The sequence below is a fragment of the Armatimonadota bacterium genome, from assembly GCA_037138755.1.
Classification (GTDB): Bacteria; Armatimonadota; Fimbriimonadia; order Fimbriimonadales; family Fimbriimonadaceae; genus Fimbriimonas.
In genome coordinates, this window is the sequence record JBAXHT010000002.1 from 56,480 (window position 1) to 112,992 (window position 56,513).

The 56,513-nt window shown below is 54.5% G+C and carries 56 protein-coding genes and 1 tRNA gene (2 of these 57 running past the window's edge); 20 read left to right on the forward strand and 37 right to left on the reverse strand.

The genetic code is table 11. The features are described 5' to 3' along the window. The 3 genes from WCK51_09935 to WCK51_09945 all read right to left on the reverse strand — a co-directional run. Positions 1-137, reverse strand: the start of a protein-coding gene (locus WCK51_09935; GenBank protein MEI7577203.1) for a DUF935 family protein. Its footprint begins 916 nt before the window's first position; the window shows 137 of its 1,053 coding nt (coding positions 1-137); its start codon is at positions 135-137; its stop codon lies beyond the left edge, outside the window. 64 nt (positions 138-201) lie between these two features. Continuing rightward, positions 202-1,467, reverse strand: coding sequence for a terminase family protein (locus tag WCK51_09940; protein ID MEI7577204.1), 1,266 nt, complete (start codon positions 1,465-1,467; stop codon positions 202-204). A 123-nt stretch (positions 1,468-1,590) separates the two neighbouring features. Beyond that, complete coding sequence (locus tag WCK51_09945) at positions 1,591-3,495, reverse strand: glutamate mutase L (protein ID MEI7577205.1); 1,905 nt, start codon at positions 3,493-3,495, stop codon at positions 1,591-1,593. A 48-nt stretch (positions 3,496-3,543) separates the two neighbouring features. On the opposite strand from WCK51_09945, the gene fsa reads away from it, so the two are divergent. The 3 genes from fsa to WCK51_09960 all read left to right on the forward strand — a co-directional run bounded on the left by fsa (position 3,544) and on the right by WCK51_09960 (position 5,706). Next, a complete protein-coding gene (gene fsa, locus WCK51_09950) occupies positions 3,544-4,200 on the forward strand; it encodes a fructose-6-phosphate aldolase (protein ID MEI7577206.1) in 657 nt (218 codons plus the stop codon). A gap of 160 nt (positions 4,201-4,360) precedes the next feature. After that, positions 4,361-4,639, forward strand: a complete 279-nt coding sequence (locus tag WCK51_09955; GenBank protein MEI7577207.1) for a hypothetical protein — start codon at positions 4,361-4,363, stop codon at positions 4,637-4,639. A 140-nt stretch (positions 4,640-4,779) separates the two neighbouring features. Further along, a complete protein-coding gene (locus WCK51_09960; protein ID MEI7577208.1) occupies positions 4,780-5,706 on the forward strand; it encodes a hypothetical protein in 927 nt (308 codons plus the stop codon). Between the two features lie 4 nt (positions 5,707-5,710). On the opposite strand, the gene WCK51_09965 is transcribed toward WCK51_09960, so the two are convergent. After that, the gene (locus WCK51_09965; GenBank protein MEI7577209.1) at positions 5,711-6,748 is read right to left on the reverse strand and encodes a zinc-dependent alcohol dehydrogenase family protein; all 1,038 of its coding nucleotides are present in this window, start codon (positions 6,746-6,748) and stop codon (positions 5,711-5,713) included. Between the two features lie 304 nt (positions 6,749-7,052). Between WCK51_09965 and WCK51_09970 the strand changes: the two genes are divergently transcribed. Next, positions 7,053-7,709 carry a PEP-CTERM sorting domain-containing protein gene (locus WCK51_09970; GenBank protein MEI7577210.1) on the forward strand — a complete coding sequence of 219 codons (657 nt, stop codon included), beginning with the start codon at positions 7,053-7,055 and terminating at the stop codon, positions 7,707-7,709. Between the two features lie 91 nt (positions 7,710-7,800). Next, entirely contained in the window at positions 7,801-8,538 is a 738-nt protein-coding gene (locus tag WCK51_09975; GenBank protein ID MEI7577211.1) for a DUF6544 family protein, read from the forward strand. Positions 8,539-8,541: 3 nt separating this feature from the next. Here WCK51_09975 and WCK51_09980 read toward each other — a convergent pair whose 3' ends face one another. Genes WCK51_09980 through WCK51_09990 form a run of 3 tightly spaced genes read right to left on the reverse strand, consistent with a single transcriptional unit; the run spans position 8,542 to position 9,704 of the window. Beyond that, positions 8,542-9,000, reverse strand: a complete 459-nt coding sequence (locus WCK51_09980) for a hypothetical protein (protein ID MEI7577212.1) — start codon at positions 8,998-9,000, stop codon at positions 8,542-8,544. After that, on the reverse strand, positions 8,987-9,391 hold the full coding sequence (locus WCK51_09985) for an HI0074 family nucleotidyltransferase substrate-binding subunit (protein MEI7577213.1): 405 nt from the start codon (positions 9,389-9,391) through the stop codon (positions 8,987-8,989). The genes WCK51_09980 and WCK51_09985 overlap by 14 nt, the downstream gene beginning before the upstream one ends. Beyond that, positions 9,375-9,704 (reverse strand): nucleotidyltransferase domain-containing protein, encoded by a 330-nt coding sequence (locus tag WCK51_09990; GenBank protein MEI7577214.1) that lies wholly within the window; start codon positions 9,702-9,704, stop codon positions 9,375-9,377. The genes WCK51_09985 and WCK51_09990 overlap by 17 nt, the downstream gene beginning before the upstream one ends. Positions 9,705-9,815: 111 nt before the next feature. Here WCK51_09990 and WCK51_09995 point away from each other — a divergent pair, with 111 nt between their 5' ends. Next, entirely contained in the window at positions 9,816-10,355 is a 540-nt protein-coding gene (locus WCK51_09995; protein MEI7577215.1) for an NADH-quinone oxidoreductase subunit B family protein, read from the forward strand. Then, positions 10,355-10,816: an NADH-quinone oxidoreductase subunit NuoI gene (gene nuoI, locus WCK51_10000; GenBank protein ID MEI7577216.1), complete on the forward strand. Its 462-nt coding sequence runs from the start codon at positions 10,355-10,357 to the stop codon at positions 10,814-10,816. Before WCK51_09995 ends, nuoI begins: the two co-directional genes overlap by 1 nt. Positions 10,817-10,883: 67 nt before the next feature. Here nuoI and WCK51_10005 read toward each other — a convergent pair whose 3' ends face one another. Then, the gene (locus WCK51_10005) at positions 10,884-11,483 is read right to left on the reverse strand and encodes a hypothetical protein (GenBank protein MEI7577217.1); all 600 of its coding nucleotides are present in this window, start codon (positions 11,481-11,483) and stop codon (positions 10,884-10,886) included. A gap of 82 nt (positions 11,484-11,565) precedes the next feature. Continuing rightward, positions 11,566-11,994 carry a hypothetical protein gene (locus WCK51_10010; GenBank protein ID MEI7577218.1) on the reverse strand — a complete coding sequence of 143 codons (429 nt, stop codon included), beginning with the start codon at positions 11,992-11,994 and terminating at the stop codon, positions 11,566-11,568. A 120-nt stretch (positions 11,995-12,114) separates the two neighbouring features. Here WCK51_10010 and WCK51_10015 point away from each other — a divergent pair, with 120 nt between their 5' ends. Continuing rightward, the gene (locus tag WCK51_10015) at positions 12,115-12,606 is read left to right on the forward strand and encodes a hypothetical protein (protein MEI7577219.1); all 492 of its coding nucleotides are present in this window, start codon (positions 12,115-12,117) and stop codon (positions 12,604-12,606) included. A 139-nt stretch (positions 12,607-12,745) separates the two neighbouring features. Here WCK51_10015 and WCK51_10020 read toward each other — a convergent pair whose 3' ends face one another. From WCK51_10020 to WCK51_10040, 5 genes are all read right to left on the reverse strand, one after another. Continuing rightward, positions 12,746-13,159 carry a hypothetical protein gene (locus WCK51_10020; GenBank protein MEI7577220.1) on the reverse strand — a complete coding sequence of 138 codons (414 nt, stop codon included), beginning with the start codon at positions 13,157-13,159 and terminating at the stop codon, positions 12,746-12,748. Next, the gene (locus WCK51_10025; GenBank protein ID MEI7577221.1) at positions 13,156-14,016 is read right to left on the reverse strand and encodes a polysaccharide deacetylase family protein; all 861 of its coding nucleotides are present in this window, start codon (positions 14,014-14,016) and stop codon (positions 13,156-13,158) included. Before WCK51_10025 ends, WCK51_10020 begins: the two co-directional genes overlap by 4 nt. Positions 14,017-14,152: 136 nt before the next feature. After that, a complete protein-coding gene (locus WCK51_10030; GenBank protein MEI7577222.1) occupies positions 14,153-14,737 on the reverse strand; it encodes a hypothetical protein in 585 nt (194 codons plus the stop codon). Continuing rightward, the gene (locus tag WCK51_10035; protein MEI7577223.1) at positions 14,734-15,489 is read right to left on the reverse strand and encodes a prepilin-type N-terminal cleavage/methylation domain-containing protein; all 756 of its coding nucleotides are present in this window, start codon (positions 15,487-15,489) and stop codon (positions 14,734-14,736) included. Before WCK51_10035 ends, WCK51_10030 begins: the two co-directional genes overlap by 4 nt. A gap of 426 nt (positions 15,490-15,915) precedes the next feature. Next, complete coding sequence (locus WCK51_10040) at positions 15,916-16,404, reverse strand: prepilin-type N-terminal cleavage/methylation domain-containing protein (protein ID MEI7577224.1); 489 nt, start codon at positions 16,402-16,404, stop codon at positions 15,916-15,918. A gap of 143 nt (positions 16,405-16,547) precedes the next feature. On the opposite strand from WCK51_10040, the gene WCK51_10045 reads away from it, so the two are divergent. Both WCK51_10045 and WCK51_10050 read left to right on the forward strand, forming a co-directional pair. Beyond that, positions 16,548-17,606: an NADH:flavin oxidoreductase gene (locus WCK51_10045; protein MEI7577225.1), complete on the forward strand. Its 1,059-nt coding sequence runs from the start codon at positions 16,548-16,550 to the stop codon at positions 17,604-17,606. Positions 17,607-17,645: 39 nt separating this feature from the next. Beyond that, on the forward strand, positions 17,646-18,329 hold the full coding sequence (locus WCK51_10050) for a methyltransferase domain-containing protein (protein ID MEI7577226.1): 684 nt from the start codon (positions 17,646-17,648) through the stop codon (positions 18,327-18,329). An 82-nt stretch (positions 18,330-18,411) separates the two neighbouring features. On the opposite strand, the gene WCK51_10055 is transcribed toward WCK51_10050, so the two are convergent. From WCK51_10055 to WCK51_10070, 4 genes are all read right to left on the reverse strand, one after another. Next, a complete protein-coding gene (locus WCK51_10055) occupies positions 18,412-19,305 on the reverse strand; it encodes an AraC family transcriptional regulator (protein MEI7577227.1) in 894 nt (297 codons plus the stop codon). Positions 19,306-19,457: 152 nt separating this feature from the next. Beyond that, the gene (gene argG, locus WCK51_10060; protein MEI7577228.1) at positions 19,458-20,777 is read right to left on the reverse strand and encodes an argininosuccinate synthase; all 1,320 of its coding nucleotides are present in this window, start codon (positions 20,775-20,777) and stop codon (positions 19,458-19,460) included. Positions 20,778-20,801: 24 nt separating this feature from the next. Then, a complete protein-coding gene (locus tag WCK51_10065; protein MEI7577229.1) occupies positions 20,802-21,227 on the reverse strand; it encodes a group III truncated hemoglobin in 426 nt (141 codons plus the stop codon). An 84-nt stretch (positions 21,228-21,311) separates the two neighbouring features. After that, positions 21,312-21,443 carry a hypothetical protein gene (locus tag WCK51_10070; GenBank protein MEI7577230.1) on the reverse strand — a complete coding sequence of 44 codons (132 nt, stop codon included), beginning with the start codon at positions 21,441-21,443 and terminating at the stop codon, positions 21,312-21,314. A 270-nt stretch (positions 21,444-21,713) separates the two neighbouring features. On the opposite strand from WCK51_10070, the gene WCK51_10075 reads away from it, so the two are divergent. Continuing rightward, positions 21,714-22,460 carry a hypothetical protein gene (locus tag WCK51_10075; protein MEI7577231.1) on the forward strand — a complete coding sequence of 249 codons (747 nt, stop codon included), beginning with the start codon at positions 21,714-21,716 and terminating at the stop codon, positions 22,458-22,460. A 67-nt stretch (positions 22,461-22,527) separates the two neighbouring features. Continuing rightward, the gene (locus WCK51_10080; protein MEI7577232.1) at positions 22,528-23,115 is read left to right on the forward strand and encodes a hypothetical protein; all 588 of its coding nucleotides are present in this window, start codon (positions 22,528-22,530) and stop codon (positions 23,113-23,115) included. A gap of 189 nt (positions 23,116-23,304) precedes the next feature. On the opposite strand, the gene WCK51_10085 is transcribed toward WCK51_10080, so the two are convergent. Then, positions 23,305-24,309: a hypothetical protein gene (locus tag WCK51_10085; protein ID MEI7577233.1), complete on the reverse strand. Its 1,005-nt coding sequence runs from the start codon at positions 24,307-24,309 to the stop codon at positions 23,305-23,307. 6 nt (positions 24,310-24,315) lie between these two features. Beyond that, positions 24,316-27,108 (reverse strand): beta-galactosidase GalA, encoded by a 2,793-nt coding sequence (galA, locus tag WCK51_10090; GenBank protein ID MEI7577234.1) that lies wholly within the window; start codon positions 27,106-27,108, stop codon positions 24,316-24,318. 20 nt (positions 27,109-27,128) lie between these two features. Between galA and WCK51_10095 the strand changes: the two genes are divergently transcribed. The 3 genes from WCK51_10095 (at position 27,129) to WCK51_10105 (ending at position 32,492) form a co-directional block, all read left to right on the forward strand. Continuing rightward, positions 27,129-28,259 carry a hypothetical protein gene (locus WCK51_10095; GenBank protein MEI7577235.1) on the forward strand — a complete coding sequence of 377 codons (1,131 nt, stop codon included), beginning with the start codon at positions 27,129-27,131 and terminating at the stop codon, positions 28,257-28,259. Further along, positions 28,228-31,794: a DNA polymerase III subunit alpha gene (dnaE, locus tag WCK51_10100; protein MEI7577236.1), complete on the forward strand. Its 3,567-nt coding sequence runs from the start codon at positions 28,228-28,230 to the stop codon at positions 31,792-31,794. The genes WCK51_10095 and dnaE overlap by 32 nt, the downstream gene beginning before the upstream one ends. A gap of 71 nt (positions 31,795-31,865) precedes the next feature. After that, entirely contained in the window at positions 31,866-32,492 is a 627-nt protein-coding gene (locus WCK51_10105) for a hypothetical protein (protein MEI7577237.1), read from the forward strand. A 50-nt stretch (positions 32,493-32,542) separates the two neighbouring features. Here WCK51_10105 and WCK51_10110 read toward each other — a convergent pair whose 3' ends face one another. The 7 genes from WCK51_10110 to WCK51_10140 form a co-directional block, all read right to left on the reverse strand. After that, positions 32,543-33,379, reverse strand: coding sequence for a hypothetical protein (locus tag WCK51_10110; protein MEI7577238.1), 837 nt, complete (start codon positions 33,377-33,379; stop codon positions 32,543-32,545). Between the two features lie 77 nt (positions 33,380-33,456). Then, on the reverse strand, positions 33,457-36,030 hold the full coding sequence (locus WCK51_10115; protein MEI7577239.1) for a hypothetical protein: 2,574 nt from the start codon (positions 36,028-36,030) through the stop codon (positions 33,457-33,459). Between the two features lie 469 nt (positions 36,031-36,499). Beyond that, positions 36,500-37,816 (reverse strand): DUF1552 domain-containing protein, encoded by a 1,317-nt coding sequence (locus WCK51_10120; protein MEI7577240.1) that lies wholly within the window; start codon positions 37,814-37,816, stop codon positions 36,500-36,502. Then, a complete protein-coding gene (locus tag WCK51_10125; GenBank protein ID MEI7577241.1) occupies positions 37,813-40,095 on the reverse strand; it encodes a DUF1592 domain-containing protein in 2,283 nt (760 codons plus the stop codon). Before WCK51_10125 ends, WCK51_10120 begins: the two co-directional genes overlap by 4 nt. A 98-nt stretch (positions 40,096-40,193) precedes the next feature. Beyond that, positions 40,194-40,913, reverse strand: coding sequence for a hypothetical protein (locus WCK51_10130; protein MEI7577242.1), 720 nt, complete (start codon positions 40,911-40,913; stop codon positions 40,194-40,196). Between the two features lie 208 nt (positions 40,914-41,121). After that, on the reverse strand, positions 41,122-41,466 hold the full coding sequence (locus WCK51_10135; GenBank protein MEI7577243.1) for an NADPH-dependent FMN reductase: 345 nt from the start codon (positions 41,464-41,466) through the stop codon (positions 41,122-41,124). Then, positions 41,457-42,227, reverse strand: coding sequence for a DUF4253 domain-containing protein (locus WCK51_10140; GenBank protein MEI7577244.1), 771 nt, complete (start codon positions 42,225-42,227; stop codon positions 41,457-41,459). The genes WCK51_10135 and WCK51_10140 overlap by 10 nt, the downstream gene beginning before the upstream one ends. Positions 42,228-42,331: 104 nt before the next feature. Between WCK51_10140 and WCK51_10145 the strand changes: the two genes are divergently transcribed. Then, complete coding sequence (locus WCK51_10145) at positions 42,332-42,733, forward strand: hypothetical protein (GenBank protein MEI7577245.1); 402 nt, start codon at positions 42,332-42,334, stop codon at positions 42,731-42,733. 40 nt (positions 42,734-42,773) lie between these two features. On the opposite strand, the gene WCK51_10150 is transcribed toward WCK51_10145, so the two are convergent. Both WCK51_10150 and WCK51_10155 read right to left on the reverse strand, forming a co-directional pair. Beyond that, positions 42,774-42,848: transfer RNA gene (locus tag WCK51_10150), tRNA-Thr, on the reverse strand. A 164-nt stretch (positions 42,849-43,012) separates the two neighbouring features. Beyond that, on the reverse strand, positions 43,013-43,597 hold the full coding sequence (locus WCK51_10155) for a peroxiredoxin-like family protein (GenBank protein MEI7577246.1): 585 nt from the start codon (positions 43,595-43,597) through the stop codon (positions 43,013-43,015). A gap of 119 nt (positions 43,598-43,716) precedes the next feature. On the opposite strand from WCK51_10155, the gene WCK51_10160 reads away from it, so the two are divergent. Beyond that, positions 43,717-44,982, forward strand: coding sequence for an adenylate/guanylate cyclase domain-containing protein (locus tag WCK51_10160; protein ID MEI7577247.1), 1,266 nt, complete (start codon positions 43,717-43,719; stop codon positions 44,980-44,982). On the opposite strand, the gene WCK51_10165 is transcribed toward WCK51_10160, so the two are convergent. Then, positions 44,979-45,800, reverse strand: a complete 822-nt coding sequence (locus WCK51_10165) for a pirin family protein (GenBank protein ID MEI7577248.1) — start codon at positions 45,798-45,800, stop codon at positions 44,979-44,981. The genes WCK51_10160 and WCK51_10165 overlap by 4 nt on opposite strands. 74 nt (positions 45,801-45,874) lie before the next feature. Here WCK51_10165 and hppD point away from each other — a divergent pair, with 74 nt between their 5' ends. Further along, positions 45,875-46,960 (forward strand): 4-hydroxyphenylpyruvate dioxygenase, encoded by a 1,086-nt coding sequence (gene hppD, locus WCK51_10170; GenBank protein ID MEI7577249.1) that lies wholly within the window; start codon positions 45,875-45,877, stop codon positions 46,958-46,960. 62 nt (positions 46,961-47,022) lie between these two features. Next, the gene (locus WCK51_10175; protein ID MEI7577250.1) at positions 47,023-48,858 is read left to right on the forward strand and encodes a cytochrome c biogenesis protein CcdA; all 1,836 of its coding nucleotides are present in this window, start codon (positions 47,023-47,025) and stop codon (positions 48,856-48,858) included. Here the strand turns inward: WCK51_10175 and WCK51_10180 are convergent. The 7 genes from WCK51_10180 to WCK51_10210 all read right to left on the reverse strand — a co-directional run bounded on the left by WCK51_10180 (position 48,850) and on the right by WCK51_10210 (position 54,805). Next, on the reverse strand, positions 48,850-49,536 hold the full coding sequence (locus tag WCK51_10180; GenBank protein ID MEI7577251.1) for an RsmE family RNA methyltransferase: 687 nt from the start codon (positions 49,534-49,536) through the stop codon (positions 48,850-48,852). The genes WCK51_10175 and WCK51_10180 overlap by 9 nt on opposite strands. 138 nt (positions 49,537-49,674) lie before the next feature. Further along, on the reverse strand, positions 49,675-50,148 hold the full coding sequence (locus tag WCK51_10185; GenBank protein MEI7577252.1) for a DUF2752 domain-containing protein: 474 nt from the start codon (positions 50,146-50,148) through the stop codon (positions 49,675-49,677). After that, a complete protein-coding gene (gene truB / locus WCK51_10190; protein MEI7577253.1) occupies positions 50,135-50,971 on the reverse strand; it encodes a tRNA pseudouridine(55) synthase TruB in 837 nt (278 codons plus the stop codon). The genes WCK51_10185 and truB overlap by 14 nt, the downstream gene beginning before the upstream one ends. Positions 50,972-50,988: 17 nt before the next feature. Next, positions 50,989-51,966 (reverse strand): bifunctional oligoribonuclease/PAP phosphatase NrnA, encoded by a 978-nt coding sequence (locus WCK51_10195; protein ID MEI7577254.1) that lies wholly within the window; start codon positions 51,964-51,966, stop codon positions 50,989-50,991. A gap of 14 nt (positions 51,967-51,980) precedes the next feature. Then, a complete protein-coding gene (locus WCK51_10200) occupies positions 51,981-53,123 on the reverse strand; it encodes a glycosyltransferase (protein MEI7577255.1) in 1,143 nt (380 codons plus the stop codon). A gap of 211 nt (positions 53,124-53,334) precedes the next feature. Beyond that, entirely contained in the window at positions 53,335-53,562 is a 228-nt protein-coding gene (locus tag WCK51_10205) for a hypothetical protein (GenBank protein ID MEI7577256.1), read from the reverse strand. A 49-nt stretch (positions 53,563-53,611) separates the two neighbouring features. Further along, positions 53,612-54,805: a CAP domain-containing protein gene (locus WCK51_10210; GenBank protein ID MEI7577257.1), complete on the reverse strand. Its 1,194-nt coding sequence runs from the start codon at positions 54,803-54,805 to the stop codon at positions 53,612-53,614. A 108-nt stretch (positions 54,806-54,913) separates the two neighbouring features. Between WCK51_10210 and WCK51_10215 the strand changes: the two genes are divergently transcribed. Beyond that, positions 54,914-56,513: the 5' portion of a protein kinase gene (locus WCK51_10215; GenBank protein ID MEI7577258.1), read on the forward strand. Its footprint extends 125 nt past the window's final position; the window shows 1,600 of its 1,725 coding nt (coding positions 1-1,600); it begins with the start codon at positions 54,914-54,916; the stop codon falls past the right edge of the window.

Sequence of the window (56,513 nt, forward strand, 5' to 3'; positions counted from 1 at the left end):
TCCTTCGCCATTTCGGCAAGGAGCTCGGGCCGGTTAGGGTTCGGGAATCCTCCATAGGCTGCCTGAAGCTGCCACGCAGGGATCGTTGGGGTTTGAGTTGATGTTGAAGGTTTTGGTTTCTTGTTGAAGAGTTTCATGTTGTTTGGAGCGGGCAGGCGTCAGCATTCAGCCCTCCGCAATTGCGCAGAAGGCTCAAGAGAGCTAATTTCTTGGATTCGTCGTCAAGATCATTCGGTGAGCATGTGGAAGGTCTCTCACGGCCATCGCCAGAGCCATTACGAGGTCGTCGTGACCGCTCTTAGCCGCCAAGCGGGTGTGGCCACTGCCCGTCCGAGTTGCGTGGACGTTTTCGAGTTCCTTCTTCAGGTCCTCGTGCGGAGGAATCTGGAGCGCGCGCTGCTCGAAGGCACTCACCAGGCCGTCAATCAAGGCGGGCTTCGACTCCGCGGTGAAGACAAACGACCGGATCGAAACGCTAGGTAGCTCCTTTCGGAGCCAGGCCGTAATGCTATCCCCACCGCCGGTGGTGTCACAAATCAGCCGGGCGTTGGGATGACGTTCAAGAACGCCTTTGACCCAAGCAATCTGATCCTGCCACTCGGTGCCCTGCCTTCGATCAATCTCGAGCACGCTTGCCTTCGCCCGGAATCCCTTGATCACCACCAATGCGGAATGGTCTCGGTAGTGCGCCCAGTCGACGGCGATGATCGTAGGACCCGGAATGTCAATCTCCGTTTCGGCAACCGTGCACGCCTCTACCGCTTTGCGATCGAAGACGAGGCCTTCGCGTTGCACAAACTGAGCCTCGTACTCAGTAGCGTATGCACTGGCGCTCAGACGGCTCCTCTGTTGCTCCAAAAACTCCCGCCGAACTTTGGGATTATCGCTGCTTGGTGCCTGAAGCGACCAGAACTCGTCGGTGTTCGCTAAGCCCTCCTGGAACGCTTCATAGAAGTGATCCTGCCCATTCGGCGTGCTGATCATCGTGAGGGTTCCTTCCGAGGTCGCCATCATTGGAGTCAGGATTTCGTGAACGATTTCGCCTTTTACAAACGCGGCTTCATCAATGATGATGTCCGTCGCCTCATCGCCTCGCAGATTGTTCCCGGAATGAGCCGAACGGGCAACCACCGAGTGATCACCCATGATTAGGTCCATCTTCTTCTCCCGAAACGTGGGAACCGACCGAAAGCGAAGCTCCCAAATCCCCTTGTTCACAAGTTGCTCGATCAGCCGTCGAAGGCGCCGGAACAGAAAGCTGGCTTGCTCTAGAGTGGGCGCAACCAGAAGCGTCCGCTTCGGCTCATCGCTATGAAGCCCAGCAATGACTTGTACGGCACACGCATCCGTCTTGCCCCACCGCCGACCACAAGCAAGCACCTTTGTGCTGGCCCGAGCCAGCAAAAACCTCTCCTGCCCAGGATGCGGCCGCCATACGGGGGCGAGCCACTGAAGAAAACTTTGCATTCACCTACTAGGCAACAATCTAGGTGGTTTGTCAACCTTGAATCTTGATTCTTGTCAGAGAATGCTTCGATGTGACAAGAATCAATGGCTGCTCGCAGGATCTCGGCGAGGCGCAAGAACCGGTTACTTCGGCAGAGGCAACCCAAACGCCGTCAAGAACGACCGCAGAGCCTCGATCCGCCCCGGAGTCCCGAGCTCAACATTATAAGGCCGGCCCCGAGCATCGATGATCAGCCCCACCGTCCCCTCAATCAGGTTAGTCGTCTGATTTCGAGAACCCCGAGCCTTGTCAAACTTCGTCACCGTCACCGGCTTGCCCTTTCCGGCACCAACATCAAAGTTCCGCCCCGGCTCCACCGTAATCGAATCACCCATCGAATCCAAGAACGGAACAACCTTAATCTCCCCAAAAGGAACCGACTCGTCAATGCCCGATCCGTGCACCCGAACGCAGTGCTCGCCCGGCTTGCCAACTCCAGTAGGAGCAACACAGGTCCCAACCCGAACGATACAATCTCGCTCAAAGACCTCTTTCGCCGCATCATACAAGTGCTCAGAAAGCACCCCAAGGTGCGGCATCATGAAGATCGAGTCAACCGTCAGCATCGTAATGCCCTCAGGCTGGTAGGAGTCCATCATCATCAGCGCCGCCTGAGCCCGGTTCGGCGCGTGCGAAAGCACCCCACCCGAACCAATCACCATATCCAGCTTCATCATGTTAACCAGAGTCGAACCCGACGACTCCTGGTCAAAAATCTGTCCAACATCGCGCTGCTGCGACGACCCCGTCAGGTTCCGCGCCAGCGACTTGTGGTGCTCAAACGCCAACCGCAAAGCCTCGCGCGAAACCGCGTGCTCAATCAACAAATCCTCATAAGTCTGCGGAATCGTCGTCGGACGAATCATCTTATTCCGCAACCGGTTCCGAACCTCAGCCGGGTCGATCTCGAACGGCAGCCAGCGAGCAATGTTCTCAACCCCCGCTTCCTTCAAAACGTTACAAATCGAGTACGACATCCCCAGGTTCGCCGAAACCGTTCGGTTATAGATCCGCTCCCCACCCGGAGTTGCCTCAAACACCGAGAAAACGTCGGTAGTCGCTCCGCCAATATCCACGCCCAGAACGTTAATCCCCTCCTGCCGCGCATATTCGTTCAGCAACTTACCAACCGCGTTCGGAGTCGCCATGACCTCAAACGAAGCCCAATCCAGCAACTTCGAATACCCCGGAGCCTGCTGCATAACGTGCTCCAAAAACATCTCGTGAATCTCTTCTCGCGCCGGACCCAGGTTCTCCGCATCCAAAGCCGGACGCAAATTGTCAACGATCTTCGTCGCAATCCCGTCGCCCAAAACGCCCGCAACCTTCTCCCGAGCCTGCACGTTCCCGGCAAAAATAACCGGCAGCTGCATATCTCCAAACCGCGGCTTCGGATCCGCCCGGCGAATGACCTCCGCCATCTCGACCAACCGATCAACGTTCCCGCCGTCCGTTCCGCCCGACATCAGAATAATGTCCGGCCGCAACTGCCGAAGCCGCTCAACCTTCTGGAAGTCCTTTCGGCCATCATCAACCGCCAAGGTGTCCATCAAAATCGCCCCCGCGCCCAGCGCCGCGCGCTCCGCCGACTCCGCGCTCATCGCCTTAACAACGCCCGCGACCATCATCTGCAATCCGCCGCCCGCCGAAGAAGTCGAAACGTAATAGTCCGACCCATCCAAAGGCCCGCTCGAAGTCCCCGTAGCCACATCATCCTTAGAAAGCCGATGAACCGTCCCGTCCTTCAAAAGCGTCCGACGACCAGCTTCATAGCCAGAAGGAACCGTCTGCTCAGTAATCTCCTCAAGCTCGGTCAGCGCGTTCAAAACCCCAATCGTAACGTCCTCAAACGGCCGCTCAACCGTCGTCGGAGCCTCACCCCGAGCAACAAGGCGATACTCGCCCTTGTCATTCCGTTCAATCAGAATCGCCTTGGTAGTAGTCGATCCACAGTCGGTTGCAACGATGCGCCGGATATCTTTGGACATGATAGGTAACGCTTAGTATGTACCGTTCAAACGGTAAACTGCAAAGCGATGAAGCTCTTTGTTGATACCGGTGATTTGGACGAAGTAAAAAAGGCGGCTGAATGGGGCGTGATCGACGGAGTCACCACCAACCCAACCCTCATCGCCAAAACCGGAAAACCCTTCAAAGAAGTCGTCCTCAAGATCTGCGAACTGATGCCCGAAGGCGCAATCTCCGCCGAAGTCGTCGCCACCGACTACGACACCATGCTCAAAGAAGCCCTGGAAATCAGCAGCTGGTCCCCCCAAATCGTCGTCAAGGTCCCCCTCATCGAGAACGGCGTCAAGCTCGTCTCCACCCTCACCGACAAAGGAATCCGCACCAACGTCACCCTCGTCTTCTCCGTCAGCCAGGCCCTCATGGCCGCCAAAGCCGGCGCAACCTACATCTCCAACTTCGTCGGCCGAGTCGACGATAACGGAGCCGACGGAATGGACGCCGTCCGCGACACCGTCGAAATGGTCAACACCTACGGCTTCGACAGCGAAGTCCTCGTCGCCTCCGTCCGACACCCGCTCCACGTCCTAGAGTCAATCCGAGCCGGCGCCCACGTCGCCACCATGCCGCTCAAGACGCTAGAAATGATGTTCAAACACCCCATGACCGACTCCGGCCTCGACCGCTTCCTAGCTGACTGGAACAAAGCCGGCCTCAGCATTTTCTAGTCCTATCTTGCCATGCCCACTTTGGATGCGTCGGTTCTAACTGGTGTGATCGCAGCAACTACGTCGGTTGCGGTCGTGCATTACCTCACAGAAGAAGAGAGAAGATACGAAAGTCGCTCGGGATGAGAAGCTTGCTTTTTATCGCGAGTTGATAAGAGTGATGTCTGACTGCGTTGATGGTAATCGGGCAGTTGATGGAGCAAACCGATTTGCCGAGGCTTCCAATCTTGCTCCTTTGTATGTTTCGAATGGTGTGATGAGCGCCTTGTATTCCTTTAGACATGTAACTCGAGACTCAGCTACGCTCGACGAACAATCTCACCATGATCGATTGTTGACCCTGCTCGTACAGGAGATACGCAAAGTCATCGGAGTTGGCGGTGACCTTGTCCAAGACCGGATCACAGTCAGATTCTGGGCCGCAGGGAAAGGAAAGTAGCTGCCCCTGGAACCCGGAGGCCCACGTCCGGTTAAGTCCCCGAGGCACCACTCCGAAAGAGCCCTCGAAGAACCCCTAACCTTCGGCTAATCCAGAGCTTCTGCGGACGAGGGCGTCCGCGCTCCAGTAAAATCCACCCCATGAGCCTCCGCTCCCTCTTCGGCAGAAAGCCTAACCTCCCGTACTGGGCCCAAGGCGTAAAGCAGCAAGACTTCGACAACCTCCTCGACGCCGTCCGAACCTACTTCAAAGACCACGGAACGGAAGTAGAAGTCAACGAAGCCGAAGGCTTCGCAAGCCCCAAATCCGGCCCCCTGGCGGACCAGCAACTCGGCCTCCACAACCTCATTCGAATCATCCCCGGAATGAAATCAGAAGATGTCCAGCGCTTTATCAATGACCACTTCGGAAAATTCCTAGACATGGGGATCGAACAAGAGCGGATCGAAAACGGCACTTACGAGGAAGTCAAGAAGTACCTCCGCGTCAGAATCTTCTACACCGAACCCAGCAACCCTGAAGACCCCCTCTACACCTTCCCCGGAATTCAGCTTTGCGAAACTCTCAAGGCCTGCCCAATGTTCGATCTCGAACACTCCGCAGTGACTCTATCAAAAGACAAATTCGAGAGTTGGAACGTCCCAATTGAAGAAGTCCATCAACTCGCCCTCGACCAGACATTCGCCGACGTCGACCGCAACGGAACCTTCGAGAAAATCGACCTCTCAAACGGACGTCCCGCCTTCCTCGTCAGCGACGAGAACATCTACTTTGCCAGCATTGCACTTGATCTGAAAAGAGCAGTCACCGAAGAACCTCGCTGTGGCTATCTCGTCTTCATCCCTAGCCGCCAGTCACTGCTCATACAACCCCTAACCGATCGAGACTCCGTAAAGCAACTAACCAAACTCTGCGAAGCCGCCAACCAGATGTTCCTCGACCAAGTAGGAAAAGTCGGAGTCGACGCCTACTGGCTCAAAGACAACGTTTTCAAACGTCTAGAACTCGGCGATCCCGGTACGGATCATCCCAACTTCGCCGCTATGTCCAATTGTATTGCTAACTAGCCCCTCAAGCCTCGATAATCACCTTCAAAGCATGAGTCTTCGACGCCTGCCCAAAGGTCTCGTAAGCCGAAACAATATCCGCCAACTTAAAGTGGTGGGTGATCAGAAGAGAAGGATCAATCTTCCCACTCTTAACAATCGCGAGCAGCATCCGAGTGCTCTCAGTATCAACCAGGCCCGTGGTGATCGAGATATTCCGATCCCAAAGCCGATTCAGCTCAAGATCAACCTTCTCGCCGTGAACGCCAATATTGGCAATCACTCCACCAACGCCAATCACCGCCTGACAAGTCTCAAACGAAGCCGCCATCCCAACCGCCTCAATCGCCGTATCAACTCCCAGTCCATTGGTCAAAGCCATCACCTTCGCCACCGCCTGCCCGTCGCGATTATTAATCACATCCGTTGCCCCCAGCCGAGTCGCCGCCGCAAGCCGATTGTCATCCATGTCAATCACAATAATCTTCGCCGGCGAAAAGAACTGCGCCGTCAGAACAACTCCCAGCCCAATCGGCCCCGCGCCAATAATTGCAACCGTCCCGCCCGGCTTCACCTTCCCGTTCAAAACCCCCTTCTCAAACCCGGTCGGAATAATGTCACTCAACATGACCAGTGCCTCCTCATCAACCCCGACCGGAGCATGGTAAAGGCTATTGTCAGCATAAGGAATCCGCACAAACTCCGCCTGAGTCCCGTCAATCGTATTCCCCAAAATCCACCCGCCCGTCGTACAGTGCGAATACATCTGCCGACGACAGAAATCACACTTCCCGCACGACGTAATGCAGGAGATCAAAACGTGGTCGCCGACCTTAAACTGCGAAACGCCCGAGCCAATTGACTCAACAATCCCAACCCCCTCATGTCCCAAAATCCGCCCCGGAGCACAGGACGGAATATCGCCCTTCATGATGTGCAAGTCCGTTCCGCAAATGGTCGTCTTCACCATCTTCACCACCGCATCACTAGGCTCCATGACCCTCGCCCGTGGCCGATTCTCAAGTTTCATCTGTCCCGGCGCAAGGTACACCAGCGCTTTCATCAGCCCCGTGCTGGCCAGTTCGTTTCGGACGGATGATTCTCGTTCCATTTGCTTCATAACTCCTTAAGTCTGCGGCTCGGGAACGCCATATTCACAGTCGCAATAATTCAGTCCCCAAAACCCCTGTCAATCAAAACTAACCTCAGATATCGCATCCATGTCAAAATGCACCGCCAACTAGATCCGGGGATCGAAACTCCCAATTCACCAAACCCAACTGTCCAACCCAAGCCACACGCAACCAGATTAAGCTTCCGTTAAACCCCACTTGCCACCAAAACAGATCACTGATACAATGCCAACTATGAAACCTGCATTGTTTCTAGGATTGCTTGGGCTTGCAACTCTCGGCTATGGCCAGAACCTCCTCCTCAACCCCGGATTCGAAGCCGTGCCCGACAACAGCCAAGGCCAGGGCTACTTGCCAAACGATTGGATCACAATTTCGTCATCACCAGACACCTACACCAACGACGGCTCTTACGGCCTTGCCCCCACCGCCTTCGGAAACTTCACCGGGATCACTGCCCACAGCGGTAATGCCTGGGTCGCCGGCTGGTCCGCCGGACCCGAGGCCTTCGGCCAAACCCTCGCCGCTCCGCTTACCGGCAACCAAACCTACACCCTCTCCGGCTGGCTCCATCAAGCCGTCCGAGGAGACCTCGATAACCCTGGCGGCTACCAAATCAGCCTCCTCAACTCGTCCGACTCCAGTTTCGTGGTTCTCACCAACCTCGGCGACACCGTCTCCGTAGCCCAAGGTTGGCGCTTCTATAGCTCGACCTTCGTCGCCCCATCGAATACCGCAAACTTCGACACAGTCGTTTTCTCACCCACCACCGCGGGTGGCGGCTCCTACCCCGGCATCGACGACGTCTCGCTCACCCCCGTCCCCGAACCCGCAAGCATTGGGGCCATCACAATCGGCCTCGCCGTTCTCGCTCGTCGCCGGCGAAAATAGCTAACCCGGATGTCCGCAAATCTGTCGACACCGAAACACGTCAGCCAAAAAACTCCTCGCCCATTCGCAAGGCGAGGAGTATCAATAGGATGTGAACGTCCTCGAAAACCTCTGGAACATCGAATCGCCAACGCCCCAGGTCTTCGACCCGTTCATGACGGAGAACTTGCCCATTGCCGCCCGAAACTACATCACTCGAGCCATCGCCGCCGGAACCCCCATCGCCAGCGCCGTTCGCCTCGAAATGAAAGGCGAGATCAAGCTAAACAACCAATGGCTCCCCTTCGAAGCGACCCAAGTCGTTCGCAACAATCATGGCTTCGTCTGGCGAGCCCACGTGATTCGAGGAATGGCTGGAATCTCCGGTTACGATCGCCTCATCGACGGCGAAGGCGAAATGAAGTGGAAAGTGCTTGGTCTGATCCCCGTAATGACCGCCCACGGCCCCGACATCACCCGCTCCACCGCCGGACGAATGGCGACCGAATACACACTGCTCCCCTCTGCCCAGCTCGATCCCAAAATTCTTTGGAAGGAACTCTCTGAGACGTCCGTTTCCCTCCGTCGAGAAATCGCCGGCATCGAAACCGACCTCACCCTCGAAATCGAAAAGTCCGGTACCCTCAAATCCGCATCGCTCAACCGCTGGGGAAACCCCGACGGAAACGAGTTCCAAAACACTCCGTTCGGCGCCGAACTATCCGAAGAGGTCACCTACGGCGGCTACACCATCCCGACGAAAATTTGCGCCGGTTGGCAGTACGGAACAAGCCACTTCGACGAAGGCGAATTTTTTCGCGCGGAAATCACGTCCGGTGAGTTCAAGTGACCACTAAATCCGAACCGGCTTCCCATCGGGAGCCGGGATCTTCCGCATCTCCGCGACGAAGTCTCGGAAGACTCGCCAGAACTCTCCACCTTTATTCAAGCCTTCCCAGACGGGTTCGTTATCATCGATCTGGATAGCATAGAACCCGAACATGTAGTGCGCCACATCCGGCTTGATTAGGCCAGAATTCACCAGCAAAGCAACCTCCTCGAAGAAGGCAATAAAGTTCCGCCGATCCTGGATCGGCTCGGTCGCGATCGAAGGGTCGCCTTCAAAAATCATCGTCAACAGCCGCCGGAAAATCGCGTCTTCGAGGAACCGACGCCGCATCTGAATAAACTGGTTCGCCCGAGCCGCATGGTTCTGCCGCGCGTACTGAAAAAGTCCTTGCCATAAGGTGATGAATGCAATGACTCCGGCAACGATGATCGAGAGATCTTTGAAGAGGTCAATCCTGGTCATTGTTTTTCGCCAGATAGGTTTGAGCAAACGTCAGAAATTTTCTCGCGTCGGCAATAAACGGTCCAAGCGCGACGGCTAGAACTGCTCGGGCCATCTCCTCGTCGTAAACATGAGAAGCCTTGTTACGAGTATCAGCATAGTCGATCCATTCGCGTGGATTGTCGATATAGCCCGCCGCGGCAGCAGTTCTAAACGTGAGATTCACTCCGAATGTCGGATTTCCACCATCGGCCAGCATTGCCCGCATCAACTTGCCGCAGAGTTCAAACGTGAACTCAAATCGCTGAATCTGGGAGTCAAGGTGTACCTCGTCATCAGGAAAATGACTCGACTCTTCAAACTTGAGCATTGCCCGCTCCAAGGAGGACAACACATCACGCGACTTGCTCATTCACTTCTCCCAGGAAGAAACGTGTCCGTAGTGCAATCTCGCGAAATCGATCTCCCATATCTTCAACCTCCACTAGATCAACGATATAAGGAAAATTGGATTGTTCAAATGCTTCTTCCAAGTTCGTCCTCTCCAATGACGAGAGCGATCTCCCGTCGACACCGAGATCTACGTCGGAAAACCGAGCGGCATGGTTCTGAGCCCGACTCCCGAACACAAAAAACTCACGACCTTCTGTCGAAATCGTCGACGAAATCAGCCGCCAAAGCTCGGCTTTTTCTTCCTCCGTCAACCCATATCCGGCACCAGACACAGTGAAATGATACAACATGGCGACGAACCTGATTCAGCTTCGGTAGAATCTAATTAGCTCATGCCAAAGCGCGTTGAATCAGTAGTCCTCCACGACAGCTCAACTCCGGTCATCGGAGACGCTCAGCGTGCGGGGAGCGTGGTGGTCACCTCGCTCGAATCGCTCATTTCCCAGGCAAGGGCGCACTCGCTTTGGCCGGTCACCTTTGGCCTCGCCTGCTGCGCAATCGAAATGATGGGCGCCGCCGGACCCAAGTTCGACATCGCCCGCTTCGGCTCCGAAGCATTTCGAGCGACGCCGAGACAAGGTGACGTCATGATTATCGCCGGAAGGGTCAGCAAGAAAATGGCTCCTGTCCTTCGCCAAATCTACGACCAAATGCCTGAGCCCAAGTGGGTCATCAGCATGGGCGCGTGCGCTTCTTCAGGCGGAGTCTATAACAACTACGCCATCGTCCAAGGCGCTGACCAAATCGTCCCCGTCGATGTCTACGTACCCGGTTGTCCGCCATCGCCCGATGCCTTGATCTACGGAATCATGAAGCTTCAAGAAAAAATCAAACGCGGTCGAGCCACCACAATGTCCGACCTAAGGCTCATCGAAGTCAACTCAAGAGACATCCAAGAAATCGAAGACAAGGTGACTGCGTAATGGCCATCCTCGACAAAATCGTCAAACCCATGATCGCCGGACTCGGCATCACCTCCAAGCGACTCGGACACAGCCGCCCAACGGTCATGTACCCCGAAGACAAGCGCGAGCAGTTCCCAAGAACCCGCTGGCGACACGTTCTCACTCGCCACGACGACGGCCTCGAAAAGTGTATTGGCTGCTCCCTCTGCGCCGGAGCCTGCCCCGCTCGCTGCATCTACGTTGATGCTGGCGAGAACACCGAAGAAAACCGCCTCTCCCCTGGCGAGCGCCACGCCGTCCGCTACGAAATCAACATGCTCCGCTGCATATTCTGCGGCTACTGCCAAGACGCCTGCCCAACGGGGGCGATTGTATTGCGGAAGGATTTTGAGTTGGCGAACTATGATCGCGAAGATTTCATCTTCACGAAGGAAATGCTGCTAGAGCCAGCTCTCTCCGAGCGTTCAAAGCTCATCTAAGTAAGGGAGTAGTTGTGCTTTCTCTCTCGCCGTTACTGGGCGTAGCCGACGGAGAATAGACGTCAGCTTACTTTGCATAGTACTGACAGCAGTCCCGAGTCGACGGTATCAGGAAGTCACTGATGGTAATCAGAAACGACGGATTCTGAACAACATAGGATTTGATTGAGTTCCAGGTTCGCTTGGTCTCACCTTTGTAGGTCCAAGGTGAAGCCTGCTCATGAGTTCCATGCGCGTAGAACCACAGGTTCTGGAAGACAAGGCTAGCGCTGCTCGATTTGCGAGTATCCGCAATAACGAAGGAATAGTATAATTCCAGCGCAATGTACGATAAGACATCGGTCTGTATCTGAGATATTTGTGGATTCCCTTTTGCACAGTAGGCCCGCACAACATCATTAAAACTGGGTTTCTTGTGTGATTTCAGAACGGAGTAAATGCTATCGAATCGCGTGGACTGTAGTTTATTGAGCCTTATCTGCCAAACAACTCCGCTTCCTCTAGAAGGCGTTTTGTCTAAGCTCTCATCCAGAACTGTCCTGCTTTGATAAATGAGCTCGGTAACCAAGGCAGTGCTCAGAGTCTGCTCTGCCTGAAGATCAAGCAACGACGATTTTGGCGAAGAATGATCAACCATACAGTGACCGATGAAGGCGGCGGCGAACATGTTTACTGACCCAGCATAGCATTGAAGAGCATAATGGTTAGCAAATAACGGCCCTGTTCTAGCCCAAGTTGGTACATAGCCATCACTTCACCCGATCAATCGCGATCCCTTGAGCCTTGGCGATCAGACTCAAGAACACCCGCCCTTCATGGCAAGCCTCGAACCCAATCCGTCTGCCGTTACCGTAACTCAGGAATAGAGTTTTTCCCCCTTCACCGTCAGGCGAGTCCCCAAGACCATCAATGTCGCTCAGCGAGACGACCTTCTCGATCCCGTTCCTGCGGAGCAAGAGCCGACCCTCCGCAAACTCCATCTCGTTCCAGTATTCAAGCTTAGCGAGGGCATACCAAGCAATCGCAAAGCAGGCCGCTGCCATACCCATTCCGCCGATACAGACCAGAAACTGTCTTTCCAACCCAGCCCCGATGGAAATCGCCAAGACAAGCACCCCGACTACGACGAACGACCAACCCGCTCCGCGCTCATATCCCTGCTCAGGCCGAAAGACCATTCGACTCAATTGTACAGTAGCCAGCTTGTGAGTAAACAGCTAACCTTAAAGCCGAACCTTCGCTAAAAACTATGAACCTGAGGCAGCCTTGTGGACTCGAAGGTAACCTCAAAGGGCTCGATGACGCCCGGCAGTAACTCCGCGAATCGTACGATTCTCATTGTAATCTTCTCCTGCCTCGCCTTTTGTTGTGTAGGTGGCGGGCTCTTAGCCCTCTTCGGCTATCGATCGGGCACGGCAGCCGCGAAAGAAGATGGCAAGTTCATCGAAACCGCGTTCCGTGCACTCAGCGATGATGGTTATGTCTTCAAAGATTCGCAGAGGTTTTTTGCGCCTGTCGGAAGCGAGATCAAGCAAAAGCAGAACCAAATCGCCCTCGACGCAATCCGCGAGAAGCTCGGCAAGTTCGTCTCTATCGGGGACGTGAAGGGGTTCTACATGAAGACCGGAACCGGTGGGTCCAGCCACCGTGTGACCTACGAGATCAAGTTCGAGAAAGGTGACGGAACCCTCCAAGCCGTCATCACGAATCCGGGGACTCCCGAGCAAAAAATCTACTCCTGGTACATCGGTAGCTCGGTGTTTGAGAACAAGGCAACGCCGACCAAGTAGGCAGGTAGTTGATGGCATAGGCTTGGTAAGTCTCGGTGACACTTTCAAGCGACCATCCATCCTGTCTCAACGAAAGCGATTGATCCTGAAAATTTTTGGTGAGTACTGTCTGACAAGATCAGACGAAAACCCGTTGCGATCAGCCTAGAAAAGTCGCGACTAACTGGAGCAGACAGGCCAACGAGAAAAGGGCACCTCCGGTGGTTAGTAGCCCTCTCCTGAACGTTTCATCATCGCTCAAGTGCTTCACAAGGGCCGGAATCCAAACCGATTTCAATTGCTTGTAAAAGAGAACTTTCGGAATCAAGACAACCGAACTAAACAGCAATGCTAATCCGAGTCGATGGAACCAGTGGATCCCTTCTCGAAACGCCATAGACCAAGCGATGCCGATCACACCTAAGGTGACCAACGTAAAGATAGAGGTTGAGAAGAAGGCGGTTAGCCGATGTCCCAGCACCCTCATGCGATTCGCTCCTAGGATTTCAGGAGCGAGAAGCCAAAACGAAATGAACTGGAGAAATATCCCCGCTCGATCCAACCAAAGGTTCACCGAGAGACACCGCGATCTAGTTCAGAAACAGAAACAAACCGATACCCCTGCTTCTTTGCGTACTGGATGATCTGAGGCAACATCTGTAACGTCTGATCCACACCATCGTGAAGCAAAATAACTCCGCCATTGCTGAGTTTCGAAAGGGTTCGTTGCTCGATAACATTCCCCCCTGGACTCGCGTAATCTCCCGGATCATCTGTCCACAACACGGTTTTGAGCTTCTCGGCGGAAGCCGCAGCTATGACGTCGGCATCGTAGTCGCCCCCCGGGGGCCGACAGTACTTCATCCGCTTGTTAGTGATCTTCTCGACCAGTTCATTATTCGCCCGATACTCCGTCACAATCTCTTCATAAGGAATCTTCGTCAGGGTGACGTGACTAAAAGTGTGGTTAGCAACCTCCATTCCCGCGTCGTCAAGCGCCTTGACGAGTTCGGGATGCTTTTCTACCATCTTCCCGATAACAAAGAACGTCGCTACAACGTTCTCCGCTTTCAAAATCTCAAGGAGTTTCAGGGTGAATTCCGGATGCGGACCATCATCAAATGTTAACGCGAGCACTTTCTCGCGAGGGTTCCCTCTCGAGAGCTTTGCCAGTGTTAGTCCACGTCTCTTCTCCCGCACATCCTGCGCCTCAAGTTCTTCCGGAGAGCGATAAACCTCCTGCTGTGCCCGAATCCAATAAGGGTCTTGCCGCTCGGGAACGGCGGTGTTGACCGAAGGAGTCCTCTGGAGAGACTGATTACGCGAGTCGGTCCCTGTCGCCTTTCCTGCTCCGTCATTTCCGCTAAATCCACACCCAAGGCTCAGGAGAAAGATGAAAAGCAAACCGGAAAGCTTGGTCAGAATTCGCACGACTAAGTCTACACAGAGAACGACGGCTAGCTACGTGCGTTGGCAGGGTAAGCAAGAGGAAACCCGGGTGTGACAGACAAGCGACCATCTCCACCGCACTCCCATCCTTTAAATTCGCCCTCTCAGCGAACCGCCACTAACCTTTTCCGAACGTGATCTTCAAGCAAGGCATCAACCGAACCGTCTCCCCGAACGGCTTATCTCCTGCCTTCGGTCGTGAGCCGAGGAATCCGATTCCATCTACTGTCACCACATCACTGTGCTCAGACGTTTCGGTTTTTGGGTGGTAGCGTCGCTCTAGAGTGGTGCGAGCATCTCGCATCTTTTTCAGGAAAGGGCTTCCTTTGCACTCTGCAATCTCCGCGATTTCAATAACGGCTTGGGCACCGGTTTTTCCCGCCACCACAAAGCTAATGTCCCCCTCGTTATCAAGTCGAATGCTCTTGAGCGTTCCCGTGATGCGATAAACCGACGTCTCGAACGGAGCAAATCGGATGTCGTGATACTTCACAAAGTCCATAGCGGCGCACGACTTATCCCTGAGGGCAATCAGATCTTCAACCGTGATCTCGACTGGTGTAAGGTTCACCTTCTTAATGCTCGCATCAGTGCCGTACTCAACCAACTTGCGGGCAGGAGTTGTGGCTTGCTGCGGGTAGTGAACCGCCGAGCCCATAGAAATGATCGCGAGCCCAAGCATCCATGACCCAACTCGCCTCATGGCCACACGAAGCTGGCGCACACATTGGGCTGACCGGGGGCAGTGCTTGGAGACGTCACCGTCGGCGGATTCAAGCCGATGAACGGAAAACTGAAAATGAGTTGGCAACCGGTCAAGTCTTTGCTTGCTCGAACCGCAGAACCTGTTTTTGACTTAGCATGGCCATCAAAGAACACCGCATTCATCTGCAGCGAGTGGCGATCCGCCGCCTTAAATGTACGCTTGGAGTCGTGTGAGTCGACCGAAAAGTCTCCGTTGTATGGCTCAATCCAAGAGTCGCTGACCAAACCGTTAAAGTCTCGCCCCCACTTCTCGGTGACCACTGGCGTATCGACAACGTTCTCGATACTTGTTGCTACAAGGCTCTCAGCCGGAAAAATCGCGATGAACGAGCGAAGGATGCTGTTCGCGCCATTGACGTCTCGACTTGGGCTCGGGTCGCTGTCGGAGGGACAGCGAAAGATGTCCGTGTTTTTCAGATAGGGGACAAGCAGGTTCCACCAACGATTGGCATTCACTGTCGCTATCAATCCCGAACGCGAATTTGCCGAGCCTGATCGATAGAACATTCGATCGTCGTTGTCGCCCAAATACAGCTGAACTCCGAGACCAATTTGCTTCATATTCGAAAGGCAAGAGGTCTTTTTGGCCGCTTCCTTAGCCTGGGCAAACACAGGGAACAAAATCGCCGCCAAAATTGCAATAACTGCAATCACAACCAGGAGCTCGATAAGAGTAAATGCACGCTTCATAACGATGGCTACACGCTATCAGACCGATGTTAAGATGCGACTAAGGTGCAAATTTCATCCTTTCAACCTAGTAACTCAGGTCCACCTGGTTGATAAATCCCTCTTTTCTCGACCTAACAGTTGATGACTACAGGGAACCACAACCGCCAAGGAAGCCGTGCACCAACTTTCTCCCAACTCGGTACAAACAGGTTCATCACTGTTCACCAACTTCACCGAACTTTGGGCCGCGTCAACACCCTGTTGGACCATTATTCACCGACTTCCCCGACTGCCCCATACAGCCCATCAAAAAGCGATAAGAGCCTAGTCCTTGAATCTAAGTTGCCCAATAATCTCTACACACGCGCACTAAACCATCTGCGCCGCAAACTTCCCTCTCAGAGTCACCATCGGCAAACCCGCACCCGGCTGAACCGAGCCGCCTCACCACTCGCGATAAGGGCGACCGTCCGACCCAACCTTCGTCGAAGGATAACTGTAGTAGCTTGAATTGTAAGACTGCCTCGACTCGTGTGTCCAGGCCACCGCAGAATTGTTGGTCTGCCCGACGGTATAGGTGTTGTTTCGAGAAAAGTCGTTAAAAGGAACTGCCTGCAAGTAGGGTCCTCTCCAAGTTGATGCGTCCAAATTGACCGTTGGCCAAGTTGTATTCATAGCTTGGCGCCGCCATCCAGTAGCCGGGGCGGTCGATTGTGCCAAAGCCGAAACTGGAAAGGTCAAGCCCGTATCCGCCTCAGCCCGGTCACCAGCTTCGCGAATCAGCTTCAAATTTGCTCGTAATGCCGCCTCCCGCGATCGCAGCGCGGAGTCGCTGAACCTGGGGATTGCAATCGCGGCCAACACGGCGATCAGAACGATCACCACCAGGAGTTCGACCAGCGTGAACGCTTTCAGTGCCAATCGTACCCCCATCTTTGAGTTATCGGTTAGACGTATTCGAACCCTTACGGAACTCGTTCTTTGTTAATAATTGTTTCTGAATGAATCCATAAATTCGCCCCTCTCGGGAGTTCTCAGCTAACGACAATCGAGCACCAAGCGGCGTAAACATAAGGGTGCCAAACCCGTTCGACTCGCTTACTCCTTCGCACGGCCCTGCCTGGAAGAACCGCATCACCCTTGCTCCGATGACAAATCACCAGAGCAACCCCGATGGGACCCTGACGGATGACGAGCAGAACTGGCTCGTGATGCGCGCAAAAGGAGGATTCGCATTGACGATGACTTGCGCGTCGCACGTTCAGGCCCAAGGACAGGGGTTTCCTGGGCAGTTGGGGTGTTGGTCAGATGAGCATATTCCGGGGCTCACTCGGCTAGCGTCAGCTATTCGCGAGGCGGGATCGGTTTCGAGCATTCAGTTGCACCACGCGGGGTTTCGGTCGCCGAAGGATTTGATAAAGGGTCAACCGGTTGGGCCTTCACAAGATGAGAAGACGGGTTCTCGTGCACTGACGACAACCGAAGTTGAGCAGTTGCGAAATGAGTTCATTCGCGCCGCCCAAAGGGCTGATGAAGCGGGGTTTGACGGCGTTGAGATTCATGGGGCGCACAGCTACATCATCTGTTCTTTTCTGAGCGTGGGCGAGAATCAGCGAGAGGACCAGTACGGTGGCAACGCCGATAATCGCGCACGCCTGCTTATGGAGATTCTGGCTGGGATTCGGGCCAGCTGTCGGGATGACTTTCAAGTTGGAATCCGGCTTTCGCCTGACAAGTACGGGATCGAGCCGCAGGACATCATCGACCTAGCGGGCAAGCTGTTGGTGGATGACCGGGTGGACTATCTGGACATCTCAATGTGGGACTACCGGCGGGAGTATGAAGGCGAGAACTTCTTTAGCAAGTTCTCATCACTCCCTCGTGGGAAGACTTTGCTCGGAGTTGCGGGCAAGATCTACTCTCGTGAGGATGTAAACATTGCTCTTGGACTGGGAGCAGACTTTGTGGCGATTGGGAAAGCTGGGATTCTTCACCACAACTTCCCCACACTGATCGAAGAGGAACCTGCGTTTCAAATGACGTCGCCGCCAGTCACCGAGGATTACTTGAGGAGCGAAGGATTGGGAGAGGCGTTTGTGCAATACATGAAACGATGGGAAGGATTCGTGGCGTAACTGTGCACAATTGGGGCCGACCTCGCGTAGCATAAAGCCATGATGATCGCCGCGGCTCTTTTGCTGTTCCAAACGTACAAGCCTGAGTACGTCAAAATGGACGACCACGATCCCAACGGGATCGGATATAGCTATATGGGGCGAGAGATGGCGAACTACATGAGCCACGAAGCCGCACCCTGGCTAGATCGTCCTGAGCGATACAAAGAAGAAGCTCCGCAACTCTTGCTCGATGCGCTGAACCTCAAGAACGGGATGGTGGTGGCCGACATCGGAGCAGGCAGCGGTTATTTGAGTTTCCCAATGGCAGCCAAGGTTGCGCCGAAAGGAAAGGTGATTGCTGAAGAGATTCAGACCGAGATGCTTCAGATCATCGAAGAAAAAGCTCGAAAGAACAAAATAACAAACGTTGAACGTCTTCTAGGAACCACTGAGGATCCAAAATTACCGACCTCGTCAGTCGATTTGGCGATCATGGTTGATGTTTATCACGAATTTGATAAACCTTACGAGATGATGGCGAACATTTTGAAGGGCATCAAGAAGGGTGGGCAGGTTGTTTTCGTGGAGTACCGCAAGGAGGATCCAAGGGTTCCCATCAAAGAGCTTCACAAAATGAGCGAAGCTCAGGTGAAGAAGGAAATGGCAATTTTTCCTGTTCGGTGGACGCGGACGAGCAATGTCCTACCTCGGCAGCACATCATCTTTTTTGAAAAGTTGTAGGCTTTTGCTTTCGCCCACCCCTGGGGAGAAAAAACTCATGCCCAGACCGAATGATTTTTGACAAACAGAGAGCTTCGGCCTCTCAGCGAATTGCCTCGGTTAGCGCCAAAACCTTCTTGATATCGGCGACAGTTAGTCCAAGTTCTTTCAGGAGTACTTTGCTTGCCGATGTGCCCGGCCCAATTCCAACGCTTTCAAATGCTTCTTCTGGTAGCTTCCCCTGTTCGCATATGAGCAGAACCGCTTGAATCGACCTAACGCGGTTTACAAACTCATGAAATCCTTGCCCCGTCTTGGCTTTGAAAGTTCTTGAGAAGTGATAGACGGAGTACCCGCATTTCGCGGCCGCCTCGGGGACGCTCCATGGGTCCCTAGGCGACGCAATCACGTCATGGCACAGCTTATCGAAAGCGGAGTCTAACTGAGGCAGCCGGTAAAGGGTACGAGCCTCGCTAGCGGCGGAACCGATCCGCTCGAGTATGTCCATAAGCAGCGACGATAGCCGAAAAAACGGCTCTCGCTGGGGGCAATTTTTAATCGACTCCACTTTTTGTAGAATCGGGTCACGCCCAAGTTCGATCGTCGTGTGAGGGACTCGGCTCCTGTTCGCCGCGAGAAATGGCTCGATCTCGGGCAGCGCAGCGCGATCAGCCAAAAGGAAAATCGTTTCGGAGCTACTCTTACCAAAAATGACGGAATACGAGCCAGCCGAAAGCAAGTAGGTTGTACCTGGTTGGATCAAGATAGTGGCCCGAGCGGAATGTGACGTAAGGATGGAAGTACCCGAGAGGCGAACAGCCGCACTGATCGCACCGACAGGGACTCGAAAGTTAAAAACATGCGGTTTATCGTTACTCCGGACACTTCGCAGAGCGGAAATCGATGGATTGGTTGAGTAAAGCTCCGTAACGTCGATTCCACAACCCGGAGTCATGATCGCGGATTTGAAACTCGTAACGATATTTGCTTGTTCCACTGAGTATATCCCCATCCGCTTGCTCTGGCTCTTCACACCAAGAATGCAACCAAATCTGCGTTACCGTAACTAAATCCCAGGTTAGCCCATCACGCTCAAATATCGATAGGTTTTGTTGATATATCGTGCATTTATATCCTCGAGGAATCTAACTACTCCGGCAGACTCAGAATATCCTTCATGCTAATGGCCTTCTGGTTACCGTATTCCAAAAGCTTTGAACGAGTGTCCTGGATATCCAAGTTCCGCATCGAAAGCTGCCCAATTCGGTCTTCCGGCGTGAACTCCGAGGCGCCCGATTCCATGCTGAGTTTCTCGGGGTGGTACGCAAAGTTCTCACCCTGCGTATTCAGAATGCTGTAGTCATCGCCCCGCCGGAGCTGAAGGGTGACAGAGCCCGACACGACAGAAGCTACCCAGCGTTGCAGTGAATCCCGAATCATCAATGACTGCGGATCAAACCAGCGCCCCTCATACATTAAGCGGCCAAGTTTTCTACCCATCGTTCGGTAGTTGTCGATAGTTGCCTCGTTGTGAACCGCATTCACCAACCGCTCGTAAGCGGCAAAAAGAAGTGCCATCCCGGGAGCCTCGTAGATACCCCGCGACTTCGCCTCAATAATCCGGTTCTCGATCTGATCGCTACAGCCCAGACCATGACGTCCGCCTATCTCGTTGGCCCTCTCCACCAATTCGACTCGGCTCGAGAATCTCTCGCCGTTGATCGCTACCGGCCAACCGGATTCAAACTCAACTTCTACGTCCTCAGCGGAAATCTCCACCGAATGATCCCAAAACTTGGCGCACATGATCGGCTCAACCAAGTGCAGTCCGTTCGATAGGAATTCAAGGTCCTTCGCCTCGTGGGTCGCTCCCCAGATGTTTGCATCCGTGCTGTACGCCTTTTCTTTGCTGTCCCGGTAGGGCAACTTGCGGGTTTCCAACCACTCCGACATCTCCTTCCGTCCACCGAGCTCATCAACAAACGCCCGATCCAGCCAAGGCTTGTAAATCCTCAAGTCAGGATTCGCCAACAACCCGTATCGATAAAACCTCTCAATATCGTTGCCCTTGTAGGTGCTTCCGTCTCCCCAAATGCTGACGCCGTCCTCAGCCATCGCACGCACTAGAAGGGTCCCAGTCACGGCGCGGCCTATCGGAGTTGTGTTGAAGTAAGTTTTGCCGCCGGTCGAGATATGAAACGCTCCGCACTGGAGGGCGATCAGCCCTTCATTGACCATCTCTGGACGGCAGTCAACCAGCCGAGCCTTCTCGGCTCCGTAGTCGAGTGCACGTTGAGGAACTCCGTCAATATCGCTTTCGTCAACCTGCCCGAGCTGGCCGGTGTAACTGTAAGGAATCGCCCCTTTCTCTCGCATCCAGGCGACTGCGACGCTAGTATCCAGCCCTCCGCTAAACGCAATGCCAACTTTTTCGCCGACGGGAAGGGAGCCAAGGATTCTGCTGGACACCCTCTTAGGTTACCGTCTGCGAGCCTACTCCGACGGCATGGTACTCGCTAGCCGAGCACCCATGTTCCGAGCCAAAAGCATGAAGTGCTCAACGACAACCTCGTTAGGTGCAGTATCTCTAAGGGTTTTCTCGAACAGCTCCAGCCACTGCGGAACCATCCATGCCCTTGCCTGCTCAACTCCAGCATGAACCTCCATGAGCTTCCCCTGGTACCCAGCGCTCCGCAAGGCGACGCCTTCCCAAAACAGCTTCATCTTTGCTAAGTGCGGTGGCCAGTCCTTGATCTTCGAAGCAAAAATCGGACCCAGCACCTCGTGGTGCTGAATCCGATCATAAAACGTGTCCACCAGCAAGCTGATGTACTCCTCACTTACCCCAATCTCGCGTGAAGACCGTTGTAGCTCAGCACGCTTCTTCAGCACCAGATCAGAGGCAAGTTCAACGCGCATCTGGTTCGTTTTACGCTATTCGATCTCCGATTGTCGCTAGAATCCGCGTCCTAAATCGATAAACGAATAATGAGAAGCGATCTCCTACTCGTCGCCACCAGCTTGCTTCATCATCCCCGCTTCCTTCTGGGATCGGGTTTCGACGCTTGCATCAGGCTTCGCTCCACAACCGACGAGGAGAACAGCAATGACGGCGAGCAGAATCGTAGGTCGCATGCTCTTTATGACGAGGATCAAATGTCAATCGGTTCGATTTATCGTTAGGAAGTCGTTCACTTCCACCGAAGTGAGTTTTTCCTCGCGTCTCGCCAACTCCGGAACCCAGCGCGGACGCCGAGAATTGTGCACGGCTATCATCCGGAGTAATTCCTCAGACTCGACTTTAACAGAGTTCGCGGTTCTGTAGCAAGAACCGGGAGAACTTCCTACGATGGTCCAGTACGGAGGACACGTTGCGATGCACCATTTTCCCGGTATATTGGACTAATGATTGCTTCATTGGCGATATTATCTCTTTCCCCAGTTACATTGACAAATCAGGATTTGGAACGTACTAACGACCCGACGCCTGTCGCGACAGGAGCTGTGGCAACGCTTCAAATCAGTTCAGCCTGGATCAAAGTTGATGGAAAATGGAATGAACTGCCGGACGGCTACTATCCGACTAACAAGACGATTGGCGGTAAGTCCTATAAGGCTCGCGGATCCAACTTAAGATTCACGGCCACTGGGTTCAAGTTTGGATCGAGAAAGTTCGCGACGCTAAACCTTCTTTCGTACGATGATATCTACATACCTAAGAGCGGAGGATGGGTTCTCGACGCCCCAACAGTAAAGCTACTCTCCATTGTCTCTGTTGGTCCGATTGCTAAGCCGCCTGCTTTATGGAATCAAGCACAGAACTGGGCAATCCCATCGATAGCAACCAGAGCGTTGGACTTTGACGCTTTTGCAGATTACTGGGAAGCCTACAAAGGGTCGACTTTCGTTGCAGTTGATAATTACATTAAGAAATCCACTTGTACCTTGTACACTTCATTTATGAATAAGTTGCCGGAAACCATCGTGTGGCCAGTCTTTCCGGCGAAACCCAAAGCTGGACCGGTAGTCCGTATTCAACTGCCAACAGAGGCGGGAGTTGAGGGCGACCAGGGCTGGGATAAGTTCTACGTCGAAGTCAAACCTGCTGAGTGGGACACGTTCACATCAAAATTCAGGGCGATGGTAGAGTAGTCATTTTCAAATAAGCCGCTTCCTTTGGATCATCAGCTTCCCCCAAAGCGGGATATAATCGTCTCAAATGAAACGTGAACGAATTTTAGTAGTTGTTGCGTCGGTACTGTTTGGAACGCTGGGTTATTTCTTGGGGTTGAGTCAGGGCAAGTCAGTATCTTTGGATGAAGCGGTTGTAAAACGCCTCACCTCGGATAGGGCAATCACTGATAGTGAACTAATTAAAACAAAATCCTTGATAGCTGCTAATAAGGATAGGTTGGAATTGCTCGACTCGTTCAACTCGAAAGTAGAAAAGGCACGTAACGATCTTGCTACTGCCGAGAAGCTGAAGAAGGAGGCAGATCAGCAGATGGTCAATAAAAAGTCAGAGTTATCCGAAAAGCAACGTGAGTGGAATCGGCTTACTCAAAAAATAGAACGGAAACTTGCTGAGCCGACTGAATTACCAGCAGGGAGATTCACTGTTGGCTCCGACATTCAAGGTGGGCGGTACCGCGTCACTGGCAGTAGCAACTTCGTCGTACGAACCTCTGACGGAGATTTGAAAGTGAACACTATTCTTGGAGATAGCGGGAACGATAGCTATGTTTGCCGCCTTGATGATGGCGATGAGATTCAAGCAGAAAGCCGCATTCTGCTCTACCCGCTATAGTCTGCGAGTTTGAGATCGTAGCCCTTCTGGAAACATGGTCGATGACCCCAGAATTTGGGAGGACAGTGAGTCCCGATTCGTTCGGGAGGAACTGGTGGGGGCTGTTGTCACTGCTTAAGCCTTTAACATTTACAACAGCCCCACCGGTTCGCTTCGCATACCGACTCCCCAATTCTGGGGAGTTTTTGGTTACACCCGCTTCAACAAGGTGATTCTTCCTTGAGGGACCCACTCCGCTACTACGATGTCCGTCTTGTTAATCCAAGCTGCGCCGTGGGGATGGATGAATTTGCCGGGTTGGAATTTGTCTTTGGATTGGCCTCTTAGTTTGGTGGGGTGGCCGTCGCCGAGTTGGGCGACGGGTTTGTTGTCGACGCCAAGGATGGTGATTCGGCTTTCGAGGTCGGGGATGAGCATGAGGCCGCTGTTGAAGTGGATGTGGCACGGCATTCGGACGCCTTCGGTGACGAAGCCTTTGTGTTTGCCGTCGAGGTCGAACATTTGGAGGCGGCGGTTGCCTCGGTCGGCGACGACGAGTTGGGGTTGGCCGGGGGTGCGTTGGTCGATCCAGAGACCGTGGGGGCAGTTGACTTGACCGGCGTCTTTTCCGGGGCCGATGATGGTGCGGACGTAGGTGCCGTCTTTCGTGTACTCGTGGATGTAGCTGCTACCGTAGCCGTCTCCGATGAGGATGTTTCCTGAGGGGAGGAAGGCGACGTTGGTGGGGTTCCATTGGTCGCGATTCTTGTACTTGCCGGACTCCTTGGGATAATCGATCTCCCAGATGACTCGGCCGTTGAGGTCGGTTTTGGCGACGACTCGGCGGTTGACATCGCAGATGTACAGAAATTCGTCGCGACCTTCTTTTCTAAGGTCGAGGCCATGAGCGCCGCCTGCCCATTCGGAGCCGAAGGATTTGACGAAGGTGCCTTTCGGATCGAAGACGCAGATCGTGTCTTTGCTGATGCTGTTTGAGCCGACGGTATGGGCGATGTAGATGAAGCCGTTTTTGTCGGTTGTGACGCCGTGAGTATCGCCCCAGGCGAGGTTTTTGGGTGGGACCAGCCAGTCGTGGTATGCCTCATAGGTGTGGGCTTTTTCACCCAGGATGGGTCGAGGCGTGGTTTGGTTGGCTTGGCTCATGGTTGCTAGTCCGACTCCAGCGGCTCCGGCGAGAAGGTCGCGGCGTGTCATTGAGGTTTAGTTTCGTCCTTTGGGGGTCGTTGTGTCAATGGTGATCTTCGTGAACTGGAAGCCGGATCGCGCGCGAAGTTCGATTCGCCCCGGCTGACCGGTGCTTTGAACGATGACTTGAGCAAGGCCGTTGTAGAGCGACCGGGTCCAGGTCGGAGCTTTTGCAAGGCCGCCAATGCTTCCACCTCGGCTGAATCCGCCGGCTCCACCGTTGTTTTTGACGATTACCAGAATCTCGTTTTCGCCTTGCTTGAGCTTGCCTTTGATATCTGCGATGTGGGGCTTATTCCACTCGTCGGTGGTGCTAACCAGTTCGCCGTTAAGATAGACCCAGCCGTTGTCGTCCGTGGGTCCCAGGTTGAGGGATGACCAGGTGTCAGGTTCATCGACCGTAAGAACTCGCCGGAAGGCAGCGAAGCTGTTTGACGGCATATTCTGGTTCTCTTTGACCTGCGTGGCTTTCCACTTTGTAGGGTCGGGCTTGGAGTTTTGGGTGGCGATCATTTGCCATGACCAACCATCAGAGATGTCTTGGTAGCTGGGCTTGGTGATATATTGATCGGGTTCGTGGCAGTTGGGGTCGCCGTTGCCGACTCCGATGATGCGTCCGGGGCCGTCGATTTCGAACGTGACGTTCTCGTTCGCCAGAGGATTGAGAAACCCGTCGGTGTCGAGACCTTTAACGGTGATGACCGAGAGGTCTTTGGCATCGGCGGCAATGCTGGTCCGATCAGGCTCAAGCCTGAGTTGACCCGTTGCTCCAGTCGTTTTGACGGTGACGACGTTTTTGAGGTCGCCCTTGGTTCCAACAGCTGTGAGCTCCCCCGGTTGGTATTCCAATTCCCAGTTAAGGTGTCCGCCGACGGGCATCTTCTTACTTCCAAGCGACTTTCCGTTGAGCTTGAGCTCGACGGTTTCGAAGTTGCTAAAGACCCAGACGTCGACCTTCTTGCCTTCCCTGCCTGCCCAGTTCCAGTGGGGAAGGATGTGGAGAACAGGTTTGGTGGACCACCAGGATTGGTAGTAGTAGAAGACGTCTTTGGCGAAGCCACAGGTGTCCATGATCCCGAAGTGGCTGCTAATGGTTGGCCAGCTGTGCGGGGTTGGCTCGCCACGGTAGTCAAAGCCGGTCCAGACGAAGCCGCCGGAGAACCAGGGGCGCTGTAGCTTCCAGGTCCACCATTCTTCGGATCCTTCGCCCCAATCGACCTTTCTGTAGTCGTAGGAGTCCATGACGTTTTTGCCGTCGTTGGACTTGTACTCGCCTCGGGTAGAAAGCATGCTGGCGACTTCGCTGCCGTGGATGGGCTGTTTGGGATGGTTTTTGTGATAGCTGTCGGCGCCGAAGAGGTTGTAGTTGAAACCTCGGTTGTCAACGACCTTGTTTGAACCTTCCCAGACGTCGCCAGAGTTAACGGCTTGGGTGATAGTCCTTGTTGGGTCAAGTTTTTTGGTGAGGTCATAAAGTGCCTGGGAGATCTGCTCTCCAGCTTTTGAGGTTTGGACGCCCCATTCTTCATTACCGAGGGACCACATGAAGACGCTGGGGTGGTTACGGTCGCGCTTGACGAGCCGCTCCATCTGGCTCAGACCTTCGGGTCCTGCGCTGAACAGCCGGTTCTCATCTTGGACGAGGATTCCGAGTTTGTCGCAAGCGTCGAGGAGTTCGGGGGTTGGCGGGTTGTGGCTAGTTCGCAGCGCGTTGCAGCCCATTTCTTTTAGCCGTTCGATGCGCCATTCATTGAGGCGATCAGGGACGGCTGCACCAACACCGGCGTGGTCCTGGTGGTTACAAACTCCCTTGATTTCAGTGTACTTCCCGTTGATGAAGAGTCCTTTATCGGGGTCGAATACGACACTTTTAAACCCGATACTGGTTTCATACCTGTCGAGGACAGTTTGTCCATCGAGAAGAAGGACGTGGGACCGGTAGAGGTTGGGCGTGTCTGGAGACCAGAGTTTAGGTTTGGTCACTTTTGTTTTGAGCGTGTTCTGATCCCCTTTGAGTTTGGTGACGGGTGACTCGGCGACGACTTTTCCTTCATTGTCGGTGATTTGGAGCTTTGCGGTTCGAGCCTTGGTAGTACGAGTGGTGATCTCGGCGGTCACGTTGCCGTTCACTTCCGGCTTGATGAACTGCTCATCTTCGACAAGATAGTCTTGATTGGTTTTGTTGAGCCAGACGTGGCGATAGATTCCGGCACCTTCGTAGAACCAGCCTTCGTAGACGCTGGCATCGACGCGGACGGCGATGACGTTTCGGGCTCCGGTTTCAACGACTTTGGTGACATCAACGGTGAAGCCCATATAGCCGCTTGTGTTGCGGGTGATGTACTGGCCATTGACCCAGACTTGTGCATCTCGGAAGATGCCGTCGAACTTGAGGACGAAGCGCTTACCTGCATCCTCTTTGGGGAGTTCGAAGCTTTTGCGGTACCAACCGATCGAGTTTTCGGGGAAGCGTCGGCCAATGGCTTTGAAGCCGTGCATGAGATCACCTTTCTGGTCGAATGGGAGTTCGACACACCAATCATGGGGGATTTGAACAGTTCGCCAAGCGGTGTCACCAAAGCCACGACCCATTGCGCCGTCTTCGATTCCGGCTTTCGCAAAAGTCCCGAAGGAATCGTTTCCGTAGTTGAAGTCCTTCGAAGGATCGGCAGCATGTCCCAATGAGAACTTCCAGTCGTTGTCTAGTGAGACGATTTGGCGACCTGAGGCTTGGTAGAGGGCGGCGGCGGCGATAGCGGACAGCACTTTCTGAGCATACACAAAATTGCCCTTGATTTCATGGATCATTTAACAGATAATGTAGAACTATGTCTACTCTTTTTATCGAAGTCGCGGGCTTGTACTTGGCGTGCCATGAGCCGGTTTCGCCAGCGGTGGTAGTTCGGGAGAAGGTGGTGGTGGATGCTTGTCCGGTCTCTTTGACGGCGGGGATTAAGGTTGGAATGGGGGCGGGGCAGGCTCGGGCGATTTTGCATGAGCTGATGTGTTTTGAGTTTTCTTCTTCGTTATATGAAGAGGCTTCTTGTTGTTGGTTGAATCGGTTGTGTGCAGTTTCGGATTCGGTGGAGGTGGTGGCTCCGCATCAGGCTTTTGTGGATATGAGTGGGCATCCTGATCCTTATTTGACGGCTTTGGAGGTCTGCTATCTGTTGCCATTTGAGTATCGGGGGGCGGTTTCGGGTTGTCGGTGGGTCGCTCGAGCTTTGGCTCCTTCGTCGGGGCTGTTGCATTTTCCTCGTCCATTTGAGGCTTTGGCTCCTTATGGGTTGGATCGGCTGGAGGTGATTGAGATGGCGGTTCGGGAACGTTTGGCGTTTTTGGGATACCGGACGATTGGGGAGGTTCAGGGGCTGAGTTTGGCGACTTTGAAGTCGCAGTTTGGGCTGTACGGGCTGACGATTCGGCAGGCGGCGATGGGGATGTTGCACGAGCCGGTGGTTGGGAATTATCCGCCTAGCGCGGTTTCTCGTCGGTTGGCTTTTGATGGTTTGTGTTCGGATTCTTCGGTGGTTTCTTTAGGGTTGGAGAAGTTGGCGGGGGAGCTTGCTTGGGCTTTGAGCGAGGGGGATTTGGAGGCGAAGGGGTTGGAGCTATTTGTTGAGGGGGAATCGGGTGAACAGTCGTTGCGTCGGCAGTTTGGGCGAGCTTTGAACTCAGCTTTGCGGATTCGGATGGCCTTGCTGCAGTTGTGGGCGGATATGGCGGTGACTTCGGGGGTTGTTCGCCTTCGGGCGGTGTTGCATGAGGTGGGGGCGGCTTCGCGGCGTCAAGTTTGCTTGTCGGGGTTGGTTTCGGATGCTTCGGAGTTGCCGTCGGAGGCGGTGGATCGGTTATCGCGGAAGTATGGGTCGACGGTGGTGGTGGCGGGGTCGTCAGTGAAGGTTCCTCGCCGGAAGGAGGTGTTGCGTGTGCTTCGGGCGACTACCGGATGGTACTGACCTCTCCGCGCGGTGGCGCGAGGCTGGGGAGTGGTGGGATGGCGAATCGGCTCAGGAGTGGATACGTTATGTGGCGGCGGGGTCCCGGCGGGAGGAGTCGTTTGATTTAGGGTTTCGGCACTTGCCGTTTGTGTCTGGTTCTTCGGAGGTTTCTGTGGATTATTCGGAGGATTGGTCTTTGCGGGCTCGGAAACTGAGGGATGGGAAGATGAAACATCCGTTTGTTTCGGAGCCGCCACGGATGTATTCGGCATTGGCTTCTGGTTCTTGTGATGCTCCTTATGTGCCGTTGCATATTGCGTCTGGTTATGATTTTGGGCGCGGGGTGATGCTGCCGGAGGAGGCAGTTCAGTTTGCGGTGATGAACGGGTTGCCGGGGCTTTGTATTGCTGATCGGTATTCATTAGTGGGAGCAGTGGAGCTGGCTCGGGGGTGCCGTCAGTCGGGATTGCATCCGCTTATTGGTGCTTCATTTGAACTGGAGACGGGAGGGGAGATAGTTTTGATTGCTCAGACGACTCGGGGTTATGTCGGGTTATCTTCTTTGATTACTCGTTGTCATTTAGATGAGGAACGACTACTGCCGATACTTCGGTTGTCTAATTTGTGGGATTCTTGTGATGATTTGATTTGTTTGATGGGTGGATCGCATGGGCCATTACTGCCCTTGCTGCTTCGCGGTTGTTTTTCCTCGGCTTCGGAATTAGTTGGGCAGTTCCGGGAGCGATTTGGGCGGGATCGATTGTATTTGGAAGCAGATGTGGCGTACCAACCTTGGGACATCGCACATCTTCGGGGGCTGCGTCGGTTGTCTTCGGAGATGGAGGTTCCTTTGGTGGCGGGAGGGCTGGTGACTCATGCGCGGCCGCACCATTTTCCGGTTCAGGAGGTGATTGGGTGCGCGCACAATTTGAGTTTAATTCACGAGGTGAAGGGGCGAAAGCCGCGCTTTCATGAGGATGGCTTCCCTTTTCGGGCAATCAATGCGGAGCGGTTTCTTCGGACGCCATTCGAGATGCGTGAGCTGTATTCGGAGATGCCTGAGTTAGTGTCGAATACGCTTGACATCCTTACGAAGTGCGACAAGGATGTGATGCCTTCGCGTACTACTTTACCCAAGTTGTTTGATGATCCTGAAAACGCTTTACGAGAGGTGACCTACGCGGGGGCTCATCAAAAGTATCCGCTGATGACGACGGGAATTCGGCGGCGAATTGATAAAGAGCTTGATCGTATTTGTCGTTTGAAATATGCGGATCACTTTTTGACGATTTGGGATGCTTGCCGGTGGGCTTCTCATCAGGGGTATCAATTTAGTGGGCGAGGATCAGTTGTAGATTCGGTGGTGGCTTATTGTCTCGATCTGAGCCGAATTGATGCTTATCGACACCGTTTACACTTTGATCGGTTTTTGCCGGCGGATGGGACGAAACGACCGGATATTGATATTGATTTTCCGGCGAAGCGGCGGAATGAGGTGCGGTCTTACATGACGCAGAAGTACGGCGAGGATCGGGTGGCGACGGTGGCGGCGGTTGGGGCTTACTGCACGCGGGGGATCATTCGGGAGGTTGGCAAGGTGTTTGGGTTGCCAGATTCGACGATTAGCTTTTTGTCGAAGCGGGTTCATGGGGGGATTGCGCCGGATAAGTTGGAGGCGGCTTTGGAGAAAAGACCAGAGTTGCGGGGGAGCAGTATTCCGAAGGAGCGATTTCGGTGGGTTTTGAGCTTAGCGGAGCGGATGATGGATATTCCGAGGAATATGCGGGCGCACTCTTCGGGGGTGGTGATTTCTTCGCGGCCTCTTTGTGAGACAGTGCCATTGATGTGGTCAGCGGGTGAGGATCCGGCGGGTGGTCATTTGAAGATCATCCAGTGGGATAAGCGGTCGGCGAAGCACTACTTCGACAAGTTCGATATCTTGTGCCTTCGGGGGCAGGATGTTTTGGAGGGGACTCAGGACCGGGTGGTGGTGCGGGATCGGTCGTTTGACGTGGCTTCCATTCCCTCGGATGATCCGGATGTTTATGCGACGATGCGGTCGGGGGAGCTGATAGGGATTCCGCAGTCGGCTTCGCCAGCAATGAGGCAGGCGCATATTCGGCTGAAGACGAAGAACCTCGAAGATGCCTCACTTGTTCAGGCGGGGATTCGGCCGGGCGTTGGCGGGGCGGTGAAGCTGAATGAGATGATTGCGCGGCGGCACGGGAAGCCGTTTACGTTTTCGCATCCTGACCTGGAGGAGATTTTGGGGATTACTTACGGGATCATCGTTTTTCAGGAGCAGGTTGACCTGTTGTTGCAGAAGTTTGCAGGGTACTCGGGCGGAGAGGCGGAAGATACTCGGGAGCAGATTCATAAGCGGCGGCGGGAGGATTTTGGGCGGGAGATTCGCGAACGGGTCCTTCAAAGGATTCAGGCGAATGGATACGGGTTGCAGGTTGCCGAAGAAGTCTTTGAGCTGATCGCGGGATTCAAAGGTTATGGCTTTGCCCAGGGGCACGCGCTGGCGTTTGCCGAGATTTCGGTGCGGTCGATCTATTGCCAGCAACACTATCCAGCGGAGTACTTCGCTTCCCTACTCGATGCTCAGCCAGCTGGTTACTACGGGCCATGTACGTTGGTGAACGAAGCTCGGAACCGGGGGGTGGCGGTTTTGCCGGTGGACGTGAATTTGAGCGAGGTGGGGTTTGCGGTGGAGGATGTGAAGTCGGTGATGGATCCACATATCGTGGTTCCGAATGGGGGGATTCGGGTGGCTTTGTCGCAGATTTCGGGCTTAAATCGGGATTTGGCTTTACGGATTGTGTTAGCTCGGCCTTATGAGAGTGTGTTTGATTTTGCGATGAAAACGAATCCTTCGCGGGATGATTTGGAGCGGTTGATATTGGTGGGGGCGTTTGATTCGTTGCATGCGAATCGGCGGCAGTTGTTGTGGGCGTTGCCGGCGATTTTGGATTATGCCAGGGCGTTTAATACTCCGGGGACGTTGCCGCTGGGGGCGCCGATTCCGGTGTTGCCTTCTGATATTGCGGATTTTAACCAGGCCGAACGGGCGATTCATGAGCGTCGGTATCTAGATTTGGATATTGACCATCACCTCATGAGCTTCGAGCGGGAGCGGGTGGCAAGCCGGGGCGGGGTGACTTCTGCGGTGGCTCGTCGGCTTGCGCATGGGCGGAAGGCGATTGTGGTGGGGAATCCGATTCGGCTGCGTTTTCCGCCGACGCCAAGTGGGCGGCGGGTGGTGTTTTTTGATTTGGAGGATGAGTCGGGGCTGCTGAACGTGACTTGTTTTGACGAGACCTATCAGCGGGATGGGCACGCGATTGTTTGCTCGCCTTATGTGACGATCATCGGGGAAGCACAGGTTCGAGATGATCATGTGGCTTTTCTGGCGTCGCGGGTTTTTCCTTATCGGCCGTTGATTACTTCTCTGTTAGGGGTTCCGGGAGCGGCGGCGACGGGTTCGAGCGACATGGGCTGGGGGCACTCGCCGTTGCCGATTGTCACTGCGGATTTTCTGGTGGGATGATGAAACGGCGTTGAAACGACCGTTCTGTACTATCCAGCTCTAAACAGTGCTTGTGAAACTGTAGGAAAATCATGAAAACTAGAACAACCCTCGCACTCGTCGTTGGCGCTTTTTGCCTCAGTTCGGTCTCCTTCGCCGGTCCAGGAGATGGAGATCTGCTGAATCTACTTCGATCTGAAGGAAGCCGATCCTCGTTAGCCATCTCCGATGATGTGATGCAGAACATCAACAAGGTGATAGGCGAGCTAGATCGCCGCGTGGCAGAGATGCTCAACAAGGCTCGGCCAGATGTTAAGGTCGGAGGCTTCTCGATCGGCAAGGCCCCGGACGTTTTCAACGTGGTCGACAAACTACAAGGCGAGTTTCGGATGCAAATCGTGAAGATGCTGAATCCGGCTCAGTTGGCCTCAGCCTTAAAGCTTGGCATCAAGGCCGAGGGGAATTTTGCCTTCTTGATGCCAGAGGTTGCGCAAGAAATCAAGTTGGACAAGAAGGTTTTCAAGTCGATTGATGGATATCGAGGCGACTATACGAAACTCGCTCGTGACCTTGCCAAGCAAGTTAAGAACGGAAAGATTCCGGATGTGGATCGGGTCCGGTTGCTCGGCGAGAAGGATACGGAACTTCAGGCGATGATCGCAAAGCTCGTGACTCCGGAGCAACTTGCGCAGCTTGCGGCGATGGCAAAAGATCAGTAAGCAGACAGAAAAATTCCCCGCTCGGAATACCGAGCGGGGAATTTTTTGTGTTACTTCTTGAGAGTTCCGTTCAATGTGAATGATCCTGTTGCCGAAGTATCGCTCTCTGCGACGAGGTTCACATTATTGAACTGCAACTCAAAGGTGCTCGCAGTTCTGGAGACAACTGTAGCGGTTCCAGATGTCGCGCGCCACGACTTTGTGTTTCCTTCGCCGTAGAGCATCACATTGAATGTCGATTGAACAGTGCCATAAGTGAAGGTCGTACCCGGCGTCGCCGTCGACCCGAGCATCAGGGTGAAAGTCCTTGCGTTTCCGCCACCTGGAGGTGCAACGACGATTGACATTGATTCACCAACTGAGGAAGTGAGAATGAACGGATTCGCGGGGTAGGCGCTTAGGTCGGCGTTTGTTCCGGATCCGTTTGAGAACGTCAAGGCTCCTGTGTTTCCGGTGCTTGCGGCACTGATTGTCGCGGTGTAAGTCACCCCGCCGGCGATGACATTCAGCGTTCCACTTCCCCCGCTACTAATCTGGCCGCCAACGGTAAAGGTGCCGGCTCCGGTACCTGTATCGGTTCCGGTGATGTTGATCGTTCCATCGGAACCAACGGAACCGGAGACGTTGTGGGTTCCGATGGAGAACGAGAAGCCGCTTGACGCACCACGGCTTGGAGTAGCGGCTGGAGCAGTGACGGTGAGGGTTCCCGTGGCATCGCCGGTTGACGATACATTGAGGGCGAGAGTTGCGGGCTTGTTACCGTCGAGTTTGAGCGAGCTTGTGTAGTTTCCAGTAAAAGGATTGGTCGCGGAGTTTGCTCCCGATCCTCCACAGCCTACGACGGTGATTGCGATTGCGAGTGTTGATACGAGTTGCTTTGAGTTCATTTGATCCTTCGCCCTGAGAGGTGTGACTATCGCGCCGCACTCTCAGCAGGGCAGGATCAAGGTATCTGCTCACCGTTTCAGAGGTGTTTCAAGGTTTGGCGAGCAAGGGCGTACCAATAGCTCCTTGGCTGAGGATTTGTGGTTGGGCTAGAGATAGTGAGAGATTTCAGGAGTACCGGGAGTCGGTCGGTTGTGATTCCTGGCGCGAATTGGGCGGCGTTGGAGGGTTGACCGAGCCGAGTAAACCCTTCGTACAACGTTCCGCAAAGGGTGCTTGGCTCGGGAAGCTGATCAAGGAAGAGTTGGGCCCAGTGCTGCATCATCGCACGATCCTGCTCCGTGGCGGCGACAAGAGTAAGGAGCATGTACAACTCCAAGATGTGGTGCCACTGGCGGATTGACTCAAAGCCATCGAGAGCGAGCAGCCCCGAGGTTTTGGCGAGTTGGGTGCGGTTGAGCAAAAATTCGACCTCTGCTCGTCTTTGAAGGCAAAGAGCTTCGTAGGAAGGGAGCGATTCTGATTCGCCCAATACGCTTTGGGCTTGGCTTACCGCGTCTAGGGCATCGTTGAACCTCTGAAGGAGACAGTAACTGCTTGCCAGGTTGATGAGCCGGCCACAGAGTCTTCGGGGGTGGGTCGTTTCTGCAACGGATTCCTTGAGCAACTTGACGGCGGTCTCCGGCTGGCCGGTGCTCATTGCGATGAGGGCAAGGTTTGCTTTCGCTACCGACTGTAGGTCTGGGTCAGATGTTGCTTGAAGTTTCTGAAAGCAAATCTGGGCTGCTTCGAAGTTTCTCTGGAGGTAGTGAGTGCTCCCGAGGAGGTTCAGCCAATTCGGTTGCTCGTGCGAGTCGACGAGTTTTGCGATTCGGGTGAGAAATCTCTCCACTCGTCCGTAGCGATGAGCGGTTACCTGGAGGCCGACGAGGAGGGCACCTTGCACTTGAGGCGGGTCTTGATCGCTGGCGAACTCAAATGTCGCAATATCAGCTTGATAGCGTTCGGCAACTTCGCTGACGGCGGCGTACTCAGCCGGGTAGTTTCGGGTGATTTCCGTGACGATCCATGACTTGATGGTTTGTCTTGCTTCTTCAACTTGCTCAGGCTCTCGATAATTCAAGAAGTTCCGGACTGGTGGAAGAAGTCGGTAAACGCCTTCCGAGACTGGCTCGGTGATCCAGTTCGAGCTGATCAGAGTTTGAAGAACCTTGGGTTCGATAGTGAGTGGTTGGAGAATGTTTTCGTCAAAGTCCTCTTCGATCGCACTGAGCGAGATCGCGGCTCGCTGGGCATCTTTGGTCAGTAAGTCAAAGCTCCAAAGTAGAGTGGCTTCCAGAGAAAGGTGGCGGTTAGGGACACCTTCACTTCCCGGGCCAAACTTGAGATCCATGACCCGACTACGGAGGGAATCGGCAAGTTCGCTGAGAGGGCGTTGCCGAGCTTCGGAGCCGATCATTGCAAGGGCGAGCGGGACTCCACCGCTTTGCTCGGCAAGGGTTTGATACGCGATTTTGTTGGTTTCGGAGAGCGGCTTTCCGGAAAGAAACGTCAGGAGGTTGATGGCTTCTGACTGCTGAATCTGGTCGAACGTGCTTCCTCTTGGGAGCGAGAGGGGCTGAACCGTGATGCTCCGCTCGATTTCAGGGTGGTTGTTCTGTGCGGTGACGAGGGCTCGAAGTCCGCAGCCAGGTTGACCGAAGTGCTTTAGGAAGTGGAGCGGGGCTTCGTCCGCGTTGTCGAGGATGAGGAGGATTGAACTGATCTCAAGGGGGTCATTGGCTTCCTCCGGAGTAAGCGAGAGGGTTTCGGAAATAGCCGCTTGAACTTTGGCTTTGACTTGCTCCTCGGTAGTGACTCCAGCGAGGCTGACCCAGGCGACGGGGATGTCTTCCGTGGGGGCGAGTGAGGCGAGCTCGGCGGCGAGGCGGGTTTTGCCCATCCCTCCGACGCCATTGAGCTGGATGGCGGCGGGCTCCTGGTTGCCAAGAAGGGCTTCGGCGAGATTGGCGAGCTCGCGGAGGCGTCCTACAAAGTCAGAGCGGATTTGGGTCCTGGTCGTTTGGCTTAACTCAGCCGGGCAGTTTCGACCGAGGTTGAGGCGGGCAAAACTGGCGACAACGTTGGCGGCGGTGCGACTTCCCTGCTTGATGTAGTGGTCGAATAGGTCATGGTAGAGCGATGGCTCGCCGGGGTCCGTGCTGATCAGGTAAGCGAGGCTGTTGGCGCGGTCGGTGGTGGTTTCCAGTTGGCTGAGCGTGGAAAGCTGCTGACGTGCTTCACCGCTGGCGGCGATGAGGTCGAGCCACTCGACTTCATGACCGGGCATGAGCCGCCAGTCGGGCGGCAGATTCAGGAGGTCGGCTTCGTTGAAGTCAACTTCGATGTCTTTGACTTTGACGAGGTCACCATCGGACTCAAGATGGTCTTTGATGACGCCTCTGATCGAGTGGAGCGCCAGGCGGAGTTTCTGGCGTACGGCATGGTCGTCGTCTTCAGGCCAGATTTGCTCGATCAGCTCGGTTCTGGCGATCCAACGGGTTTGGTGGAGGGCGAGAAAGACGAGGAGTTCTTCGGTCTTTCGCGTACGGAGTCGTCGGACGACATCGGTCTCAGTTTCGATGCTGAACTGGTTGATGATGTTCAGGCGCATGCTTTAGCTCGCAGGTCCGCGGAGTTCGGTTCGGTGGTTTAAGAAGTTCATGGATGCATCGCATGAACAGATCGCGCCAAGCCACAGAAGTGTTGATTCTTTCGCGAACTGATTTGCGAAGACAAAGATCACAATCGCAAATGCTATGCTCGTCAGTGCGAATGCCAAAACCTTCGGACGAGGTTTTGGCGGATCTGCTCTGAATAAGAGCCATACAGAAGCACTGTGAAAGCTCACGAACGCGGCGAGGAGCCACCAGAGGTGCGTTGAGTGCCATAGCATTCCCCCGGAAAGAGCGACGAAAACCAAGCCAAACCAAAACATTGACCCGCTTAGTACCGAACTCTGCTTCAACAACACTTTCCTCATTTTAGCGATAAGTGCTTCGAAGATCAACCGAAGCTACAACAGCCCCACCGGTGCGCTTCGCTCACCGACTCCCCAACAAGTGGGGAGTTTTTTCAATCGATTACGTCAGACCCAGTACGCCTTGGCCGCAGTGGTCTTTGTTCCCAAAGGTCGTGATGTTGTGTCCGAAGCCGTGGGCTAGTTCCATGAGCAGGCGGTTGTGGGGGACGCCTCTGAAGTCTAGGTAGCGGCCAGTTTTGAAGCCGAGGCCGCCGCCGACGAGGACCCAGGGGATGTTTTCTAGGGTGTGGCTGTTACCTTGGCCCAGCTCGTTGGTCCAGATGACGGTAGTGTTGTCGATGAGAAATCCGCTACCGTCGGGCTCCTTGGTCTCGCTGAGCTTCTTCAGCAGATACGCCATCTGCTCGGCGTACCACTTGTTGATCCGGGTGAGCTTTTCTTGGGCGGTTGCGTTGCTGTCCGGCTCGTGCGAGAGGTCGTGCTGACCTTCGGTGATTCCGAGCCAAGTGAAGCGGGGTTGGCCGACGGAGTTCGTGTACTGGAGCGTGGCGACGCGGCAAGAATCGGCGATGAACGAGCTGACCATGAGGTCGATCTGCAGTTTGCTGATCTTTGGCATGTTGTCGTTGTCGCGCCTTACCCCGGGCTCGAGTTGTGGAACCGGGTGGTTGAGGGTCTCGTTCTTGTGACTGGAGATGTCCTTCTCCATCTCGCGGACAAGTTGCATATGATCGTCCAGGAGCCGTTGATCGTCTTTGGATATCTGTGACCGAACCTTGTCCATGTCCGTTTTCAGATCATCCAACACCGACTTCAGAAGTTCACGATCTTTAGACTGACCGTAGAGCTTGTTGAACATCTGGTACGGGTCGTCGATCGGCGCGATGGGCTTATTTGGCCCGGCGTAGCACATGCGGGTCCAGGTGTCGGCGTGCTCGGGAACCATGACTCCGAACTCGAGCGACCCGAAGCGCGTCTTTGTGGCTTGGCTCTTTTGGAGATAGTTCTTGATCTCTTGGTCAATCGAGATTCCGCTCGACCAGCCAGCAGGAGTGTCGGAGCCGCCTTGGACGTTTCCTGGGAAGAGTTCTACGCCGGTGAGCAAGCAGCCGATGCCGCGCATGTGGTTATCGCCATCGCCTTTGACTCGCTCGCAGACCCCCTTCAGGATCAGCATTTTTTCTCGGTAGTTTGCCAGAGGTTTCAAAGATTCTTTGAAGATGAACCCGGTGCCGGGCGTATCTGGCCAGAAGGTGCTCGGCACGACGCCATCGGGGCTAAACAGAATCACTAGCCGCTGTTTGCGAGTCGGAGCAGGATTACCGAACGCAAAGCTAGGGAGGCCCATCAGGAAAGGCATTGCGGCGGCGCTCACTCCTAATGTTCTCAGAAAATCTCTTCTTGTTGAATCGTTCATTGTGCATTCCCAGTTGCCGTCATCATCACGTTGACGATCAGGCTTCGGATGTTGTAATTGTCTTTCTTAAACTGTGCTACGAGATTTGGGAGGGCATCCTTCCCGTAGGCTCGAATTGGCTGCTTCGTGAAGTATTGGAACAGTTTTTCCACAAACGCGGTGTGACTGTCCGGGCTGCTTGCAATGTAACTTGCCAGGTCGCTTGCATCATTGAACTTAACGATTTGCCCTTGGGAGTCAACGTAGCTACCAGAGGTATCGACCGGTTTATTGTTGTCAATCAGGCGGAGTTTGCCGATAGCGTCGTACTTCTCCAAGGTGAATCCCAGCGGGTTGATGCGGTTATGACAGCCGCTGCACGCCTCGGGCTTCGTCTGCTGCGCGATTCGCTCTCTTGTCGTGAGATTTGGGTGAAGCGAGGCGGGTTCGGGTGCGAAGGCACTTGGCGGCGGAGCCAGAATGCGTCCCATCATGTTGCGGATAATGAGGACGCCGCGGTGGATCGGCGACGTTCCCTCATTGTAGGCAAGCCTTGAAAGTAGGTACGGATGGGTCAGAACTCCCGCGCGGTCGGTTGAGTTCACTTGCTGGAAGCTCGCATACGGGTCAAGATTTCCACCGTAAAGCTTGCTGAGCCGTCCGTTCAGGAACTGATTCTTGCTGGTCATGAGCTTGGTAAAGGAGCCATCGGGAGCCCAGACCGCGTCTTTGAGGAACAGGTCGAGCGATGTGCGGAGGTCGTTGACGGTTGCCTGATCGAACTGCGGGAAGGCTTTAGCGTTTTTGACGATGTCAGGGATTTCGTCGACCTTGAGCCAGCTCATCAAGAACTCTCGGAGCTTGGTGTAGGTTCGTGAGTCGTTGACAAGGCGTTGGATGTTATTGCGACGACCGTCATCGGTTTTGAGCTCTCCCCGGCCCGCGGCTTGGAGGAGCTGAGTGTCGGGAATCGAATCCCATAGTCCAAAACTGAGTTCGGATGCTGTTTGGAACGGGTCTTTTCTCGAACCAATCTCTCGATAAAGGAAGCGAGGGGACTTGAGCCCGAGAACAATCACCTTTTTGAGCGCGGTCTCGGGATTGGGTGCCGAGGCAAAGGGCTTTTCGAGATAGAGTTGCTCCTGCTCAGGGGTTAGCGGCTGACGAAATGCTTTCGTCAGAAACAGCTTTGCGCCTTCTTTGAGTTTGGCAGGCCGATTGGCGTCGGTTGGTTTGGTCCCGCTAAGGCGATCCAGATTGGAGACCACATAGTCAGCGGTTTCGAGCGCGGCACGAGTAGTGGCCTCGTCCCAGTCTTTGCTGACTGCGTTTCCTCGGTCATAGCCGATGCTACGGTCGTCGGCGGGCAGTGGCGTGTCGCAGATGTAGGTGTTCTGGTTCCAGCCCTGGCTAAGGAATTGCGAGGGAATCACCTCGGTAGCCATTTTGGGACGCTTCCAGAGGAGCTTCACGAAGGCCGAAGAAGGGGGAGTTTTCTTCTTTTTCTCTTCGTCGTTCACTCCGGCGGTTTGTTTTGAGAACTCAAGAAAGAACGGATAGTTTCGACCGGCGATGAGATAGATTGAGTTTCGAAACTCTGTTTCGTTCAGGCTTCTCACCCGGTTATCAATGAGAGGACGCTCTCCATTAAGTTGCAGCCTGACGTTTTGGTTGGACTGTATGATGAACTCATATTCGCCCGTCTCGGGGGCAATGATTGAGCCGGTCCAGACGGCGGAGAAGTTCCAAAGGTCGAAGGCCGCGTCGCTGGGACCCTTTGTTCCGAAGTCGTAGTCGATGCTTGTATCTTTGCGTTGGATGAGTCGGTTTTTGTCGTCCCACGGGTTCTTCTTATAGTAGTTTCCGTTCGTTCCCCCAGGATCGCCGGATAGCGCCTGGTGGTCAGGGCCGATGAGGTCAGCAAGAGCGTTCCGGAACTGCTTAACCGTTAGCCGTTGCAGTGTGACACGCGGCGGGCGAATTCTCTCCTGAGCGACCGGCGAGTAAAACGCTTCATACATATATTTGGCGATTTCGTTTGCTTGAGCGGGCGGAGTTTTGCCCCCAGGCGGCATCGATTTTGCGATGTAAGTCCCGAGATCGGCAGTGCTTTTATTGCCTGCCAAAGGTTTCGGGTATCCGCCTCCACCGACGCCTTTTTGTCCGTGGCAAGAGGCGCAATTTTTGGCAAAAAGCTGTTCGCCGGAAGGAGCAGGCGCGGATGGTTTGGCCGGGGCCTGGAGGGCGACCAGAAGCGGCAGTGACGACGACGTCAGCAGAAGCAGATGAGCCTTTCTCACTCTTACTTCCATGTTACAACGGGTAGGGTCAGTTCTGGCTCCAATGATCGTTAAATCACTGGAATCACTGACCCTATCTAGTGGTTTTGGAGGGGTAGTTACTCACCCCAAGAAGTTGTGCAAAGATTTTTCACTTTGCCGTTCTTGAACTGCTTGAGTTTAGTATCCGTGCCCCAAGGGTCTTCGAAGGTGTAGATGAATTCTCGGGTGCCATTACCGTCGAAATCGCCAACTCCGTAAACTCGGCCGTGGAATGGGCCGCGCATGTAGCCCCAAATTCCGTTGAATTCTAGGGTGGTGGTCACAACTTTGCTTCCGGACATATGCCGGAGGACGATCGCGCAGAATCCGCTTTCCTTTTTAACGCTTGCATCGGTGGCGATCACCAGGAGAGCTTCTTGGCGACCGTCTCCGTCGAGGTCAGCGAGAAATCCGGCTTCGATCCCAGGAACCGCTTTGCGGCCGCGAGACTTACCATATTCAACGGCAATCTTTTTGTATTCCGGGTTTTCGGGGCTGATCCGGGTGACCGGCGCAAACTTGGGGTTTCCGGAGACGGAGAGAATGTCCTTATCCGGTAACTCGATTCCCTTGATGTGCACCGACTCCATCGGCGGTCCCTCGTCGTACTCGATTTCTCCATCAAAGCCAGCAACGGTGCTGTCGAGCCTCCAGCTCTTCAAGTTCACCTTTTGACCATGAAGGTTCTTCTCCGGCGACCTCCAGCCTTTCGAGGTCTTCTCGGCGACGACGGTATCACCGACGACGATGACCGTGGGCTGAGCAATGGCTAGGGCGAGGGCAGCAGATAGGATCATTGATTCTCCAAGGAGTAGACGGCTTCAAAACTCTGGGATTTCATCTCGTGTTAAGTTACCCGACACGATTGGCGATGGTGTCTGACAGAGATTGTAGTTCTGTGGCAAAGTTTTGCTCAATCTCAGTCAGGGTGCACCGATTGGTCATGAGTGGGACGCAAGCTTGGTGGACCTCGGCTTCCATTACTTCGAGAGTGTGGCAAAGTTGCTAGTGGGCGATGTTAGCTCGGCCAGAACAGTTGATGACGAATACCGGCTTGTTCGACCAGGCACCCGTATCCACGGTCCAGTCGAGCGCGGACTTGACAACGCTGCTGACGCCGTGGATGTATTCAGGGCTTGCAACCAGGATTGCAGTCGCCTCAAGTATTTCGTTGGAAAGAGTCTCAACGGCTTGAGGGCGGTTAGCGAGAAGATCCGGGTTAAAGATCGGTAGTTCGGCAACAGCCCGACTAATACTCAATTCTGGCAGACTTTTCTGAAGACTTTGGAGCACGAGTCGATTCACCGAGTTGGCCCGGAGGCTCCCGCAGATCGCGAGGATCAATCCCACCAGAAGTACCAAACGTGCGCGCCGAGGATTGAGTTGGCGAGGGTCTCGGTGGATTCAGTGCCTTCGTCGATGATGTCCGGACATAGCGAGAACATTTCTAAGGCGAGGTCGGCAGCTTGCTCGGGGTCCGTTACTGGGCGATCCAGCCAGAGTTCGAGTTGACCGGCCCCGATGAGCGCGGGCGTGGCACCGTACTTCTCGTACCACGACTTGAGGTGCGCGGTGACGATGTCGTCGTCAGTGATGCGCTCCCAGCTTCCGAATGCGGCAGTGGCGGGAACCTTCCAAGGTTCTTTAACAGGGACGACACCGAGGTAAGTGGTTGCCTGAGTTCCCTTCAAGGAAAAGAACTCTTTGGCCGGTTCCGGGTTCGTCAGTGAAGCCGGAGAGGGTCGGTGGCGGGCGAAGTCCTTGGCGTCAAGTGACTCCTTGTGGGTTGCCAGGATTGCGGTGTAGTCAGGATGCTCGGCTTGAGTAGGCTGAGCATGAGCTTCCGGCTCACGGAGTTCGCTGTGCTCCTCGATGTCGGCGAAGATGATGAGCGAGCCATTAACCTTTGCGCGAAGCCCGAGCCACTGGGTCTGCGCTTGATTGTGGGGGAATTCTTTGAGCGCGAGGTGCCCTGTGAGCATGTTGACCATGCGAACTTTTTGGACGGGGAGAGGTGTACTGGGCTGTTGAGCGGGGCGGGTGACGGCGTGGGTCATCTTTTCGCGAGACCCCTCGATTCTCTCCTTCCTCCCCTGCAGCCATTTCAGCATTGCTTTAGCATAACATCCGAGAAGGGATGGTGAGTAGGGTGAATTGAGGGTTTTCGATTAAGGACCTGCCGTGACGCAGAAAAGCTGATCGTAAAATGTCTTTTGTGGAATTAAGAGGATTCAAGCCATTTCTTACTGCGATTGGTTATTCGGTAGTGATTTACGCCGTGATCTTCACGCTTATGCATGTTATTGGCGCTGATCTGATTAAGACGCCTCGAACTCAGCGATTTTTCAGTCCAAAGCCAGACTGGATAGCCTGCGCAACTCTCGGAGGCTGGTTGGGCTTAGTTACTAGGAGCCGTTTGATCGTGGTGGCGGTTCTCGCTTTGCTTTGGGCATTGACAGCACCGGTCCTGATGTGGAGTGGCCCAACTGAGGAGGGAAACATCGCAAGTTCCCTGGTGTCACTTTTGGGTCAGTTCTACCTGGCGGGCTTCGTCGCCTACGCCGCACTAATTTTCAGGCTACTACCTCGGTACCAAACCCTACCGGTCTCTCATTAACATCTCATCGGGCACTAACGCCGCGACAGCTTAGAAAACCTGGAGCCGATGATGGGAATCGAACCCGCGACCTAATCTTTACGAAAGACTTGCTCTGCCACTGAGCTACATCGGCTTTTCGGTAGAAGAGGATACCTCGAATTGGTTGAGAGTTTGGAGTGGGGAGTTGGGCGGGCACTTTGGTGCGCCCGCACGTGTGGCCAAACGCTCGTGAACCCGGTCACGGATGTCTAGCCTTGCCTTGCTAGCAAGGGGAGCAAGTCTGGCGCAATCCCAGCGTTACAGCGCGGCGAGGAGGGCGTTGGCCTTGAGGCGGACTCGATAGTCGGGGTTTGAGTAGCTGAATTTGATCGTGCCTTTGGCATCGATCACGTACACACTCGGAACCGGGAGGATGTGGTGGTTTTCGCCCGACCACTTTTCTAGATCCAGCTTGTACTTCTCTTTGTAGGTAGTGAAGGTGAGGCCGTCAACCTTGAAAGCTATTCCGAACTTACGAAGCGCCTCGGCTTTGGCGTCGGAGTACAGCGGATATTCCAGCTTGTTTTTCCCAATCGTAGCTTTAAGGTTGGCCGGGAGGTCCGGAGATATCCCGATCAAGTTGTAGCCTTTCGCTTGGATTGCCGCCATGTTTTGTCCGAGTTCGGCGAGTTGAGCGTTGCAGAACGGGCACCAGCCACCGCGATAGAAGACAACGACGGTCGGCTTTCCGGAGAGAATGGACTTGAGATCCCTGCTCTTTCCGTCGATATCGTTCAGCTTGACCATCGGAGCTTTGGCGCCATTCTGCAGAGGCTTCGCGGCGTCTGCGCTCATCGCAACTCCGGTCTGAGTGAGGATAAGGGTGGCGAGAGTGGTTACCATACAAATGAGGGTATTCGCGCAGATTCAGATTCGTTCCAAGATTTTGGGGCACAAAATCTGGATTAGTGTCGTCTTAATGTTGTCACGGATCTTAGCATTGGGGACGAGGGGAAGGAGTCATGGATCAGGAACAGCGGACATTAGCGTCGATCATGTTTACCGACGTGGTCGGGTTTAGCAAGCTGACCGCGATCAATGAGGAGCGCACGATGCGAGCCCTTCATCGCGATTTTGACCTCATTTTCCGCTCGGTTGGAGCGTTTAAGGGCGAAGTTCTCAACACCATGGGCGACGGGATGATGGTGTACTTCTCTTCTGCTACCCAGTGTATGCTGTGTGCGCTCGACATCCAGCAGACGCTCCATGCGCTGAAGATGAGCAATCCACCGGACGGGATTTTGTCTCACCGGATCGGACTCAACATCGGCGATATTCACCTGAACGGCCGGAATACGATGGGCGACGGCGTGAATCAGGCTGCGCGGATTCAGTCGATGGCGAAGCCGGATTCGATCAAGATGTCGGCGGAGTTTTATAAGCTTGTCAAAGACAAAGTCAAGATGGACGCCAAGTACGTGCCGGGGCAAATGGCGAAGAATATTCCCGCCCCGATTCCGACCTATGAGGTAGCGGCGATCGACGAAATGTTGAAGCTTCAGGCTGCTGAAGCCCTATTTACTCCTCCGACGGCAGCGGACGGTCCCGCCGGAGCGACGGGTCGCCGAGCTGTTTTGATGCTTGTACTTACGCTGATTATGATCGGAGTCGCGGCCGTGCCGGTCTACATGATCAGCCAGGCTCAGAAGAACTCTAAGACGGGGATGAACGCGGTTCCTAAAGGCAGAGGAGATAAGTTCAACCTCAAGAAGTTCGGCGACCAGAAGGCTACACCTGAGGTTAGCAAGACGCCTACATCGCCCCAAGATACCAATACTCCACAGGCACCGGTTGCTTTCACGCTAACCCCCGCCGAGATAACGGAACTCGAAGGACTGAGGAATTCTTACGACTTTGACGGTGCCGTCGCTCTGTTACAGAAAAACCCAAACATCTCCGCGGCCGATGGCCAAAAAATGCTGTCGGATTACCAAGGACTGGCGGCTATGAAAACTTGGTTGTCGAAGGAGATTGACGTTACGACTCAAGAGAAACCGTTAGCGGCATTGCTGAAAGGAAGCCAAGCGGACATTTACTCTGCGACGGGTGGCGTGGTCATTGCTACGGGCGGACAAGTGACCGATCCGAAGCCGCTTTGGGAACTGAAGCCAGAGACAATAGACAGCTTGGGAATCGCTTGTGCAGCCTTGCCGCCCTCAGGTACGCCTGCTCCAACTGAAGTTACCTACTGGCTGTCCGTTTTTCGGACCGTGTTTCGACTCACCTAACGCGGTAACAGTTCGCCCATTTCTCCACGCCCGAATCGACGGCGAGTCTCTTCCAGTTGCTCGTTGGTTGTGGCAACGTACGGGCCACCGTAGACGATAGGCTCATTGTGCGGTACCCCGCCGGCGACGAGGAACTGGCAGAACTCGGTTGCAAAGGTTTCGATTTGGCTTGGGTGAGGATCGAAAATCGCGAGGTCCGATGTTGAGAGGAGTTTGTCCGAAACATCCAGTTGGCCATGGACGACGTAGATGAAGGCCGTTTCTGGGAGATCAAAAGTTAGTTCGTCGCCGGGAGATGCTCTGACATGGTAGAGCTGGACCGCCGTGATAGGTTGTAATGGCGAGGCAGTCCCGTTGTGCTCGCCGAGAACGACTCGTAGCGTAGCGTCGCCAAGCTGAACGGTGGGAATCTCATCTGGCATCGCATGAATCGCTTTGGGTTCGACCCAGCGGTTGGCATCAGAATGGTTGATCCAGATTTGCATCCCGTGGCAGTTGACGTTTTCCATAATGGGAGTTTCATCATGCTGAATTCCCTTTCCAGCTTGGGTGATGTGAGCACCACCTGGAAGGATTTGCGAGTCGTCTCCCCGACTATCTCGATTTCTAAATCCACCCGGACTGTCGGGGAACATATAGGTTAAGACGGAGACTCCAGCGTGGGGGTGAGGTCCAAAAATCTGCCGATCCATATTGAACTCGGTGAACACCAGAAACGGCTCGATTGAAATTTCATGAGCGAAGTTATCGACCGACGCAAATCCCGGACGGTGTTGCGTCATCAGCTTTGAAACAACTTGGATGATCTTTCTGGACATAGCTGGTTCTTACGTCAAGTTCTAGCTAGATCATTCGAGTGTGGCTAGTAAACTGTGGGAAAGGATTTGCGACGATGCAAGATAACTTCCCGATTCGAAAGGTTGACCATATTCGCCACTACGTTGGAAACGCACGCCAGTCGGCGTTCTACTACCAGCACGTCTTCGGATTCAATATCACGGCCCGGCACGGGTTGGAGACGGGGTTGCGACACGAAGTTGACTACCTGCTTGAGCAGAACGACATTAAGTTGCTGTTCTCGGCCCCAGTCAAGCCTGGGCACCACATCGCAGAGGCTCTGGCGATCCACGGCGACTTTGTACGGGATATCGCTTTTGAAGTGGACGATGTCGATTGGGCGTTCAACGAGGCAGTTCGTCGCGGTGCGAAGGCAGCAATTGAGCCTTATTCACTCGAGAACGAAGATGGATTTGTGCGGATCGCCTCGATTCACACTTACGGCGACACGCTCCATACGTTCATCAACCGCGACAACTTTAAGGGTCACTTCCTTCCGGGCTTTGCCGAGATGAACGAGCCGGGCGAGGGGATCGGTATCGTTGAGATTGACCACTGTGTGGGCAACGTTGAGCTGGGCCAGATGAACGTCTGGGTGAAGTGGTACGAGGACATCCTTGGTTTCAAGAACCTAATCTCGTTTGATGACAACGACATTTCGACCGAGTACACCGCACTGATGTCGAAGGTGATGGCTTCTGGAAATGGACGAGTCAAGTTCCCGATCAACGAGCCGGCGGCTGGCAAGAAGAAGAGCCAGATCGACGAGTATCTGGAGTACTTCGGCGGAGCTGGGGTTCAGCACGTCGCACTGCGCACGGACGATATTGTCGCCACCGTCTCGGCTCTCAAGGCACGTGGGATGCAGTTCTTGCGGGTTCCGAAGACCTACTATGATGTGCTCACCGACCGTGTCGGCGAGATTGATGAAGACATCGAGGTTTTGGCCGAACTGGGAATTCTGGTCGACCGAGACGATGAGGGCTATCTGCTCCAGATCTTTACCAAGCCGATCACTGACCGACCGACCTTGTTCTACGAAATCATCCACCGAAAAGGAGCGACTAGCTTCGGAAAGGGGAACTTCAAGGCGTTGTTCGAGTCGATCGAACGGGAACAGGAGCTTCGCGGAACTCTTTAGGCGATAAACGAATAGAATATAAGAGGCTCTTTGGACTGCCCAAAGAGCCTCTTTTGTTGACCATGAAACTCCTTTCCAGCCTTCTGTTGCTCATCCTGACCGCGCTCGGTTTCGCGGCGGGGGAGGTTTCTTGGAAGGTTTTGCGGTTGGAGGGCAAGGCACCGGCCTTGACAGCGGTGGTTGAGGCGACCATTCAACCGGGATGGCATCTGTATTCGACCGTCGAGGTTCCGGCAGGGCCGTACCCGACCACTTTCCGAGTTGGCGAGGAGCCGATTGCTGCGAAGATCGGCGAGGAAGGACTGATCACCGAATTCGATAAGGGGTTCGGCAAGAACGTCGATTTCTTCAAGGAGAAGGGGCTGTTCTGGGTGCCTGTAAAGTCGTCTGACGCTAAGCTTGTCGTGAAGTTTCAGGTTTGTAAGGATGGTGTCTGCAAACCACCGACCGATGCCGACTTGAACTTAGCCGGTGTCGCAGTCAGCGATTCCGTGTCTCAACCGAAGCCAAAAGTTGAGGGCACAAAGCCAACTCCGACGGGAAGCTCAAGCTCCGGTGCGTCGGAAGCAGACCAGATTAAGAAGGCCCAGGAGGCGGGGATCATTCCATTCCTGCTGCTTTCCATCGCCGCTGGTGCTACTGCCTTGTTGACGCCATGCGTCTTCCCAATGATTCCGATAACCGTGTCCTTCTTCAGCAAGCGCAAAGAGGAAGGGTCAGGTGTGAAGCAGGCACTACTTTTCTCAAGCGGAATCGTGGGGACGTTCACGTTCCTCGGAGTTTTGGTTGCTGCCGTTTTTGGCGCGACTGGCCTCAATCAGCTCGTTAACAACCCTTGGTTCAACCTGGGAATGGGTTCGCTATTCGTCATTCTTGCCCTGTCGCTGTTCGGTGTCTTTGAGATTGGCTTGCCACCTAAGCTAGTGAACAAGTTTGATGCGAGCGGCAAAAAAGGTTGGATTGCACCGGTTCTGATGGGCCTGACGTTTAGCCTCACCTCGTTCACCTGTACGTTGCCTTTTGTCGGGGGAGTTTTGGTTTCGGCAGCAAACGGCAATTACGTTTGGCCGATCATCGGGATGCTCGGCTTCTCCACAACGTTTTCGATTCCGTTCTTCTTGCTCGCGATCTTCCCTTCAGCGATCAGCAAGGTTCCCCGCTCGGGTGCCTGGATGGTTGTGATCAAGGCTTACATGGGATTCATCGAGCTCATCGCAGCAACGAAGTTCTTCAGCTCGTTCGATCTCGGATTTTCTTTTGGCTTCCTGACCCGCGAAGTGATGCTGTCGCTTTGGTTTGCACTTCTTCTGGGGGCCGGGCTTTACTGCTTCGGAGCAATTAAGTTGCCGAAAGTTGACGACGGCAAGATCGGTTGGTTCCGACGAGGAGTTGGGGCTTTGACCCTGGCGTTAGGGGTCTGGGTTCTGATGGCCTTTGGCGATACCAAACTGGGCCAGCTTGAAGGGTTCTTGCCTCCATCACCTTATCCGGGTAAGGCTAGTGCCGCGACTTCCACGGGCTGGAAGAGCCTGTTTGTCGAATCATGGGAAGAGGCTAAGGCTAAGGCGAAGGAAACTGGGAAGCCGATTTTTGTGGACTTTACAGGTGTGTACTGCACGAACTGCCGTGTCGTGGAGCAGAACATTTTCACCCGTAAGGAGACTCAGGAGAAGTTTAGGCAATTCGTTCCGGTCTCGATTTACATCGACCGGGTGAACGATCCCGTCCACGCCAAGCAGGATGCCGAGAACGCCAAGATGATGCAGCGGATGGTGGGAACAGTCACGTTGCCAACCTATGCGATTGTTTCGCCGGACGGAGAAGTCGTGAAGACTTCTTGGGCTTTCACGGACAAGCTCGAAGAGTTTCTGGACAAGTTGGACTCTGGCCTAAAGTAGGAGCCGAGCCGCTGCTGCAAACCCGGCGTGTTCGGTTCTGAGTACCCTTGGGCCAAGTGTGACTGCGTAGGGTTTGAGGAGTTCGACTTCGCGGGGGGACCAGCCACCTTCAGGGCCGACGAGGAGAGTTGGAGGTTGGAGGTCGGAAGTTGGAAGTTGCTTGAGTTCCTTTTCTGACTCACTTAAGGCGATGAGGTTGGGTTCGCGCATGACTTCGGCGAGGGAGGCCCGGTATTCCACGAGGGGAATTTGGGTTCGGAAGGCGGTCTCGGCGGCTTCCTTGGTCAGGGCTTCAAGCCGGCGGAGTTTGTCTTGAAGCTTTTTGTCTTCCCATTTGACAATGCTTCGGTCGGAGGGAAAGACGATGAAATGGCTGACCCCGAGTTCGGTGCAGGCTCTTACAACATCATCAAGTTTATCGCCCTTTGGGAGAGCCTGGGCGATGGTGACATGGAGGGTTGGCTCCGTGTTGGGATGATGCTTTTCCAAGGGTTTGGCGTACCGACCATCCAGCTCGCACTCCCAGAAAGTGCCGTCGTTGGGCAAGACGCCGATCCGGGCCCCGGAGCGGAGGCGAAGGACGTTGTGGAGCTTATCGAACTCGGCGCGCGGAATCTCGAACGGTGCCGCCATATCGGCTCCGGAGATGAAGATTCGAGGAAGGGCGCGGATGGACATGATTAGTTTTCAGTTTTCAGTTTTCAGTTTTCAGTTTTCAGTTGGCGGTTTGAGGTGGGGTGTATTAGCCTCGCTTCGCTCGCAAGGCAGGCGAGACGCCTGCGATCCCAGAGGAGTTAACCCCAAATTCTCTGCTCCTCACCGCTTCAGCGCGGAGCTCCACATTTGCTCTTTTTGCGTTTGGTAGTTGGTGGTCATCGCCATTCGGATCGCGCCGAAGACGAAGAAGATGGCAACAAAGGTGACAAATGTTCGGTTGGCCCAGTTGGAGTCGATCAGCATTCGCAGGCCCTTGATGTTCCCGTAGAGGCAGCCGAGGGCTACGAAGGTAAAGCCGAGATACATCGGAATTCCGAGCGGATGGGCGCGCCAAGAAGTCACGAAATCCAAGTGGAGCAACGCTGTCCATGAAGTGGTTAACCCGCAGCCGGGGCAGGGGCGGTTAAACATCAGCACGCTTGGGCAGGGGGGCAAGCCGAGTTGCTGGTGCGTTCCGTGGAGGTGCGGATCCTGCTTCAGGAACAGGCCGACGCAGGTGACTCCGAGCCACATAAAGAACCAGATTAGCTGGGCGCGGACTTTTAGTTTTGTGTCGGGCTCAAAGAGCGTCATCGAATGCCTCAGTAGGTAGAACGCATTCGGGCTGCAATACGTTGCCTTCGGCGTGTGCAACCGCCATCACTTGGCCCTTGGAGTCAACCAGCATACAGTGATGACCATCTTCGATGATCGTGTTGGCGACTGGATTACCGTTTCTCACTCGGAACAATTCAGCTTCGCTGAGCTCACGGCTGGGCATCGGCTGAAGTGCGGTCGAGAGGGGGATCAAACGGTCCAGAGTGGCTTCCTTCGGGTCCTGGGCGCCTTCGAGGATGAATTCTCCGACTTGGGTTCGCACGAGGTTTGACAAGTAGGCGCCGCAGCCGACGGCTTGCCCGAGGTCATGGGCAATGGTACGAACGTAGGTTCCGCCGGAGCATTCGACTTCAATCACCGCTTTGTCCTCGTTGAACTCAAGGAGATCGATGCGTTCGATGTGGATCTCTCTGGGTTTCCGTTCGATTTCGACGCCGGCTCTGGCGTGCTTGTAGAGAGGCTGACCGTTGACTTTGACCGCGCTGAACATCGGCGGGAGCTGGTCTTGGGTACCAATAAAGTTGGGAAGAGCATTAACCAAGCGGGTGAGCAAGTCTGGCGGGACTGGCTGTTCATCCACCGTTTCGCCTTCCTGGTCGTAGCTATTAGTGGTTCGTCCGAAATGAACTTCCGCGCGGTAGACCTTCGGTTCAAGCGGCAGGAACTGGAGGAACCGCGTTGCAGGACCGACTGCCACAACTAGTAGCCCGGTTGCCATTGGGTCAAGCGTTCCGGAGTGGCCGATGCGTTTGGTTTTGAAGCGTCCCCGTAAAATGGCGACGACGTCATGCGACGTCATCTCCAAAGGTTTGTCGATTAAGATGATGCCAAACAACGGCGCATTCCCTCGACGATTTGATCTTCCGCATCGGCTAGGTCGGTCTCGAACGTACAACCAGCGGCGTTTTTGTGGCCTCCGCCACCAAACTCCCGAGTGACGGCAGCGACATCGTAGCCAGCTCGTGAGCGAAGCGAGCAGCGGATCTTGCCTGGCTTTGCTTCGCGCAAGATGGCCGCGACCTGGACCGTGTCGATACTCAAGAGTTCGTTGACGAATCCTTCGGTATCTTCGTCGGTGGCCTTAGCCCATTCGAAGTCGCGGTAGCTGAGGCACGACCAAGCGAGGCGCTCGTCCATGTCGAGCTTCATTGTTTCGAGAGCATGTCCCAGCAGGCGGGCTGACGAGAGCTGTTTGCTTTGGAAGATTCTTTGGCTTGCGGTCTCGAGATCGGCTCCGTTTTCGAGCAATACGGCACTGGTTGCAAGGGCGTCCGGGGACGTGTTTCGGAAACGGAACGACCCAGTATCGGTGACGATACCGGTGTAGAAGCAGGTGGACATTGACGGTGTGAGGGTGCCGCCCATTTGCTGAACGAGGTGCGTCAGGATGAGGGCCGTTGCGGCGGCGGTGACATCGATAATCCGCACGTCTCCAGGGGCGTGGTGCGGAACGTGGTGGTCGATGACGGTGAGGCTCGGTAGATTCTCGAAGTAGACGCCGGTGTTGCCGAGTCGCTCGATCGAATCTAGATCAACGATGATTCCCAGATCGTAGTCCGTTCCCTTTGGCTCTTGCTGAACGCGGTCGACGTTCGGGAGCCAGGTTAGGTTTCTGGGTGCGGAATGATGGCAGAGCACTTCGACATGTTTTCCACGTTGCTCCAGAAACTCGGCGAATCCCAGAGCCGAACCGAGGGCATCGCCGTCGGGGTTTAGGTGGGTTCCTATGAGAATCCGGTTAGCTTTGCCAAGCTGCGCCTCAAAAGCGGCGATCAGGTCGCTATCGATCCTCACGAGGGTTGTATACCCTACTCGATGAATCTGCGGTTTGGTCCGCGCTCGATTGCGGCTTCGATTCCGTCGAGGAGTTCGCCTCGAAATCGCTCTTCCGAGAACTTTTCCGCGTGGGCTTTGAGAGCTTCTGGATCGAAGGTTTTCTTCTCCAGACGTGCGACAGCATCGACGAGTTCATCAGGGGTTTGTGCAGAAATGTGCTCACCGAACTCAGGAGTCACGGTCTCTGCGGCTCCGCCTTGGTTAAACACTACCACGGGAAGTCCGGCGGCCATTGCTTCGACCGGCACGATTCCGAAGTCCTCATATGCGGGAAAAAGCACGCCTTTGGCTCGGCTGAGGAGTGATTTCAGATCTTCATCTGGCAGGCGCCCTTCAAAAATGATGTTGTTGTAACCCGCCGCCATCGATTTGAGCTGAGGCTCGAAGGGACCGGAGCCGACGATGTGGAGCTTGAATCCGGCTTGCTTCGCGGCTTCAATCGCCAAGTCAAACTTTTTGTAGGGGATGAGACGACTCCACATGACGTAGCCCTCATCGTCGCTGAGTCGCGGGGTGTCGCGCCACTTTTCGGTGTTAACACATGGGTACAAGACACTGTCCAGAGGGCGCTTGTAGAACTTTTCAACTCTTGCACCCGCAGTTCGGCTGTTAGCGGTCACGTAGGTGAAGTTTTTCGCGGCTTCTAAGTCGAGTCGGCGGAGACGATCAGCAATCTTCCTTCTTAAAAAGCTCTCGCCGACTCGGCCATCAATCTCGGGAACCCAAAGTGATCGGGCAACGGTGTGATAGTAGCCAAAGTGGGCGGCGTCTTGCCTAGCTCGCGCATGGTGAGCGAAAGTGTGTGAGACCGAGACGACAACATCATATTCGCTGAGATCAAAGCTTCGGTAGACGTCTGCTAAAACTGGCGCATACACGTAGTGTTTGGTCTTCGAAAGCGGAAGATTCGAAATCCAGTGAGGACGCACATCGGCCGACTGTGCCCACTTGAGCTTTTGCGCATTGTACTGAGCGACGTGGATTGGAACTGGCAGAAGCCCGTGAATGACCTTCAAAACCTCTTCTGCGCCACCCATCACGGTCATCCAGTCATGGACAATACACATCTTGTGTTTTGCCATGAGCTGCTCCGCGCGAAGTTGGTTTGGAGTCATTTCCACCGTAAGTTTATCGGGTCGGTGGCCCTGGTTCAGCAGATTCACTCAACCTTTGTGGAGATCGACTGATGTTTCCGTAGTTAATGATGTGACTGCATTAGCTGTAAAAGACCATGTAGGGTTTTCGATACGAAGCGTTGACTCGCTTGTGGACGTTGTTAACGTCCTACGAGAAGATACCGACCTCCCAGTTGGGACTGATTTGAGCCTAGAGACCGCTAGGGCGATTAAGTGCGTTTTTGATAATCTTGCCTGGAGTGATGGCGATATGAGCAAGGCTGAAGTTCAGCATTTGCTCAACATGGTTGGTCAATATGAGTGGCTTCGGAACTCTTACCTTCAAGTGGATGAAGTGGAACCTTCCGCCAGGGGGATCAACAAGATTCCTAACCTCATCTTCCTCGCCCTCGATCATGATGAGCGAAACGGAACCCACTATGCCCCGATGCTGGTGAACAGCCTCGAAATGATCGCTTACGGTGTGATTACCGCCGACGGAGAAGCGAACTTACAGGAGCTTGAGCGATTCCGAGAGCATCTTGTAGCGATGAGACAGTTCTTGCCGAATAAAGGCCGGAATCGGCGGTCGTAAACGACCAACTGCGGCCAATATCCTTCTTTTTGTCATCAATCGCCTCGACAGTCACGCGATAGGTCGTCGAAGGGTTGAGAGGTTTCTTGGGCATGATGAAAGCCTCAGCGTCGAGGTGATCGTCGTACCCAGGAAAGTTCTCGTAAACATCTACTCTGTTTCCGTCGGGGTCAGTAAGCCTAAACGATCTGATCACGATCTTCTGGGCACCCTGGCGAACGAACATGATCGGGTAACCAACAAGTTTGGAAGTGACCGTATGGAGTCTAAACGGATCCGGAATCTCAGAGTCCTTCCAGAACGGTTGAACATTTTTCTGACCATCGGTAGGAGATACAACGGTTCTTATCTCAGAAGAAGCCTCCCCATCAATCACGACCGTTCCTCCGATGTAGCCACCGCCGACCTTGATGGGACCAGAATTGAGCATCGAAACTCGGTGGTAGGGTGCGTCAAAGAGCCTTTTCACAGCGATGTCGACGTCATCGACGCTTGGCACCAGGACCTCCCACGAACCACCCGAGAAACCTACCCTCGCGAGTCGTTCTGCAGGCTCCCTGCCGGTAAAACCTGGCTTGGATGGTTTCTGAAGATGTCCAGCGCCTGGGTACTTCTCCAAGTAGGTTGAATGTCCGATGGCAGCAAGGCAGAGCCGCGGGTCAATGACAGTTGGTTCTAGCCCGCCAATTTCACGGATTTCGTTGAAGGAGTCAACCACAGCTCTGGACGCCTCCGTAGGGCTGGGGAGTTCCGTGTAAGCGTCGGGCAGGACGCTGAACGACCATTTTTTGTCAAACTTTGCCCACCCGTTGACAACAATTTGGGCCAGAACTTGATGTTCTCCGGGTTTGAATGGTTGCTCGGGAGTGAACAGCAGACTCTTTGCGAGCTTGCTATAGCTTGCCTTTTGTTTTTTTCCGTCGACGGAAATTGTCGCCGCGCTGACCACGTTGTCTCCATCGGGCCAAACCTGCCACACGATGGTGGGTTTGGCAACGATCAGCTCGTTCTGGGGCCCATGACCCGACATCGTTACACTGACGGCATCCGCCTTCAGCAATCCGAGTCCGAACAAGAGGGCGATCATGGAGAGGTCCTTATCTATTTTACGAGTAATTGTGGGTTTCGGCACACTGAACTGGGTCTTGAACGGGCCAGAATGCCCTACAATTAATGCAGGGAAAAGCTGACTAGGATGAGCGCGCAACCACAAACGCTAGGTCAGTACCAAATTATCCGGGAAATTGCACGGTCGAACGACATCGTGTACGAGGCTTACGATCCGCTGATGAATCGCCGAGTGGCGATCAAAGAGCTCTCGATGCCTGCCGGATCCACGGCGCAGCAAGTTGATGAGAGGGTGAGCCGGTTCCGCCGAGAAGCCCAGGCGGTGGGGAGCCTTAACCACGTCAACATCATGACTGTCCACAGTTTCAGTGAAGATGCAGGGCGGTACTTCATGGCGATGGAATTCCTAGATGGGATCACGCTTCGAAAAGAGATCGACAACAAGGGATTTCTCTCGGTTGAGCAGGCGGTTCAAATTGCTTCTGATGTGTTGGCGGGTCTATCATGCGCCCACGAAGCCGGAGTCGTCCACCGGGATATCAAGCCCGATAACGTCCAGCTCACGTCGGCAGGAGTGGTCAAGATCACCGACTTTGGAATTGCCCGTTTGACGTTTCAGCCGAACTTAACAATGGACGGGCAGGTGTTTGGAACGCCCTCCTATATGTCTCCGGAGCAAGTAGTTGGGAAAGAAATCGACCAACGGACTGACATTTTTAGCGTCGGGGTGATGCTGTACGAGATGGTAACGGGAAACAAGCCGTTCACAGGAGATAATGTCATCGCGATCACCCACGCGATTGTGAACTCGTCGCCGACTCCGCCGAGCAACGTGCAGATGTCCCTCTGGGTCTGCATCCAGCGAGCGCTGGAGAAGACACCGGCGATGCGATATCACAATGCTAATGAGATGCGACAGGCCCTTCAAGATGCGGTTTCTGCTCATCGCGCTCCGGCTGCGCCTCCGCAACCAGTATTTGATCCCTACGCAGTTGGGCAACTTCCTCTAGCACCGATGGGACTGTCGGCACCTCCAGTGATTGATCCGTATCAGCAGCCGTACACTCCCTACGGAACTCCAAATCCATACTTTGCTCCGGGCCAAATTCCGCCGCCTCAGCCGATGTCAGGTTACGGTCAGCCCATGCAGGGTGGCTACAACCCGTACGGATCCGCGGCACCTCCGCCGGTGATCTCTGCGCCCGTTCAGTATGGAGCATACAATCCGTACCAGCAGCCTCAGCCGGGGCAGTACCAGTTGCCTCCAGGACAGTTCTATCCGCCGCCACCGGGTCCACCCCTGATCAGCGCTCAGACGAAGGAGCGGATGCGGCAGTTGATGGTGGCGTTCGTCGTGTTTGGCTTACTTGCGGCGATACTAGTTGCGGCGTTTATTGCAGTCACTAACTCGATTCAGCAGAATCAGTCTGCGGCGAAGCGGGAGATTACCGTCCCAAAAGCATCGTCCGCTCCGGCGGCGACTCCGACCAGTTCGCAGGGGGAGCCTGCGGCTTCAGAAAGTTCCGCAACGGAGAGCTCGTCGCCGTCCGCGGCTCCCGAACAAGCTGCGCCGACCTATACTGGCCCTGACCCGAGAGAGATTTATGACGATGCCCAGAAGGCATCTGGAGCAACCGCAAAAGCTCGGCTCCTCGTTGATGCCGGGAATGCCTATAAAGAGATGGGGCAGCTTGAGAGTGCTTACGACTGCTATTACGAGGCATACA

Coding starts and splice junctions, on each gene's coding strand:
- WCK51_10030 (MEI7577222.1), bottom strand. CDS start 14,737: ATGAGGCGAGTTGGGTCATGGATGCTTGGGCTCGCGATCATTTCTATG.
- nuoI (MEI7577216.1), top strand. CDS start 10,355: ATGGCCATCCTCGACAAAATCGTCAAACCCATGATCGCCGGACTCGGC.
- hppD (MEI7577249.1), top strand. CDS start 45,875: ATGCAAGATAACTTCCCGATTCGAAAGGTTGACCATATTCGCCACTAC.
- WCK51_10070 (MEI7577230.1), bottom strand. CDS start 21,443: ATGCGACCTACGATTCTGCTCGCCGTCATTGCTGTTCTCCTCGTCGGT.
- WCK51_10155 (MEI7577246.1), bottom strand. CDS start 43,597: ATGGTAACCACTCTCGCCACCCTTATCCTCACTCAGACCGGAGTTGCG.
- WCK51_09980 (MEI7577212.1), bottom strand. CDS start 9,000: ATGACCAGGATTGACCTCTTCAAAGATCTCTCGATCATCGTTGCCGGA.
- WCK51_10110 (MEI7577238.1), bottom strand. CDS start 33,379: ATGAACTCAAAGCAACTCGTATCAACACTCGCAATCGCAATCACCGTC.
- WCK51_09985 (MEI7577213.1), bottom strand. CDS start 9,391: ATGAGCAAGTCGCGTGATGTGTTGTCCTCCTTGGAGCGGGCAATGCTC.
- WCK51_10185 (MEI7577252.1), bottom strand. CDS start 50,148: ATGACGCTCTTTGAGCCCGACACAAAACTAAAAGTCCGCGCCCAGCTA.
- fsa (MEI7577206.1), top strand. CDS start 3,544: ATGAAGCTCTTTGTTGATACCGGTGATTTGGACGAAGTAAAAAAGGCG.
- WCK51_10075 (MEI7577231.1), top strand. CDS start 21,714: ATGATTGCTTCATTGGCGATATTATCTCTTTCCCCAGTTACATTGACA.
- WCK51_10165 (MEI7577248.1), bottom strand. CDS start 45,800: ATGTCCAGAAAGATCATCCAAGTTGTTTCAAAGCTGATGACGCAACAC.
- WCK51_10160 (MEI7577247.1), top strand. CDS start 43,717: ATGGATCAGGAACAGCGGACATTAGCGTCGATCATGTTTACCGACGTG.
- WCK51_10130 (MEI7577242.1), bottom strand. CDS start 40,913: ATGATCCTATCTGCTGCCCTCGCCCTAGCCATTGCTCAGCCCACGGTC.
- WCK51_10120 (MEI7577240.1), bottom strand. CDS start 37,816: ATGAACGATTCAACAAGAAGAGATTTTCTGAGAACATTAGGAGTGAGC.
- WCK51_10140 (MEI7577244.1), bottom strand. CDS start 42,227: ATGCTGAAATGGCTGCAGGGGAGGAAGGAGAGAATCGAGGGGTCTCGC.
- WCK51_09960 (MEI7577208.1), top strand. CDS start 4,780: ATGAGCCTCCGCTCCCTCTTCGGCAGAAAGCCTAACCTCCCGTACTGG.
- WCK51_09970 (MEI7577210.1), top strand. CDS start 7,053: ATGAAACCTGCATTGTTTCTAGGATTGCTTGGGCTTGCAACTCTCGGC.
- WCK51_10200 (MEI7577255.1), bottom strand. CDS start 53,123: ATGACTCCAAACCAACTTCGCGCGGAGCAGCTCATGGCAAAACACAAG.
- galA (MEI7577234.1), bottom strand. CDS start 27,108: ATGATCCATGAAATCAAGGGCAATTTTGTGTATGCTCAGAAAGTGCTG.
- WCK51_10095 (MEI7577235.1), top strand. CDS start 27,129: ATGTCTACTCTTTTTATCGAAGTCGCGGGCTTGTACTTGGCGTGCCAT.
- WCK51_10115 (MEI7577239.1), bottom strand. CDS start 36,030: ATGCGCCTGAACATCATCAACCAGTTCAGCATCGAAACTGAGACCGAT.
- truB (MEI7577253.1), bottom strand. CDS start 50,971: ATGACGTCGCATGACGTCGTCGCCATTTTACGGGGACGCTTCAAAACC.
- WCK51_10080 (MEI7577232.1), top strand. CDS start 22,528: ATGAAACGTGAACGAATTTTAGTAGTTGTTGCGTCGGTACTGTTTGGA.
- WCK51_10210 (MEI7577257.1), bottom strand. CDS start 54,805: ATGATCGCCCTCTTGTTCGGACTCGGATTGCTGAAGGCGGATGCCGTC.
- WCK51_09965 (MEI7577209.1), bottom strand. CDS start 6,748: ATGAAAGCGCTGGTGTACCTTGCGCCGGGACAGATGAAACTTGAGAAT.
- WCK51_10180 (MEI7577251.1), bottom strand. CDS start 49,536: ATGTCCATCCGCGCCCTTCCTCGAATCTTCATCTCCGGAGCCGATATG.
- WCK51_10050 (MEI7577226.1), top strand. CDS start 17,646: ATGATGATCGCCGCGGCTCTTTTGCTGTTCCAAACGTACAAGCCTGAG.
- WCK51_10175 (MEI7577250.1), top strand. CDS start 47,023: ATGAAACTCCTTTCCAGCCTTCTGTTGCTCATCCTGACCGCGCTCGGT.
- WCK51_10065 (MEI7577229.1), bottom strand. CDS start 21,227: ATGCGCGTTGAACTTGCCTCTGATCTGGTGCTGAAGAAGCGTGCTGAG.
- WCK51_10015 (MEI7577219.1), top strand. CDS start 12,115: ATGACGCCCGGCAGTAACTCCGCGAATCGTACGATTCTCATTGTAATC.
- WCK51_10035 (MEI7577223.1), bottom strand. CDS start 15,489: ATGAAGCGTGCATTTACTCTTATCGAGCTCCTGGTTGTGATTGCAGTT.
- WCK51_10005 (MEI7577217.1), bottom strand. CDS start 11,483: ATGTTCGCCGCCGCCTTCATCGGTCACTGTATGGTTGATCATTCTTCG.
- WCK51_10105 (MEI7577237.1), top strand. CDS start 31,866: ATGAAAACTAGAACAACCCTCGCACTCGTCGTTGGCGCTTTTTGCCTC.
- WCK51_09940 (MEI7577204.1), bottom strand. CDS start 1,467: ATGCAAAGTTTTCTTCAGTGGCTCGCCCCCGTATGGCGGCCGCATCCT.
- WCK51_09945 (MEI7577205.1), bottom strand. CDS start 3,495: ATGTCCAAAGATATCCGGCGCATCGTTGCAACCGACTGTGGATCGACT.
- WCK51_10085 (MEI7577233.1), bottom strand. CDS start 24,309: ATGACACGCCGCGACCTTCTCGCCGGAGCCGCTGGAGTCGGACTAGCA.
- WCK51_10040 (MEI7577224.1), bottom strand. CDS start 16,404: ATGGGGGTACGATTGGCACTGAAAGCGTTCACGCTGGTCGAACTCCTG.
- WCK51_10010 (MEI7577218.1), bottom strand. CDS start 11,994: ATGGTCTTTCGGCCTGAGCAGGGATATGAGCGCGGAGCGGGTTGGTCG.
- WCK51_09955 (MEI7577207.1), top strand. CDS start 4,361: ATGTCTGACTGCGTTGATGGTAATCGGGCAGTTGATGGAGCAAACCGA.